This is a genomic window from Thioclava arctica (genome assembly GCF_040892615.1).
GTDB lineage: Bacteria > Pseudomonadota > Alphaproteobacteria > Rhodobacterales > Rhodobacteraceae > Thioclava > Thioclava arctica.
The window spans coordinates 1-57,671 of the sequence record NZ_JBFRYC010000005.1 but is presented as its reverse complement, the minus strand read 5'-3'; the positions used below and the strand labels follow the sequence as shown (position 1 = coordinate 57,671).

53 protein-coding genes (1 of these 53 running past the window's edge) are annotated in these 57,671 nt (G+C 60.6%); 25 read left to right on the top strand and 28 right to left on the bottom strand.

Features of this window, described 5'->3' with window-relative positions:
* From AB4874_RS10025 to ectA, 7 genes are all read right to left on the bottom strand, one after another.
* Positions 1–1,410: the 5' portion of an FdhF/YdeP family oxidoreductase gene (locus AB4874_RS10025; protein ID WP_368391886.1), read on the bottom strand. 870 nt of this gene lie to the left of the window's left edge; the window shows 1,410 of its 2,280 coding nt (coding positions 1–1,410); the start codon lies at positions 1,408–1,410; the stop codon falls past the left edge of the window.
* Between the two features lie 129 nt (positions 1,411–1,539).
* Positions 1,540–2,553, bottom strand: a complete 1,014-nt coding sequence (cydB, locus tag AB4874_RS10020) for a cytochrome d ubiquinol oxidase subunit II (protein WP_368391885.1) — start codon at positions 2,551–2,553, stop codon at positions 1,540–1,542.
* Positions 2,550–3,965, bottom strand: a complete 1,416-nt coding sequence (locus tag AB4874_RS10015) for a cytochrome ubiquinol oxidase subunit I (RefSeq protein WP_368391884.1) — start codon at positions 3,963–3,965, stop codon at positions 2,550–2,552. The genes cydB and AB4874_RS10015 overlap by 4 nt, the downstream gene beginning before the upstream one ends.
* Before the next feature lie 180 nt (positions 3,966–4,145).
* Positions 4,146–5,576: an aspartate kinase gene (locus tag AB4874_RS10010; RefSeq protein ID WP_368391883.1), complete on the bottom strand. Its 1,431-nt coding sequence runs from the start codon at positions 5,574–5,576 to the stop codon at positions 4,146–4,148.
* Between the two features lie 8 nt (positions 5,577–5,584).
* Positions 5,585–5,986: an ectoine synthase gene (locus AB4874_RS10005; protein ID WP_295534699.1), complete on the bottom strand. Its 402-nt coding sequence runs from the start codon at positions 5,984–5,986 to the stop codon at positions 5,585–5,587.
* Positions 5,987–6,025: 39 nt separating this feature from the next.
* Entirely contained in the window at positions 6,026–7,309 is a 1,284-nt protein-coding gene (ectB, locus tag AB4874_RS10000; protein WP_368391882.1) for a diaminobutyrate--2-oxoglutarate transaminase, read from the bottom strand.
* Between the two features lie 48 nt (positions 7,310–7,357).
* Entirely contained in the window at positions 7,358–7,888 is a 531-nt protein-coding gene (gene ectA, locus AB4874_RS09995; protein ID WP_295534703.1) for a diaminobutyrate acetyltransferase, read from the bottom strand.
* A 252-nt stretch (positions 7,889–8,140) separates the two neighbouring features.
* On the opposite strand from ectA, the gene AB4874_RS09990 reads away from it, so the two are divergent.
* The 3 genes from AB4874_RS09990 to argE all read left to right on the top strand — a co-directional run bounded on the left by AB4874_RS09990 (position 8,141) and on the right by argE (position 11,031).
* Positions 8,141–8,620 carry a MarR family winged helix-turn-helix transcriptional regulator gene (locus tag AB4874_RS09990; protein WP_295534706.1) on the top strand — a complete coding sequence of 160 codons (480 nt, stop codon included), beginning with the start codon at positions 8,141–8,143 and terminating at the stop codon, positions 8,618–8,620.
* Between the two features lie 70 nt (positions 8,621–8,690).
* Positions 8,691–9,875, top strand: coding sequence for a M24 family metallopeptidase (locus AB4874_RS09985; protein ID WP_368391881.1), 1,185 nt, complete (start codon positions 8,691–8,693; stop codon positions 9,873–9,875).
* 4 nt (positions 9,876–9,879) lie between these two features.
* Positions 9,880–11,031 (top strand): acetylornithine deacetylase, encoded by a 1,152-nt coding sequence (gene argE / locus AB4874_RS09980; RefSeq protein WP_368391880.1) that lies wholly within the window; start codon positions 9,880–9,882, stop codon positions 11,029–11,031.
* A 222-nt stretch (positions 11,032–11,253) separates the two neighbouring features.
* Here the strand turns inward: argE and AB4874_RS09975 are convergent, their stop codons facing one another.
* On the bottom strand, positions 11,254–11,421 hold the full coding sequence (locus AB4874_RS09975) for a hypothetical protein (protein WP_368391879.1): 168 nt from the start codon (positions 11,419–11,421) through the stop codon (positions 11,254–11,256).
* On the opposite strand from AB4874_RS09975, the gene AB4874_RS09970 reads away from it, so the two are divergent.
* The 3 genes from AB4874_RS09970 to AB4874_RS09960 all read left to right on the top strand — a co-directional run bounded on the left by AB4874_RS09970 (position 11,420) and on the right by AB4874_RS09960 (position 14,532).
* A complete protein-coding gene (locus AB4874_RS09970; protein ID WP_295534713.1) occupies positions 11,420–12,430 on the top strand; it encodes an ABC transporter substrate-binding protein in 1,011 nt (336 codons plus the stop codon). The two genes, AB4874_RS09975 and AB4874_RS09970, sit on opposite strands and share 2 nt — an antisense overlap.
* A gap of 94 nt (positions 12,431–12,524) precedes the next feature.
* A complete protein-coding gene (locus AB4874_RS09965; protein WP_368391878.1) occupies positions 12,525–13,436 on the top strand; it encodes an ABC transporter permease in 912 nt (303 codons plus the stop codon).
* Positions 13,429–14,532, top strand: a complete 1,104-nt coding sequence (locus AB4874_RS09960) for a quaternary amine ABC transporter ATP-binding protein (RefSeq protein WP_368391877.1) — start codon at positions 13,429–13,431, stop codon at positions 14,530–14,532. Before AB4874_RS09965 ends, AB4874_RS09960 begins: the two co-directional genes overlap by 8 nt.
* A gap of 131 nt (positions 14,533–14,663) precedes the next feature.
* Here AB4874_RS09960 and AB4874_RS09955 read toward each other — a convergent pair whose 3' ends face one another.
* Complete coding sequence (locus AB4874_RS09955; protein ID WP_368391876.1) at positions 14,664–14,966, bottom strand: antibiotic ABC transporter; 303 nt, start codon at positions 14,964–14,966, stop codon at positions 14,664–14,666.
* Between the two features lie 357 nt (positions 14,967–15,323).
* Here AB4874_RS09955 and AB4874_RS09950 point away from each other — a divergent pair, with 357 nt between their 5' ends.
* Positions 15,324–16,502 carry an efflux RND transporter periplasmic adaptor subunit gene (locus AB4874_RS09950; RefSeq protein WP_295534723.1) on the top strand — a complete coding sequence of 393 codons (1,179 nt, stop codon included), beginning with the start codon at positions 15,324–15,326 and terminating at the stop codon, positions 16,500–16,502.
* 12 nt (positions 16,503–16,514) lie between these two features.
* On the top strand, positions 16,515–19,583 hold the full coding sequence (locus AB4874_RS09945) for an efflux RND transporter permease subunit (protein ID WP_368391875.1): 3,069 nt from the start codon (positions 16,515–16,517) through the stop codon (positions 19,581–19,583).
* A 281-nt stretch (positions 19,584–19,864) separates the two neighbouring features.
* Here the strand turns inward: AB4874_RS09945 and AB4874_RS09940 are convergent, their stop codons facing one another.
* Positions 19,865–21,460, bottom strand: a complete 1,596-nt coding sequence (locus tag AB4874_RS09940) for a GMC family oxidoreductase (protein WP_295534729.1) — start codon at positions 21,458–21,460, stop codon at positions 19,865–19,867.
* Positions 21,461–21,627: 167 nt separating this feature from the next.
* On the opposite strand from AB4874_RS09940, the gene AB4874_RS09935 reads away from it, so the two are divergent.
* From AB4874_RS09935 to AB4874_RS09925, 3 genes are all read left to right on the top strand, one after another.
* Entirely contained in the window at positions 21,628–22,836 is a 1,209-nt protein-coding gene (locus AB4874_RS09935) for a 3-deoxy-D-manno-octulosonic acid transferase (protein ID WP_368391874.1), read from the top strand.
* 70 nt (positions 22,837–22,906) lie between these two features.
* Positions 22,907–23,347, top strand: coding sequence for a DUF1178 family protein (locus tag AB4874_RS09930; protein WP_368391873.1), 441 nt, complete (start codon positions 22,907–22,909; stop codon positions 23,345–23,347).
* 68 nt (positions 23,348–23,415) lie between these two features.
* On the top strand, positions 23,416–24,819 hold the full coding sequence (locus AB4874_RS09925; protein ID WP_368391872.1) for an FAD-binding oxidoreductase: 1,404 nt from the start codon (positions 23,416–23,418) through the stop codon (positions 24,817–24,819).
* A gap of 110 nt (positions 24,820–24,929) precedes the next feature.
* Here AB4874_RS09925 and AB4874_RS09920 read toward each other — a convergent pair whose 3' ends face one another.
* Both AB4874_RS09920 and AB4874_RS09915 read right to left on the bottom strand, forming a co-directional pair.
* Positions 24,930–25,472 (bottom strand): adenine phosphoribosyltransferase, encoded by a 543-nt coding sequence (locus AB4874_RS09920; RefSeq protein WP_295536463.1) that lies wholly within the window; start codon positions 25,470–25,472, stop codon positions 24,930–24,932.
* Between the two features lie 117 nt (positions 25,473–25,589).
* Positions 25,590–26,456, bottom strand: a complete 867-nt coding sequence (locus AB4874_RS09915) for an S-methyl-5'-thioadenosine phosphorylase (RefSeq protein ID WP_368391871.1) — start codon at positions 26,454–26,456, stop codon at positions 25,590–25,592.
* 139 nt (positions 26,457–26,595) lie between these two features.
* Here AB4874_RS09915 and AB4874_RS09910 point away from each other — a divergent pair, with 139 nt between their 5' ends.
* A complete protein-coding gene (locus tag AB4874_RS09910) occupies positions 26,596–27,462 on the top strand; it encodes a DMT family transporter (RefSeq protein ID WP_368391870.1) in 867 nt (288 codons plus the stop codon).
* Here the strand turns inward: AB4874_RS09910 and AB4874_RS09905 are convergent.
* Positions 27,459–28,052 (bottom strand): flavin reductase family protein, encoded by a 594-nt coding sequence (locus AB4874_RS09905; protein WP_368391869.1) that lies wholly within the window; start codon positions 28,050–28,052, stop codon positions 27,459–27,461. The genes AB4874_RS09910 and AB4874_RS09905 overlap by 4 nt on opposite strands.
* Positions 28,053–28,120: 68 nt before the next feature.
* On the opposite strand from AB4874_RS09905, the gene AB4874_RS09900 reads away from it, so the two are divergent.
* Positions 28,121–28,603: a GNAT family N-acetyltransferase gene (locus tag AB4874_RS09900; RefSeq protein WP_368391868.1), complete on the top strand. Its 483-nt coding sequence runs from the start codon at positions 28,121–28,123 to the stop codon at positions 28,601–28,603.
* 53 nt (positions 28,604–28,656) lie between these two features.
* Entirely contained in the window at positions 28,657–29,412 is a 756-nt protein-coding gene (locus AB4874_RS09895) for an EcsC family protein (RefSeq protein ID WP_295536474.1), read from the top strand.
* A gap of 25 nt (positions 29,413–29,437) precedes the next feature.
* On the opposite strand, the gene ptsP is transcribed toward AB4874_RS09895, so the two are convergent.
* From ptsP to coxB, 11 genes are all read right to left on the bottom strand, one after another.
* Positions 29,438–31,681 carry a phosphoenolpyruvate--protein phosphotransferase gene (ptsP, locus tag AB4874_RS09890; RefSeq protein WP_368391867.1) on the bottom strand — a complete coding sequence of 748 codons (2,244 nt, stop codon included), beginning with the start codon at positions 31,679–31,681 and terminating at the stop codon, positions 29,438–29,440.
* Between the two features lie 42 nt (positions 31,682–31,723).
* A complete protein-coding gene (locus AB4874_RS09885; protein ID WP_295536524.1) occupies positions 31,724–32,977 on the bottom strand; it encodes an aspartate kinase in 1,254 nt (417 codons plus the stop codon).
* Positions 32,978–33,052: 75 nt separating this feature from the next.
* Entirely contained in the window at positions 33,053–33,637 is a 585-nt protein-coding gene (locus AB4874_RS09880) for a GNAT family N-acetyltransferase (protein ID WP_368391866.1), read from the bottom strand.
* Positions 33,637–34,896 (bottom strand): M16 family metallopeptidase, encoded by a 1,260-nt coding sequence (locus AB4874_RS09875; protein ID WP_368391865.1) that lies wholly within the window; start codon positions 34,894–34,896, stop codon positions 33,637–33,639. Before AB4874_RS09875 ends, AB4874_RS09880 begins: the two co-directional genes overlap by 1 nt.
* A complete protein-coding gene (thrC, locus tag AB4874_RS09870) occupies positions 34,893–36,290 on the bottom strand; it encodes a threonine synthase (protein WP_368391864.1) in 1,398 nt (465 codons plus the stop codon). Before thrC ends, AB4874_RS09875 begins: the two co-directional genes overlap by 4 nt.
* A gap of 9 nt (positions 36,291–36,299) precedes the next feature.
* Positions 36,300–36,977 carry an SURF1 family protein gene (locus AB4874_RS09865; protein ID WP_368391863.1) on the bottom strand — a complete coding sequence of 226 codons (678 nt, stop codon included), beginning with the start codon at positions 36,975–36,977 and terminating at the stop codon, positions 36,300–36,302.
* 84 nt (positions 36,978–37,061) lie between these two features.
* Positions 37,062–37,865, bottom strand: coding sequence for a cytochrome c oxidase subunit 3 (locus AB4874_RS09860; RefSeq protein WP_368391862.1), 804 nt, complete (start codon positions 37,863–37,865; stop codon positions 37,062–37,064).
* A gap of 18 nt (positions 37,866–37,883) precedes the next feature.
* Positions 37,884–38,474, bottom strand: a complete 591-nt coding sequence (locus tag AB4874_RS09855; protein WP_295536490.1) for a cytochrome c oxidase assembly protein — start codon at positions 38,472–38,474, stop codon at positions 37,884–37,886.
* Positions 38,471–38,692 (bottom strand): cytochrome c oxidase system small membrane protein, encoded by a 222-nt coding sequence (locus AB4874_RS09850; RefSeq protein WP_295536491.1) that lies wholly within the window; start codon positions 38,690–38,692, stop codon positions 38,471–38,473. Before AB4874_RS09850 ends, AB4874_RS09855 begins: the two co-directional genes overlap by 4 nt.
* Before the next feature lie 3 nt (positions 38,693–38,695).
* Positions 38,696–39,628 carry a heme o synthase gene (gene cyoE, locus AB4874_RS09845; RefSeq protein WP_368391861.1) on the bottom strand — a complete coding sequence of 311 codons (933 nt, stop codon included), beginning with the start codon at positions 39,626–39,628 and terminating at the stop codon, positions 38,696–38,698.
* 35 nt (positions 39,629–39,663) lie between these two features.
* Positions 39,664–40,542 (bottom strand): cytochrome c oxidase subunit II, encoded by an 879-nt coding sequence (gene coxB, locus AB4874_RS09840; protein ID WP_295536496.1) that lies wholly within the window; start codon positions 40,540–40,542, stop codon positions 39,664–39,666.
* Positions 40,543–40,710: 168 nt separating this feature from the next.
* Here coxB and tldD point away from each other — a divergent pair, with 168 nt between their 5' ends.
* Both tldD and dprA read left to right on the top strand, forming a co-directional pair.
* On the top strand, positions 40,711–42,138 hold the full coding sequence (gene tldD, locus AB4874_RS09835) for a metalloprotease TldD (protein ID WP_368391860.1): 1,428 nt from the start codon (positions 40,711–40,713) through the stop codon (positions 42,136–42,138).
* A 179-nt stretch (positions 42,139–42,317) separates the two neighbouring features.
* Positions 42,318–43,466 (top strand): DNA-processing protein DprA, encoded by a 1,149-nt coding sequence (dprA, locus tag AB4874_RS09830; RefSeq protein WP_368391859.1) that lies wholly within the window; start codon positions 42,318–42,320, stop codon positions 43,464–43,466.
* A 5-nt stretch (positions 43,467–43,471) separates the two neighbouring features.
* Here the strand turns inward: dprA and AB4874_RS09825 are convergent, their stop codons facing one another.
* Complete coding sequence (locus tag AB4874_RS09825; protein WP_368391858.1) at positions 43,472–43,915, bottom strand: hypothetical protein; 444 nt, start codon at positions 43,913–43,915, stop codon at positions 43,472–43,474.
* A gap of 151 nt (positions 43,916–44,066) precedes the next feature.
* Between AB4874_RS09825 and topA the strand changes: the two genes are divergently transcribed.
* The 3 genes from topA (at position 44,067) to AB4874_RS09810 (ending at position 48,278) form a co-directional block, all read left to right on the top strand.
* Positions 44,067–46,778 carry a type I DNA topoisomerase gene (gene topA, locus AB4874_RS09820; protein WP_368391857.1) on the top strand — a complete coding sequence of 904 codons (2,712 nt, stop codon included), beginning with the start codon at positions 44,067–44,069 and terminating at the stop codon, positions 46,776–46,778.
* A 168-nt stretch (positions 46,779–46,946) separates the two neighbouring features.
* Entirely contained in the window at positions 46,947–47,648 is a 702-nt protein-coding gene (locus AB4874_RS09815; RefSeq protein ID WP_368391856.1) for a CoA transferase subunit A, read from the top strand.
* A gap of 3 nt (positions 47,649–47,651) precedes the next feature.
* A complete protein-coding gene (locus tag AB4874_RS09810) occupies positions 47,652–48,278 on the top strand; it encodes a 3-oxoacid CoA-transferase subunit B (protein WP_295536509.1) in 627 nt (208 codons plus the stop codon).
* Between the two features lie 57 nt (positions 48,279–48,335).
* On the opposite strand, the gene AB4874_RS09805 is transcribed toward AB4874_RS09810, so the two are convergent.
* Complete coding sequence (locus AB4874_RS09805; RefSeq protein WP_368391855.1) at positions 48,336–49,013, bottom strand: lysozyme inhibitor LprI family protein; 678 nt, start codon at positions 49,011–49,013, stop codon at positions 48,336–48,338.
* 114 nt (positions 49,014–49,127) lie between these two features.
* Here AB4874_RS09805 and AB4874_RS09800 point away from each other — a divergent pair, with 114 nt between their 5' ends.
* The 5 genes from AB4874_RS09800 to AB4874_RS09780 all read left to right on the top strand — a co-directional run bounded on the left by AB4874_RS09800 (position 49,128) and on the right by AB4874_RS09780 (position 54,314).
* Entirely contained in the window at positions 49,128–49,610 is a 483-nt protein-coding gene (locus AB4874_RS09800; protein WP_368392040.1) for an Lrp/AsnC family transcriptional regulator, read from the top strand.
* Positions 49,611–49,775: 165 nt separating this feature from the next.
* The gene (locus AB4874_RS09795) at positions 49,776–51,146 is read left to right on the top strand and encodes an aspartate aminotransferase family protein (RefSeq protein ID WP_368391854.1); all 1,371 of its coding nucleotides are present in this window, start codon (positions 49,776–49,778) and stop codon (positions 51,144–51,146) included.
* 119 nt (positions 51,147–51,265) lie between these two features.
* Positions 51,266–52,261, top strand: a complete 996-nt coding sequence (locus AB4874_RS09790; protein WP_368391853.1) for a lysylphosphatidylglycerol synthase transmembrane domain-containing protein — start codon at positions 51,266–51,268, stop codon at positions 52,259–52,261.
* 23 nt (positions 52,262–52,284) lie between these two features.
* Complete coding sequence (locus tag AB4874_RS09785; RefSeq protein ID WP_368391852.1) at positions 52,285–53,583, top strand: FAD-binding protein; 1,299 nt, start codon at positions 52,285–52,287, stop codon at positions 53,581–53,583.
* Complete coding sequence (locus AB4874_RS09780; RefSeq protein WP_368391851.1) at positions 53,580–54,314, top strand: SDR family oxidoreductase; 735 nt, start codon at positions 53,580–53,582, stop codon at positions 54,312–54,314. Before AB4874_RS09785 ends, AB4874_RS09780 begins: the two co-directional genes overlap by 4 nt.
* A gap of 129 nt (positions 54,315–54,443) precedes the next feature.
* Here AB4874_RS09780 and AB4874_RS09775 read toward each other — a convergent pair whose 3' ends face one another.
* On the bottom strand, positions 54,444–55,865 hold the full coding sequence (locus tag AB4874_RS09775; protein ID WP_368391850.1) for a UbiA family prenyltransferase: 1,422 nt from the start codon (positions 55,863–55,865) through the stop codon (positions 54,444–54,446).
* Positions 55,866–55,867: 2 nt separating this feature from the next.
* Positions 55,868–56,734 carry a lytic transglycosylase domain-containing protein gene (locus AB4874_RS09770; RefSeq protein ID WP_438273464.1) on the bottom strand — a complete coding sequence of 289 codons (867 nt, stop codon included), beginning with the start codon at positions 56,732–56,734 and terminating at the stop codon, positions 55,868–55,870.
* A 367-nt stretch (positions 56,735–57,101) separates the two neighbouring features.
* Here AB4874_RS09770 and AB4874_RS09765 point away from each other — a divergent pair, with 367 nt between their 5' ends.
* The gene (locus tag AB4874_RS09765; protein WP_438273467.1) at positions 57,102–57,299 is read left to right on the top strand and encodes a hypothetical protein; all 198 of its coding nucleotides are present in this window, start codon (positions 57,102–57,104) and stop codon (positions 57,297–57,299) included.
* The last annotated feature ends 372 nt before the right edge of the window (positions 57,300–57,671 follow it).

Here is a 57,671-nt window from a genome sequence, read left to right as displayed (position 1 = left end):
CGCGCGCACAAGATTGCCGCCAAGGCAGAGCGTGGCCGAGACCTTGCCCTCCATCATTGCCTGCGCGACGGTGACGATATGCATCCCGTCCTCGGTCGGGGGATCGAAATCAAACAGGTCGCGCAGCTTGTCCATCGGGATCAGCGCGGTCTTTTCCGCGATCCCAACCGTGCGCTGGCCCTGCACGTTGGAATGACCGCGCACCGGACAGCAGCCCGCACCCAAGCGCCCGATATTGCCCCGTAGCGCGAGGAAATTGACCAGCATCCCGATATTCGTCGCGCCATGGGCGTGCTGGGTCAGCCCCATGCCATAGACGCCGATCACACGCTCGGCCTTGATGTAGATCTCAGCGGCTTGGCGCAGCTCGGCCTCAGACAGACCGCATTCCTCGCAGATCGCGTCCCATTCGGTCGTGCGACAAAAGGCAATGAAGCCCTCGTGGTCATGACAATGCTCGCGCAGGAAATCCCAATCGATCACTGGCGCGCGGCCCTGATCCTGTGCCTTGTCATCGGCCTCGATCACCGCTTTGCACAGCCCCGTCAGCGCCGCGATATCCGACCCGGCCTTGAGCTGATGATATTGATCCGAGATTTTCGTCTCATGGCCCGTCACCATATCCTGCAGGTTTTGCGGATCGATGAAACTGACAAGACCTTGTTCACGCACCGGGTTGAAGGTGACAATCTTTGCGCCGCGATCCTTGGCCTCTTTAAGCGGATGCAGGAAGCGGGGCGAATTGGTGCCCGGGTTCTGCCCGAAGAAAAAGTAGCAATCGGTTGCCTCAAGGTCTTCCCACAGCACCGTACCAACCGACGAGCCGATGACCTTTTTCAGCCCCACCGAGGTCGTTTCGTGACACATATTCGAGCTTTGCGGCAGGTTGTTATTGCCATAAGCGCGCGCCATCAGCGCCCAAAGATAGCTTGCCTCAAGCCCCGCATGGCCCGAGGAATAGAACACGACCTCCTGCTTGGGCAGCATCTTGAGGATCGCACCGATTTCGGAAAGTGCCTCGTCCCAACTGACCTCGACATAACGGTCGATTGAGGCGTCATAGCGCAGCGGCGCGGTCAGCCGCCCGGTCTTTTCCAACTCATGATCCGACCAATCGCGCAGATCCGCGACCGTGTGATCTTCCCAGAATTCCGGCGTATTGCGCGCCCGCGTCATTTCCCAAAGGGTCGCTTTCGCGCCGTTTTCGCAAAATTCAAACGGGTGGTAATTGGCGGGTTTCGGGAAGGCACAAGAGGCGCACATATAGCCGCCCGGCTTATTTTGGCGCTTCAACTCGCGCAACACATCCGCCGTGGGCCAGGACTCGCCAAAAACCTGACTGATCCCCTTGAGCGATCCCCAGCCTCCCGAGGGGCCGCTCTCTTCTGGCAGGTCATCAATCTTGGTCATGGGGGCCTCCTTGGGGTGCGCAAAAAGCACGCCCCAGCCGCTGGGAGGAGGAGCGGTCGGGGCGCGTATGTTGCTCAAAATGTCATGACGGGCGAACGCGGCATTGCCTGCCCCGGTTCCCTAAGTCACTTAGTAGTGATGCTCATGCTCGGATGTTTTGCCGCGGAACACCCAATAGGCATAGGCGGTATAGGCAAGAATGATCGGCAGAAAAATCGCCGCCCCTACGAAGGTGAACATCAATGAGGAGGTCCCAGAGGCAGCCTCGCGGATGGTGATCGACATCGGCACGATATAGGGAAAGATCGACAGGCCGAGCCCCGCAAAACTAAGCACGAATATCGCGATCCCTGACAGATAGGCGATCAGCCCGCGATCACTGCGAATGGCGCGCCAATAGCCAAACCCCGCCCCTAGCAGCAAAATCGGGACCAGTGCGCTTAGCAGAACCCCCGGCCATGCGAACCAGCGCTGGAAATAATCCGGGTTGAGAAACGGCGTTGCCAGTGACGCCAGCCCGATAAAGCCCAGTGTCACGATCAGCGCGCGCTCTCCGATGCGACGGGCACGGTCGTAGAGGTCCTTGGATGTCTTGAGCACGATCCACGCCGCCCCAAGCATTACATAGCCCGCCACCAGCGCCAGCGCCGTGCCGAGGCTGAACCAGCTGAGCCAATCCATCGGCCCGCCACTAAAGCTGCGCCCGGTGACGGCGGGGCCTTGCAACAGCCCGCCCAGCACCGCGCCCTGCGCCAGCGTGGCGATCAGCGAGCCACCGAAAAACGCCTTGTCCCAAAGCGGTTTCCAGCGCCGGGTCTTGCCGCGAAACTCAAACGCGACGCCCCGAAAGGCCAGCGCCAGCAGCATGATAATCAACGGCACATAAAGCGCGTTCAGGATTACCCCGTAGGCCAACGGAAACACAGCCAGCAAACCGCCGCCGCCCATCACCAGCCATGTCTCATTTCCGTCCCAGACCGGCGCAATCGAATTCATCGCCCGGGTGCGGTTTTCATCGCTGCCAAGGAACGGAAACAAGATACCGATCCCCAGATCGAACCCATCCAGCACGACATAGGTCAGCACCGCAAAGGCGATGATCGCCGCCCAGATATCGGGAAGGTAATGTTCAAAGCCGCTCATGCGTGCGCCTCCTCTTTCTCGGTGGTGACCGTGTCCAGCATGACCGACGCCAGACCCCCGGCACGTTGGGGCGTATTTTCGACGGGGTCTGCCTCTGCAGGCCCCCGCCGCATCAGTCGCAGCAGGTAAAACGTGCCCGAGCCAAACAAGAAGGCATAGACCACCACGAAGCCGATCAACGCGACCAGCGCGGCTGTGTGGCTAAGGTTTGAAACAGACTCCGCCGTAGTGAGATGGCCGTAAATCGTAAAGGGCTGGCGACCAAATTCCGTCGTGAACCACCCCATGATGATCGCCGCGAACCCGCCGGGCGAGATCAGCAAGGCCGCTCGATGGAACCAGCCCGGCTCATGCAGGCGTTTACGCCACATCAGCCAGCCGCCCCACAGCCCAAGCCCCGCAAAGGCAAACCCCAACGCGACCATGATCCGGAACGTCCAGAACACAATGGACATGGGCGGGCGCTTATCGACGGGAAAATCGGCAAGGCCGGGCACTTCGCCATTCAACGAATGGGTCAGGATCAGCGACGATGCATAGGGGATTTCGATTTTGTAATCGGTGCGTTCCTTGGCTTGGTTTGGAATGCCAAACAAGATCAGCCCCGCGCCTTTCTCAGTCTTCCAATGGCCTTCCATGGCGGCGATCTTCGCTGGCTGATGTTCCAGCGTATTCAGCCCGTGCGCGTCACCGGCCAAGATTTGCAGCGGCGCGGTGACCAGCACCATGCCCACGGCCATGCGAAACATCACCCGAATGGCGTCATCCGCGCTGCCTTTGAGGTGGTGCCACGCCCCGACCCCCGCAACGACAAGCGCGGTCGTCAGATAGGCGGCCAGCACCATATGCACAAAGCGATAGGGCAGCGAGGGGTTGAACAGGATCTGCCACCAATCCTTGGGGATGAACTGCCCCGCATCGTTCATCGCAAAGCCCGTCGGCGTCTGCATCCAGCTATTGACCGACAAAATCCAGAAGGCCGAAATCAGCGTGCCCACCGCGACCATCAACACCGCGAAATAGTAGATCGCCGGTGCGACCCGATCACGCCCGAACAGCAAAATGCCAAGGAACCCGGCCTCAAGGAAGAAGGCGGTCATGACCTCGTAACCCATCAAGGGGCCAACAACAGGGCCCGCCTTGTCCGAAAACGCCGCCCAGTTCAGCCCGAATTGATAGGACATGACCACGCCAGACACGACGCCCATCCCGAACACCACCGCAAAGATGTGTTTCCAAAACTCAAAGATGCGCAAAAACACATCGCGCCCAGTGATCAGGCGCAGTGTTTCCAGCACGGCGAGAAAGCTTGCCGTGCCGATGGAAAAGGCTGGAAAGATGATATGCGCCGACACGACAAAGGCGAATTGCGCCCGTGCCAGATCGAGTGTCGGTATGTCGGAAAGTATCATGACGGACCGCTTTCGGTTTAAGGAAAAGACGCGTGTGCGTTCTCAAAGATTACGAAAAGCGCTTGGGCTCGGTTCACTATAGCACGCTGCGGCAGGCTGTCGCAGGCCCAATGAAACAGGCCCGCACGCTAAGCGCACGGGCCTTAAGGCTTGCCGAATACCGCAGCGCAATAGCGCGGCTCAGGCCACTTGTTTGAGACTGACTTTGGCGGGAATGAACGCCTCGTGCAGCGCCTTGATCACCGGCACCAGATCGTCACGCTCCAGCACGAATTGCACATCGACATTGCGCGGCCCCTGCGTCGCGCCAAGGCTTTCCAGCCCCGCATCGCCAATCGCCTGCAAACCGCGCGTCAGCGTCGACAACCCTTTGAGGTCGCGCCCGATGATCGAGGCCATCGCCAGCATCCGCGCTGACACTTGCGCCGAAGGATACCGCTTGGTCAGGTCCTTTTCGACGCGTTGCAGCACCTCGATCGGGGCATCGACATAATGGGTGATCGTGTTGGCATTCGACGCCTTGGACACGATGCGCACGTCATGGCGCGTCAGGGATTCAAGGATCGCCGCGTCATAGCCTTTGACGCCGACCATATCCTGTTCGAACACCTCCAGCGCGATGATCTCAAGGCCCGTCACGATCTCGACTGCCGGCGTGTCAGCGGGCTTGTCATCAATCAGCGTGCCCGGATCGCCCGGCTCAAACGCGTTGGTCACGCGCAAGGGCACATCGGCCTGACGCAGGGTCTTGGCGGCTTTCGGGTGGATCGCCTCCATCCCCATATTCGAGAGCTGATCGGCCACGTCGTAATTCGTGTGGCCGAGCTTGCGCACCCGATCCGCGCCCACCAGCTTGGGATCGGCCGAAGACAGGTGGAATTCCTTGTGAATGATCGCCTCGCGCGCGCCCGTCAGCGCTGCAAGCCGCGAGAACGTCACCTCGGAATAGCCGCGATCAAACTCGCGCATCAGCCCCTCGGAGCATTGCGCATAGCCCGTCACGATCGGCATCTCGGTGGCCAGATCGACATCTTTCATTGCGTTCAAGATGCGCGAATCCAGATCGTGATCGGTCTCGTCGCGCCAGCCCGACAGATCGACCAGCCGTGCATTCACGCCCGCGCGCTGCAGCAAAAGCGTGGTGACATAGGCGGAATGCGCCTCGCCCAGACCCGACAGCAATTCGCGGATCTGCAGCATATGTTGGGACAGCCGGAAATGCCCGTAAGAACACAGCCGCTGCAAATCGATCAGGCAATTGCGCGCGCCCTCGATACGTTCGCGCACAAATTCGCTGGCCTGCGAGATATCGCCGGGATGTTTGAGCACTGCCTCATGCGCCGCGATCATCGCGCTCGACACACGGTTCAGCGCCTCATGCCAGCCATGATCGCTATCGGCCTTGGCAAACTGCGCATAGACCCCGGAATCACCGGTTTTCTTATGCTCCAGCAACAGGTTGGTGATGCCACCAAAGGCCGAAACCACGAAAATCCGGTTGTAAAGATCGCCCCCCGCGCGATCGCCAATGAACAGCGTCTTGCGCAGCTCATCGACACGGCTCATCGAGGTGCCGCCGATCTTTTCGACAGTGTGGGATTGCTGGGTCATATTTACCCTCACGCTTTCTCCAGATCTTCAGCCGGGGCGTAAGATCCATCTTCGCGATGCACCTCGGTGCCGGTGACGGGTGGGTTAAAGCAGCACGCCATCACAAGGTCTTCGTCCCCTGCAACAAGGCGGTGATGATCATGCAGGTTCAGCGCATACATCACGCCGGGCTTGATCTCGTGGCGGGTGCCATTGTCCAGCTCGGTGATGTGGCCATTGCCCGAGATGCAATAGACGCTCTCAAAGTGGTGCTTGTAGTGGAAGGTGTGATCCGAACCGGCCTTGAGCGTGGTGATGTGGAACGAAAAGCCCATCTTGTCATCGGCCAGCAGCATCCGCACGCTGGTCCAATCGGCATCCGCCACGGCGCGGTCGGTCGTTTTGAGTTCGTTGAAGTCGCGAACGATCATATCGTGTCTCCGTATCTGTATAGTTGAGCAGTGAGGCGCTTATTCTGCGGCGATCTTGGTGCCCGAGGCCATCACTTCGCTGGTCGCCTCACGCAGGATCGACAGGCCCGTGCGGAAAGTCTCCATCGGCGTGGTCAGCGGCGCAAGCACCTTGATCACCTGATCCTCATTGCCCGAGGTCTCGATCACGAGGCCCTTTTCAAAGCACAGCCCGCAAATTTCCGAGGCCAATTCACCCGTGCCGACATCAACACCTTGCATCAACCCGCGCCCCTTGAGGAACGCATTGGGAACCAGATCGGCAACCGCAGCGAGCCCCTCGCGCAGCACGTCCGATTTCACGGCGAGTTCGCGCTGGAAGGTATCATCGGCCCAGAATTTCTGGATCGCGACGGTCGCGGTCACAAAGGCATGGGTGTTGCCGCGGAAGGTGCCGTTATGTTCAGCCGGGCCAAACACGTCGTAATCGGGACGTATAAGCAGCAGCGCCATCGGCAGACCAAAGCCCGAGATCGACTTCGCTTGCGTCACCAGATCGGGCATCACGCCCATCTCCTCGAACGAGAAGAAGGTGCCAGTGCGCCCGCAGCCGGCCTGAATATCGTCGATGATGAACAGCGCGCCATGTTTGCGCGCGACCTTCTCGACGCCCTGAATGAATTCGGGGCTGGCAGCATTAAGGCCGCCCTCGCCTTGCACGGTTTCGAGCATGATCGCGGCAGGCGCATCCACACCGCCCGAGGCGTCCGAAAGCATCTGATCGAGCAGCGCGACCGAATCCACGCCATCTGCATAATCGTCATAGGGCAGACGCGTCACGCCCTGCGTCTCCATCCCTGCACCGCCGCGGTGATAGCCGTTGCCGGTCGCCGCCAGCGCGCCCATCGTCACACCGTGAAAGCCGTTGGTGAAGGCGATGATGTTGGTGCGCCCGGTGGCCTTGCGCGCGATCTTCATCGCTGCTTCTACGGCATTCGCGCCGGTCGGGCCGACGAACATCACTTTGTGATCCATCCCGCGCGGAGCAAGGATGTGATCGGTGAACGCGGTCAGGAAATCGGCCTTGCTGTCGGTATGCAGATCAAGCGCGTGGCCCATCTTGTTTTCCAACAGATGGTTGATCAGCGCCTCTTTCATATCCGGGTCGTTATGCCCGTAATTGAGCGAGGAACAGCCTGCGAGAAAATCGATATAGGTGTTGCCCTCGGCATCGGTCAGTTCCGAGCCTTGCGCGCAGGTGAACACGGTATCGAAGCCACGGCAATAAGAGCGGGCATTGGATTCGCGCTGGGTGAAGATTGTCTTGTCATTGGGGGAGGTCATGGGTGGCTCCGTCTATTTTATTGATATGAAAGGGGCGGCGCGGCCGGATCAGGCGGCGGCGCGGGCCTCTTGCGGGAATGTGATCGTGACCATGTGCTCGGTCGCGGCGTGACCATCGAAATGGTCGTCTTCGTGGAAATGCGCCTCGTCGGTCAACTCACCGCCAATCGAGCGCGCGAAAGACCGAAACAGCCCCCAGCTTGCCGCGTTGGACTGCGTGATCGTGGTCTGAAGCCGGGTGCAATCGGCAGCCTCGTCGCGGTCGATCAGGTGGCGCAGCATCCGCTTGCCAAGACCCAGCCCACGCGCCTCGGGTGCCACGGCAACCTGCCAAACGAAAAAGCTTTGCGGATCCGAGGGCGCGATATAGCCCGAGATCCAGCCCAGCAACTGACCGTCACGCTCGACCATAACACAGGTGTCGCGGAAGTGGTCGCATTGCAGCAGGTTGCAATACATCGAGTTCTCATCAAGCGGCTTGCAACGCTGGATCAGCTTCCAGATCTCGCTGCCATCCTTGGCATCGGGCTTGCGGAACACCAGAGCAGGCTTTGACTTGATCGACTCGATTTGCGGCATGCTTCCTGTCCTTTTTTGCTTCGGATGACTAAGTAACCCACCGAGCCCGAAATTTCAATAAGCTAACTACAAAAGCTTAGAGAAGTTCCGCTTAGCCCTTTAAATAAAGAGATATTCGCCTTAGATACCATTCATATGACAAACCAAAACAGCTTTGAGCAAACGAGTAAGCTTAGGAAAACAAAGCAATTGAACGCCTCGGCGCTCTCTGCGATATTGGGCCATCTTGATGACAAAGAGGCCCGCCATCTCATGGACCGCGTTGATACCAGCCTGATTGCGCTGCGCCGCATTCTGCGCGCGACCGAGATGTTTGGCCGCGATCTTGCGAAGGCAGCCGGTCTGACGCCTGCGCAGTTTCGTGTGCTTCAAGTGGTGGCGGAAAACGGGTCATCGACGCCCAAGGCCATCGCAACCCGGATGAGCGTCAGCCAAGCCACGATGACCGCGCTGCTCGACAAACTAGCGCGCAAAGAAATGGTGACGCGGCAACGCTCGCAGCGCGATCGCCGTCAGACCGATATTGTGATCACCCCGCAGGGGCGTGCCGCGATGGAGGACGCACCCGACGCGCTGCAGCAGATTTTCGTACGCCGCTTTGAGGCGCTGGAGGACTGGGAACAGGCGCAACTGATCGCCTCGCTCGAACGGGTCGCGGCGATGCTGGATGCCCATGAGATTGACGCCTCGCCGGTGCTGGATTGGGGCGACATTTCGGGTCGGCCGATCTAAGCTAGGCCTCCCCCCTTGCAACTGGCGCAGGCCCCGGCCACTCTGACCCGACCCAGGATCGGAGCCATCCATGCCGCTTTCCAAAGCCCCCTTCAGCCAGTCCGAATATGACCGCCGCATCCGGCTTGTGCGCCAGTCGATGGCCGAGCGCGGGATCGAGGTGCTGTTCGTCACCAACCCGTCGAACCAATTCTGGCTGACGGGCTATGACGGCTGGTCGTTTTACACCCATCAGGGCGTGATCCTGCCGCTGGAAGGTGCACCCTTCTGGTGGGGCCGTTTCATGGATGCCAATGGCGCGCGCCGCACGGTCTGGATGGAGGAGGAAAACATCCTTCATTACAACGACATCATGGTGCAATCCGAGGTCGCCCACCCGATGGAAGACCTCGCTTCGCGCCTGCGCATCATGGGCTATGGACATGGGCGGATCGGCGTCGAGATGGAGACCTATTTCTACACCGCCAAGGCCCATGCCGTTCTGGTGGAGGGCCTGCCCGACGCCGAAATGATCGATGCAAGCGCGCTTGTGAACTGGCGGCGATTGATCAAATCCGAGGACGAGCTGAATTTCATGCGCCGCGCGGCGCGGATTTCCGAATTGGTGATCGCCCGCGCGATGGATTTGATCGAGCCGGGGATGCGCAAGCATGACCTCGTGGGCGAGTTGTATCGCACCGCCGTGCAGGGCGAGGAGGATAGCTGGGGCGACTACCCCGCGATCGTGCCGCTGCTGCCGTCGGGCGCGGATGCCTCTGCCCCGCATTTGACCTGGAATGGCGAGGCGCTAAAATCGGGCGAGGCGACCTTTATCGAGCAATCGGGCTGTTATCGCCGCTATCACGCCCCGCTGTGCCGCACGGTGTTTCTAGGCAAGCCGCCACAACATATGGTGGATGCCTCGCAGGCGTTAACCGAGGGGCTGAATGCCGGTATTGAGGTGGCACGCGCTGGCAACCGGGCGTGCGACATTGCGCGCGCGCTCAACACCGAACTGCTCAAAGTCGGGATCGAGCGGCCCAACCGCGCAGGTTATGCGGTGGGCTGTTCCTACCCGCCCGATTGGGGTGAACATACCGTGTCGATCCGCGACACCGACGAGACCGTTCTGGAACCCGGCATGACCTTTCACTTCATGCCCGGGCTTTGGATGGACGATTGGGGGATGGAGACCACCGAGACGATCCTGATCCGCGAGTCGGGCGCGGCAGAAACGCTGAGCCAGATCCCGCGCAAGCTGTTCATCAAGGATTGAGGCGATGGGGATCGACACCACCCGCGCGATTCTGGGCGATCTGATCGGGTTTCCCAGCGTTTCGTCGCAAAGCAATCTGGCGATCATCCACTACATCGCAGATCGGCTTGAGCAGGCCGGAGCCGAAGTCGAGGTGATGCCGGATGTAAGCGGGCAAAAGGCAAATCTGTTTGCGACTTTCGGGGGCGCGCGCGAGGGCGGCTTGGTGCTGTCGGGGCATAGCGATGTGGTGCCCGTCACCGATCAGGATTGGACAAGCGACCCGTTTGTGATGGCCGAACGTGACGGGCGGCTTTACGGGCGTGGGGCCTGCGACATGAAAGGCTTTATCGCCGCCTGTTTGAGCAGTCTCGATACCCTGCGCGAGGCCGCCAAAACCCGCCCGATCCATTTCGCCTTCACCCATGACGAAGAGGTAGGCTGTCTGGGCGCGCAATCGCTGGTCAAGCTGCTGGCAGAGCGCCCGTATAAACCCCGCCTTTGCATCATCGGAGAGCCGACCTCGATGCAGGTCTATGATGGCAACAAGGGATGTTGCGAATATACCGTGCATTTTGAGGGGCGGCCCGGTCATAGTTCTGCCCCCGACAAGGGCGTGAATGCCGTTGAATATGCCGTGCGCTACATCAATCGGCTGTTTGAGCTGCGCGCCGCGCTGGTGGCACGCTGTCCACCCGGCTCGCGCTTTGATCCGCCGCAAACGACGCTGAATGTCGGCGCGCTGCGGGGCGGGGTGTCTCATAATGTGATCGCCCCGCGCGCCGAGCTGAACTGGGAGATGCGCCCGATCAACGCCGCCGATATGCGCTTTGTCAAAGACGAGATCGCGGCGTTTGTCAGCGACACCTTGCTACCCGAGATGCGCGCAATCGCGCCCGAGGCAGGCATCGCGACCGAGATTGTCGGTGAGGTTGTGGGCCTTGAGCCGATGGATGAAAATGGCGCGCGCGATCTGGTCTTTGCGCTGACCGGGCAAAATCACGCAGGCTGCGTGGCCTTCAACACCGAGGCCGGGCTCTTTCAAGCGATCGGAATGGATGCGGTGATTTGCGGGCCGGGCTCGATCGAGCAGGCGCATAAGGCCGATGAATTCGTTTCCCTTGATCAACTGTCGCAATGCTTGAACATGCTGGAGCGGCTGGGAGAGGCGCGCTAACCTCGCCATCCCCCCCCTTGGAACGAGCCGCCTTTCGCGCCTCGCGTCCCCTTCAAATCCCGCGATTTGCACACCGCGCCGGGCAGAGCTGATCCCACCCCAGATCACATCTGCGACGCGCGAAGCGCCTCCTTTCGGGGCTTGCAGCACATTTTTGGACGGGAACGCCCTGTTCTCGCAGCGTACACGGCCTGAAAAGGTTGCGCCCAGACGACAGGCCATTTACGACATGAGCATGTCGGATTTTGACAATCCAAGAGTTTGCCCCATCATAGGCAAGAACCAGCCGACACCGGCCTCGTCGATGAACGAGGCCCGATGGCCGATCCCGCGGTGGCAGCCCGCGCGGCCCAAATCCCATAAATGCTGCCGCCACAGGAGTATACGCATGAAGAAATCCACAATCGCCAGTCTGTTTCTGGCACTGCCGCTAAGCGTGCTTGCCGCACCTGCCGTTTTTGCCGCCGATGGTGAATGCGGAAAAGTCACCGAAGCCGAGATGAACTGGGCTTCGGCAGGCGTCGCGGCTTGGGTCGACAAGATCATTCTCGAAAACGGATATGGCTGCGATGTGACGCTGGTGACCGGCGACACGATGCCCACCTTCACCTCGATGAATGAAAAAGGTCAGCCCGATATCGCCCCCGAGCTTTGGGTGAACGCGGTCAAGATTGCGCTCGACAAAGCGGTCAGCGAAGATCGCATGGTGACCACCGCAAAGATCCTCAAGGATGGCGGCGTCGAGGGCTGGTGGATTCCGAAATATATCCAAGAAGAGCACCCCGAAATCAAGACGGTTGATGATGCGCTGAAGCACCCGGAGCTGTTCCCCGATCCCGAGGATCCCTCAAAAGGCGGCGTCTATAACTGCCCGGCGGGCTGGAACTGCCAGATCTCGACGTCAAACCTGTATCGCGCCTATGACGCCGAGAAGAAGGGCTTTAACCTGGTTGATACCGGGTCAGCTGCTGGTCTGGATGGCTCAATCGCGAATGCCTATGAGCGCAAGCAGGGTTGGCTGGGCTATTACTGGGCACCGACCGCGATCTTGGGCAAATATGAGATGGTCAAGCTGGATGCCGGCGTGCCCAACGACAAGGAAAACTGGGACAAATGCACATCGCAAGCCGATTGCCCGGACCCGGTGCCAAATGCCTATCCGGTGTCGGACGTCTTCACCGTCGTGACCAAGGAATTCTCTGAGAAAAACGCGATTGCGATGAACTATCTTAAGAAGCGTGAATGGTCGAACGATACGGTCGGCAAGTTCCTTGCTTGGCAGACCGACAACCAAGGCACGAACGAAGATACGGCTTATTACTTCCTCAAGACGTTCCCGGATGTCTGGAAGGCATGGGTCTCTCCGGAAGTGGCCCAAAAGGTCGAGGGAGCGCTCTGAGCGCGACCTGAACATTTGCGGCGCGCGCGGGGGCTTCTCGCGCGCGCCCTTTCTTTGAACAAGCATGTCGGCACTCGACTGAAGGACATTTTAGATGGCATCTTCCTGCTGGGGCCTTCCGGAGCTCATTTGTCAGTTCCCTGCCCTTCCTGACAAAACCCTGCGCCTGATGCGCATGGGAATCGACAATGGTTTCCGCGGCATCGTGCGCCATTATTCCGACCAGATCGACGCGGCGACCCGCCCGTTGCAATGGTTTCTCAACACCCTTGAAAACGCCTTCACCAATACACCTTGGTTCATCGTTCTCGCAGTTATTCTGACCGTGGTCTGGTTCGCTTCGCGCAGCATCAAGATCGTGATTGGTTCTGCCATCGGCATGTGCCTGATCGGGGTCTTTGGCCTGTGGGAAGACACGATGACGACATTGGCGATGGTCGCCGTGGCAACAATGATTGCCATTGCGCTGGGCTTGCCGATTGGCATTCTCGCGGCGCGATCGGACCGGTTTCAATCGGTGCTGAGCCCGATCCTAGATGTGATGCAGACGATGCCCTCCTTCGTCTACCTGATCCCGGTCGTGGTGATCTTTGGCATCGGCAAAGTGCCCGGCGTGATCGCTGTGGTGATCTATGCTGTGCCGCCGATGATCCGCTTGACGAACCTTGGCATTCGCCTTGTCGACAAAGAAGTGATCGAGGCCGCAGATGCGTTCGGTGCAAACTCGCGTCAAAAACTGTGGGGCGTTCAGTTACCGCTGTCGCTGCCCACGATCATGGCGGGCGTGAACCAAACCATTATGATGGCGCTGGCGATGGTCGTCGTGGCCTCGATGGTGGGTGTCGGTGGTCTTGGTAAGAACGTGCTGCAAGCGATCAACAACCAGTTCTTCACGATCGGCTTCCTGAACGGTTTCGCCCTTGTGGCGATTGCGATCATTTTCGACCGTGCCAGCCAAGCCTTTGGCAAACGGTTGCAGAAACACTCGGAGGCGGGCCATGACTGATTCAACCAACACCGCGCCCAAAGAACGCTCTGGGATCGAGATTCGCAATCTTTACAAGATCTTTGGACCCAATGCCGAGCACTATATCGAGGCGGTTCAAAACGGCATGAGCAAGGATGAGCTGAACGACAAGCACAACCATGTTCTGGGGTTGCAAAACATCAATCTCGAACTGCCGCCGGGTCAGATTTCGGTGATCATGGGGCTTTCAGGGTCGGGGAAATCGACCCTGATCCGCCATATCAACGGGCTGATCATGCCCACGTCGGGCGAGATTTTGTATAACGGGCGCGATGTCATGAAGATGACGCCCGATGAGCTGCGCGAATTCCGCCGCCACGAAACGGCGATGGTATTCCAAAAATTCGCTCTGCTGCCGCATCGCACGATCCTGGAGAACACCCGGTATGGGTTGGATATTCAGGGCATCGACTCGGCCAAATCCAACCCGATCGCGCGCAGATGGATCGATCGTGTGGGCCTGTCTGGCTATGAGGATTACTATCCGAACCAGCTTTCAGGTGGCATGCAGCAGCGGGTTGGTCTGGCGCGTGCGCTGGCCAATGACGCCGATATCTTGCTGATGGATGAGGCGTTTTCCGCGCTTGATCCGCTTATTCGGATGGATATGCAAAAGGTGTTGCTGGATCTTCAGGCCGAGTTGAAAAAGACCATCGTCTTCATCACCCATGACTTGGATGAGGCGCTGCGCCTTGGCGATACAATTGCGATTTTGCGCGATGGCAAAGTGGAGCAAGTCGGCACCGGCCAGGAAATCGTGCTGCATCCGGCCAATGATTACATCGCGGAATTCGTGCGCGAGGTGAACCGCGGCCGTGTGATCCGCGCAGCGACAGTGGCGACTCCGCTGCCTGAGGGCGATACCCCCCTGCCCAAGCTCCGCCTCAAAGGCGCTACCACGCTGGAACTGGCGGCGCGCAAACTGGCGGAACGCGATGTGCGCAATGCGACGGTGCTTGGCAAGGATGGGCGCCCGATGGGGGTGATCGACATGCACACGATGCTGACCGCGATGGTCACGCCCGCCACGGTGGATGACAGTGAAGATGAGGACAGCGAAGAAGACGCGGCCTGATCCGGCAGCGATCTGAACGACGTATGAAACGATGGGGCGCGCAGACAAAGGGATGCGCGCCCCATCGAACAACCTGCATCAGTGGTAAGAGAACCATCTAGGAAAGGTGAGGCGCAATACCTCGTGCGCGTTTAGAACCAACCCGGCCCGCGTTGCGACAACCGCTCCATATTGGCTTGGGTGTGCTGGCCGATCCGCGCCATCGACGCAGAGAGAGCCCGATCGGGCGAATGACCACTTAGCAGCGCGTTCAACGCGGCGTGCCCCGCCTCAAGAACCGCTAACGGCTTTTCCTGAATCATGCGGAGATTTTCATTTTCGGGCACATTCCAGAGCCCTGCAATGCCGGCCAATCGCATTGCGATGACGGATTGTGCTTCAAAGCCGATTCGTGCTGCGTCAAGACCGATCCGTATTGCTTGTAGGGGGTCCATGTCGTACCTCGCATCATTGGCCGTCCAAGGCCAGGAAATCCCAACCTTGCATTTTGATGTTAATTTTGTGTGCCTTTTACAACCGATACGCCAGCCCTGTTTCGGTTTGCCACGGAAACGCTCAAACTCGCAGCTAAACCGCGCCTCTTAGGTCACAGTTCCCTGCTTGATCGTCTTGTTTACTTGATTTCACGCTTCTGTGAGCCAAATTGCAGCGCAAATCTTAGAGTCTGCACAGTACTGTGCGTACGCGCAGCACCAGATGTGCATTGACTTCGCCCTTCAAACCGAACCATTCGGTTCAAAACCAAATAAACTCTCACGAACGTGACCGATTTAACCGACGGGTCCTAACAAATGATCAAACGCCTCCTTATCGCTATTGTGCTGCTTGTTCTCGTCGTCGGCGGGATCGTGGGCTTTAATATGTTCCGATCAAAAATGATCGCGCAGTACTTTGCGACGATGAAGCCACCTGCGGTCAACGTGTCGGTCAGCGAGGTGAAGCCGATCACCTGGACGCCGGGTCTTGAAGCGATTGGCACGGCTTCGGCCGCGCAGGGCACGGACCTTGCCGTAGAAGTCGGCGGCACGGTGCAGGAAATCAATTTCAAATCCAACGACAAGGTCGAAAAAGGTCAGCTTTTACTGAAAATCGACGACCGCTCGGAACGCGCCGATCTGGAATCGGCCAAGGCCGGGCTGGCCCTTGCGGAAACGAACCTCAAGCGGGCACGAGAATTGGCGCAGCGCGGCGTGTCGGCGGCCTCAAATCTGGAGCAAGCCGAGGCCACCGCCCAAGAGGCCCGCGCAAGCGTGGCGAAACTGCAAGCCGTGCTTGAGAAAAAGCGCCTGATTGCGCCCTTCAGCGGCGTCATGGGCATTCCGCAAGTCGAGCTGGGCCAATATGCGGCCACAGGCACGACCTTTGCGACCCTGCAAGATCGCGACAACATGCGCGTCGATTTCACGCTGGCCGAACAACAGGCGCGTCAGGCCTCGGTGGGGCAAGGCGTCGAAGTCATGACCGAAGACGGCACGCTGGATCTCAAAGGGCAGATCACCGGGGTTGAACCCAAGATTGACCCCAATTCCCGCCTTGTCACGCTGCGCGCGGAAATCGCCAATGATAATGAACGCCTGACGCCCGGCCAATTCGTGCATGTGCGCGTGATCCTTCCCACCGAGACGGGCGTGATCGCCTTGCCGCAAACGGTCATCAGCTCAAACCTGTATGGCGACTCGGTTTTCGTCGTGCGCAAGGAAACGCCCCAAGGGTCGGATACCCCGACGCTGATCGCCAAACAGCTTTTTGTGACGCTCGGGCGTCGCTCTGGCACGCTGATTGAAATCACCAAGGGCCTGAAAGCGGGCGATATGGTGGTCAATGCGGGGCAGAACAAGCTGAACTCTGGGGCCAGCGTCACGATCGACAACACGATCTCTCCGGATCCCAATGCCCCCAGCACTGCGGATGTGATGAAAGCGCTCGGGATGCCCGAAAGCGCCGTCCAAGACACCGCGAAATCGCAGTAAGGGTCGCTGGAAATGAATGTCTCTGAAATCTTCATTCGCCGCCCCGTCCTGTCGATGGTGCTGGGTGCGTTCATGCTGTTGTTTGGCGCTCAGGCCTATTTCAACCTGCCCGTGCGGCAATACCCGGAAGTCGAGGAAACGGTGGTCACCATCACCACCGCCTATCCCGGTGCCTCGCCGGAACTGATCCAGGGCTTCATTACTTCGCCACTCGCGGCAGCCGTGGCCACAACCGAAAACGTCGATTACGTCACCACGCAATCGCGCCCCTCGGCTTCGGTCATCTCGGTGCATATGAAGCTGGGGTCGAACTCGGAAGCGGCGATGACCGAGGTGCTGAGCAAGGTGCAGCAGGTCAAAGGGCAACTGCCCACCGCCGCCAAGGATCCGGTGATCGTGAAAGGCACGGGGCGCACCTTCGCGCTGATGTATCTGGCCGCGATGAACCCCAATATGACCCCCGAGCAGCTGACCGAATATCTGGAACGCGTGATCAAGCCCCGGATGTCGACGATCCCGGGCGTGGCGCAGACCCAGATCATCGGCGCGTCGGATTACGCGATGCGCATCTGGCTCGATCCCGACAAGCTGGCGGCGCGTCAGGTGACCGCCTCAGAGGTGCTCAACGCGATCCGCGCGTCCAACTTCCTGTCCGCGCCGGGCAGCACGAAAAACGAATACGTCGCCCAGTCGATCACCCTGCAATCAACGCTGCAAACCCCCGAGGCCTTTGGCCAATTGCCAATTCGCTCCAACGGGGATGAAGTCGTGCGACTGCGCGATGTGGCCAAGATCGAGCTGTCAAAAGCAGCCGACAATGAAATCGTCACCTTCGACAGCAAGCAAGGCACGTTCTTGGGCATTACCACCACGCCCTCCGCCAACCCGCTGGATACGGCGGCGGCGGTGCGCAAAGAATTGCCCGCAATCAACGCCACCCTGCCCGAAGGCATGAAGATCGAACTGGTCTACGATTCCACCGAAACGATTTCGGCCTCGATCGACGAGGTGTTCAAGACCATCGCCGAAGCGGTCGCGATTGTTGTCTTGGTGATCTTGCTGTTCCTTGGCTCGTTCCGTTCGGTTGCAATGCCCATCGTAACCATTCCGCTCTCACTGATCGGCGTGCTGGGCGTGCTGCTGGCGCTGGGCTATTCGATCAACCTGTTGACCCTTCTGGCAATGGTGCTTGCGATTGGTCTGGTGGTTGATGACGCGATCGTCGTGGTCGAGAACATTCACCGACATATTGACGATGGGATGAAACCCATCCCCGCCGCCGTGCAGGGCATGAAAGAAATCACCGGCCCGGTGATCGCGATGACAATCACACTCGCGGCGGTGCTTACTCCGTTGGGCTTTACCGGTGGGCTAACCGGCCAGCTGTTCCGCGAATTCGCCTTTGCGCTTGCGGGATCGGTGATTTTGTCGGGGATCATTGCCCTGACGATCACCCCGATGATGGCGGGGCGGTTGCTGGTGCATGGCAATGCCAAAGGGTTCCAAGCCTTCGTCGATCGCAATTTCGACCGGCTTTCGGGCTGGTATGGGCGGCGCGTGGCGGGCTCGCTTGACGTGCGCCCCGTGACGTTGCTGATCGTGGTCGCGCTGATGGGGCTGACGGGATTTATGCTGGTCAACACCTCGACCGAACTGGCCCCTGATGAAGACAATGGCGCCCTGTTTGCAATCCTCAATGGGCCGCAATACGCGACCACCGATTACACGCAGAAATACATCAACCAAGTGGCCAAGAGCACGGCGGGAATTCCCGAAGTGCGCACCGATTTCTCGATTGCGGGCTTTGGCGGGGCGACCAATTCGGGCATCTATATCTGGGCGCTCAAGGATTGGTCCGAACGCACCCGCAGCCAGAAACAAATCCAGACCGAGATTCAGGCTGACTTGGGCAAATCCACTGGCCTTCAAGGCTTTGCCTTTGCGCCGCCCTCCTTGCCGGGTACCGGCGGCGGCTTGCCGATTTCGGTCGTGCTGCAGTCCATCCACTCGTCAAAACGCGTGGCCGAGGTGGCCGAGGAAATCAAGACCAAGGCGCAGGCCTCGGGCAAGTTCATCATCGTGCAGAACTCGCTTAACTTTGATAGCCCCCAAGTTGATGTGACCATCGACCGCGACCGGGCGGCCGCGCTGAATGTGCCGGTATCCGATATCGGAGCCACGCTCAGCTTGCTGGTCGGCGAGGCCTCGGTGGCGCAGTTTGACCGCGACTCCAACAGCTATGACATCATCCCGCAGGTGCCGCAGAAATTCCGCTCGAACCCCGAAGAACTGGGGCGCTATTTCGTGCGCGCGGCCAATGGCGCGATGGTGCCGCTCTCGGCGCTGGTCAAGATCGAAACCGGGGTGAATGCGGCCTCGATCGAACAGTTCGATCAACTCAACTCGGCGACGATCACCGCGCTCCCCCTGCCCGGCCAATCAACCGGCCAAGGGCTGCAAACGATCACCGACATCGCAAATCAGGTCATGCCCGAAGGCTTTTTCCTGAATTATTCCGGTCAGTCGCGGATCGAGAAAAGCCAAGGCAACACGATCCTGATCGCTTTTGCGGCGGCCGTTCTGGTGATCTACCTCGTGCTTGCTGCGCAATTCGAAAGCTTCCGCGACCCCTTCATCATCTTGATGACGGTGCCGCTGACGATCTTTGGCGCGGTGCTGCCGCTGAACCTTGGGCTTGGCACACTGAACATCTACTCCGAGGTGGGGCTGATCACTCTGGTGGGCCTGATTACGAAACACGGCATCCTAATGGTCGAGTTCGCCAATCAGCAACGCACGCTATCGGGGCTCACCCGCAGGCAAGCGATTGTCAAAGCCGCCCAGATCCGCTTGCGTCCGATCCTGATGACCACAGCCGCTATGGCGTTGGCGGTGGTCCCCTTGATCCTTGCTGTCGGAGCCGGGGCGGCAGCGCGTTCGGCGATGGGTCTGGTGATTTTCTCAGGCCTGCTGATCGGAACGATGTTCACATTGTTCGTCGTTCCAATGTTCTACAGCTTTATCTCGCTATCGGACAAAGCTTGGGACGCAGCGGCCAAACGACGCCAAGAGGCAGGCTGAGCCCGGTCGCGTCGGCGCTCTGACCTGCGCGAGATCGGCAAGGGCGGAACGCTCCGCGGGGAGTATTTGAGGCTAGATGAAAGCGCGTTGTCGTTCATCCGGCCTTAACCTTGATCAGCCAAGCTGGCAGCGCAGGACAGGCTGGAGAGCCGATGACTGCGCTAGGTGAAACGCGCCCCACCTCCCTGTCACAGGCTTGATGGGGCGCGTGACCACCATTTCATCTAGCCAGAAATACTCCCGCCGGAGGCATCCCCAGGCGACATGATCGCTGCGCGCCTTTAGCGTTTCGCATCTTCCAAAATCATCTGCGCGGCTTTTTCGGCGATCATCATCGTGGGCGCATTAGTATTGCCCGAGGTGATCGTCGGCATCACCGATGCATCCGCGATCCGCAACCCTCCCAGCGCCTTGAGCCGCAATCGCGGATCCACCACTGCCCCGTCATCCGCACCCATCCGGCAGGTGCCGACGGGGTGAAAGATCGTCGTGCCGATCTCGCCCGCAGCCCGCACCAAATCTGCTTCGCTTTGATAGCTTGGGCCGGGCTTGAATTCTTCAGGGTGGAATTTGGCGAAGGCCGGCTGCTCGGTCACGCGCCGCACTTGTCGGATGGCCTCGGCAGCCACGCGCCTGTCCCCCTCGGTCGCGAGGTAGTTCGGCGCGATTGTCGGATGGGCGCGCCAATCGGCGCTGTTGATATGGATAGACCCCCGGCTTTCGGGGCGCAGATTGCACACGCTCGCCGTCATCGCCGGGAACGGGTGGACCGCGTCCCCGAATTTATCAAGGCTCACGGGTTGCACATGATATTCCAGATCCGGCATCTCTTTTTCCGGAAAGCTGCGCGTGAAAACCCCCGCCTGCGAGGGCGACATCGACATCGGGCCCGAGCGGAACAGCGCATATTCCATCCCGATCTTGGCTTTGCCCCACAGGCTCGAGGCCATGGTGTTCAGACTTTTGACGCCATGAACCTTGTAGATCAGTCTCAGTTGCAAATGATCTTGCAGGTTCTCCCCGACGCCCGCGACCTCTGCCACCGGGGCAATGCCATTCTGGCTGAGCACATCGCCGCGCCCGATGCCCGATAGCTCAAGTATCTGCACCGAGCCAATCGAGCCCGCCGACAGCACAACCTCGCCCGCACGCACCTCACGGCTTTCGCCGTTTTGGTTATAGCGAATGCCGGTAACGCGGCCTTCCTCGATCACCAACCGCTCAACCTGCGCGCCCGTCTCGATGCGCAGATTGGGGCGCTTCATTGCCGGGCGCAGAAAGGCTTTCACCGCGCTCCAGCGCCAGCCCTTTTTCTGCGTGACATGGAAATAGCCACCGCCCTCGTTGGAGCCGGTGTTGAAGTCATCGGTGCGCGGAAAACCCGCCTGCTCGGCGGCCTCAAGAAAGGCATCCAGCATGTCCCAGCGCACGCGCGCCTTTTCGACGCGCAACTCGCCGCCTGCCCCGTGCAAGTCACTGTCGCCCTGATAAAAATCTTCCTGCCCCTTAAACAGCGGCAGCACATCGTCCCAGCCCCAGCCAGTGCAACCGGATTGGCGCCACATGTCGTAATCGCGTGCCTGGCCGCGCATGTAGATCATACCGTTGATCGACGAACAGCCGCCCAGAATGCGGCCGCGCGGATACAGCAATTCGCGCCCGTTCAGTCCCGGATCGGGGGCGGTTTTATAGCCCCAATCGGTGCGCGGATTGCCGATGCAATACAAATACCCGACCGGGATATGCACCCAATGGTAATTGTCGCGCCCACCCGCTTCGAGCAAAAGCACCCGGTTTCTCGGGTCCGCCGATAGCCGATTTGCCAACACGCAGCCCGCGCTGCCCGCGCCCACGATGACGTAGTCGAACTGATCCATGCGCCCCTCCCTGACATGCTTCCGGCGGTGAGTGTCGCAAGCGCCGCGCGCAGGAACAAGGGCCGCACCGGGCCAATCGCGCAAAACGACTTTGCGAAAACGCCTGATCGGGGCTTGCCCCGGGGTGGGCGCATCCGATCTAAGACAGGAAAGAAACGGAGAACCCAGTGCTTGCCTATCGCCTGTTGACCCACCTGCTTGCGTTGCCAGTTCTGCTGTGGCTGGCGTGGCGTGTGATGCGGAGGGCTGAAAGTGGGGCGCAGGCGCGCCAGCGTCTGGGTGGCGGCGCAGGGGGCGTCGGAGCGCTTTGGGTGCATGCGGCCTCGAATGGAGAGCTGACCTCAGCGCGCCCTTTGATCGAGGCGCTTTTGGCTGATGATCCCGAATTGCGGGTGCTGATCACCACGAATACGGTGACCGGACAGGACCTTGCCCATAGCTGGAACAATGCCCGGGTCATAGCGCGCATGGCGCCGTTGGATCATCGCGCGGTGGTGGAACGATTTCTGGACAGTCATCGCCCGCTGGCGCTGATCGTGGTGGAAAACGAGCTATGGCCCAATCGCATGGCGCTGGCAGCGGCGCGCGGCGTGCCGATCATTGTGATCGGGGCGCGCATGTCAGAACGCTCGGGCGCGCGTTGGGCCAAGACCCGGTTGGGGCGGCAGATGGTGGCCCAGATCGGCGCGCTTTCCGCGCAAGACAAGGACTCCGAGGCGCGGTTTCTGGCCCTCGGTTTGGCGCCCGATCGCCTGCTGCCCTGCATCAACCTCAAGACCGCGATTGGCGCGCGCAAAGCGCTGCCGCTGGACTGGCCGCGTGTCTCGACGGTGCTGGCAGCGTCAACCCATGAAGGCGAAGAGGCGCAGGTGCTCGCCGCCTTTGCGCAAGCGCGCGCGCAGCGTCCCGACTTGCGCCTAATCCTTGCGCCGCGCCACCCGCGCCGCGCCCCCGACATTGCGGCGCTGATCGCCAAGGCGGGGTTGGCCCATGCCACGCGCTCGATGGGCGATCCGCCCGTGGCCGAAGTCTATCTGGCCGACACAATGGGCGAGATGGACAATTGGTATGAAAGCGCCGGGATGTGCTTTGTGGGGGGCTCTCTGGTCGACAAAGGTGGCCACACCCCGTTTGAGCCAGCCGCCCATCACTGCGCCATTCTACACGGGCCGCATGTCGCGAATTTCCGCGATGCCTATAGTGCGCTGGATGCCCAGGGCGGGGCATTGGCATGCACCAGCGTGGCAGAGTTGGCAAAGGCCATGGCACGCCTGAGCGCCGCCGATCAAACACGACTGACACAGGCCGCAACCGCAGCGTTGGGGCCCGCTGCAGATATGGAAGCCATCGCAAAGGCCGTGCGCGCACTGTTCTGAACATGCCAAATACCTTGCATTGCGGCACATTTCGCTTATCTGCTGAAGCATCCGTGAGGAGTTTCGCAAGATGATCCGCTACAGTTTGCAATGCGATAAAGGCCATCGGTTTGACAGCTGGTTCCCATCGGCCGATGGGTTCGAGGCGCTGTCGCGCGCCGGTCAACTGGACTGCGCGATTTGCGGATCAACGGTGGTGAGCAAAAGCCTGATGGCCCCGTCGGTCACGCCCGCGCGCGACAAGGTCGCCACACCCACCGATCCCGAGCGCCCGCTTTCGACGCCGCAGAATGAGACAGAACAAGCCCTTGCCAAGATGCGCCGCGAGATCGAGAAAAACTCAGATTATGTCGGGATGAACTTCGCCACCGAAGCGCGCGCGATTCACAGTGGCGACAGCCCGACCCGCGCGATACATGGCGAAGCCAAGCTGGAAGAGGCACGTGAAATGTTGGAAGAAGGCATTCCCGTCATGCCCCTGCCGTTCCTCAATACGCGCAAAGCCAACTAAGCCGACCTGCTCGCCTCGTGTTTGCCGGGGGCAGCCCCTCGCGCCGGGCGGATGTTGAAGGAGACCCGATGCTGACCAGCGCCGATCAAGCCTTTGCAGCGCGCCTGACGCAGGCCGTTCCCGGAATCCGCGTCGAGACGCCCGAGCCGCGCTATCTGCAAGAGCCACGCGGGCGTCATCACGGTCACGCCGGGCTGCTGGTGCGCCCACACAGCACCGCGCAGGTGGCCGCGATCGTGCGGGCCTGTCATGACGCGCGTGTCGGGGTTGTGCCTTATGGCGGGGGCACCGGACTGGTGGGCGGGCAAATCATTGAAACCGGCCCCGCCCCCGTGATCCTGAGCCTTGAGCGGATGAACGCGGTGCGCGCGATCACCGGCCATGTTCTGGAAATCGAGGCGGGGGCGAGCCTGCAAAACGCTCACGACGCTGCAGAAGGCGCGGGGCGGTTGTTTCCCCTAACCATCGCAAGCCAAGGCAGCGCGCAGATCGGCGGAGTGCTTGCGACCAATGCGGGGGGCGTGAATGTGCTGCGCTATGGCAACGCGCGCGAGTTGTGTCTGGGCATTGAGGCCGTGCTCGCCGATGGCACAGTGATCTCGGGGCTGCGCCATTTGCGCAAGGACAATACGGGCTACGATCTCAAGGACTTGCTGATCGGCTCAGAAGGTACGCTCGGCATCATCACGGCGGCCACGTTACGGCTATTTCCGCGCCCCGCCGCGCTTGGAACAGCGATGATGGTGGTGCCTAACCCCGCAGCGGCGCTGGCGCTATTGGAACTGGCCGAGGCGCGCATGCCGGGCTGTGTCAGCGCGTTCGAGCTGATTTCCGGGCAGGGTTTGGCCTTTCTCGATGCGGTGGGGCCGCAGGTGCATCAGCCTTTCGCCCAGCACCCCGAATGGTCGGTGTTGATCGAAATCGGCCTGCCTCAGGGGCTTGACCCGCAAGACGCGCTGGCGGGGCTGTTTGAGGCGGCGGGTGATCTGGTCAGCGATGGGGTGATTGCCAGTTCTGACGCCCAGCGCGCGCAGATGTGGACCCTGCGCGAAAGCCTGCCCGAGGCGAATAAACGTATCGGTTCGATCTCAAGCCACGATATTTCTCTGCCCTTGCCGAAACTGGCGGAGTTCATCGACATCGCCCGCACACAGCTATCTGCGATGGCCGATATCCGGATCAATTGCTTTGGTCATGTTGGCGATGGCAACCTGCATTTCAACGCCTTTCCAGCCGACGGGCGCGATCGCGCGAGTTATGAAAACCTGCGCGCGGACATTGCGCAGGTGGTCTATGATCTGGTCGACGGGTTTGGGGGCTCGATCTCAGCCGAACACGGTATCGGGCGGTTAAAACTGCGCGATCTGGAACACTACGGCGACCCCGGCAAACTGGCGGCGATGCGCGCGATCAAAGCCGCGCTTGATCCAAGAGGGATTTTGAACCCCGGCGCGGTGCTGGCCCAAAATTGAATGCACCCCGTCAGATCACTCCGACGAGGTGCAGCGCTTTGGTTCACGTGTTTGCAAGCAGCAGAACCATCAGGCCTGCACAGAATTGCGTGATTCCTCTTTAAATATGGTTAAGCACCTTCGAATTCGCACAGAACATGCACGTTCATGCCCAGATCTTCCAGCAGCTTGCGCCCGCCCAGTTCCGGCAAATCGACGACAAAGGAACAGCCCACGATCTCACCTCCGACGCGCTCGATCAGCTTGATACCGGCCCCGCAGGTGCCCCCAGTGGCCAGAAGATCATCCACGATCAACACCTTCTCGCCGGGTTGGATCGCGTCTTCATGCATCTCCATCACCGCCTCGCCATATTCCAGCGTATAGGACTGCGAGATCGTCTGGCCGGGCAGCTTGCCCTTTTTGCGGATCGGCACGAAGCCCTTTGAAAGCTGATGCGCAATCGCGCCGCCAATGATGAACCCGCGCGCTTCAAGCCCGACGATCTTGTCAATCTGCTGACCCGCCCACGGGTGCAGCATCTGATCAATCGCCATGCGAAACCCGCGCGGATCGGCGAATAGCGTGGTGACATCGCGAAACAAGATTCCCTCATGGGGAAAATCGGCGATGGTGCGAATGTAATCTTTCACGGTTTTGGTCTGGGCGTTCATCAAGACAGGCTCCGAATTGCAGTTAGGTCAGCATTAGCCAGAAAACGCCGCAGAGGCCACGCAAAGCTGGCGCGCGCGGCGCGACAAACCCACGCGCGGCCGGGCCACGCGCCGCGTTCAAAAAACGCGCCCTGCCACGGTTTTCAGTTTCACCATCATGGTCGGATCGCGCTTGGCCGGGGCGGTCATGATCGCACTATCCAGCGCATGGTTGCAGCTCTCGCTGCAATCGCTCGTAGGTCCGGCCAAAAGCGCGGGCAGCGCGGCCACAAGGTCACGCGCCTTCGCGGCGTTCTTTTGCGCCACCGCGACCACTTGGGCCACATCCACCGCGTCGTGATCGGGATGCCAGCAATCGTAATCGGTGATCATCGCGATGCAGGCATAGCAAATCTCGGCCTCGCGAGCGAGCTTGGCTTCGGGCATGCCGGTCATGCCGATCACATCCGCACCCCAACTGCGATACAGCTCGCTTTCCGCCTTGGTGGAAAATTGCGGTCCTTCCATCGCGATATAGGTGCCGCCCTGATGCACGCGCACGCCAGTCGTTTGCGCCGCGCTGGTGCAATGCCCCGCAAGACGTGCGCAGATCGGATGGGCCACCGAGACATGCCCCACCAGACCGGGGCCGAAAAACGATTTCTCACGCGCGAAGGTGCGGTCGATATACTGATCCACGATCAGGAAATCACCCGGCGCGTAGGCTTCTTTCAGCGACCCCACGGCCGAAACCGCAACCAGATCGGTGACGCCAAGCTGTTTCATCGCGTCGATATTGGCGCGGTAGGGCACGGTGGAGGGCGTGTGGACATGCCCACGCCCGTGACGCGGCAGGAAGGCCATTTTCACACCCCCCAGCGTCCCGGTCAAAATCTGATCCGAGGGGTCGCCCCAAGGCGTTTGCAGACTGACCCAAGCGGCGTCTTCAAGCCCGTCAATCTCATAAAGGCCAGAGCCGCCGATCACCCCGATCATCCTGTCCATCGCACCTATCCTCTGGCTGTCATTTTCTATCGCCCAAAGCCTAAGCCTACAGCCCCCCCGAGAAAAGAGGGATTGCAGAGCCGTGATCGGCGGTCTATCGGCGCTTAGGGCGCGCAGTTATTGCGCGAAGGGGGCGCTAGTGGAAAATATACGCGGATCAATCCTGATGGTCGCAGCAATGGCAGCTTTCGCGATGGAGGATATGTTCGTCAAATCCGCCTCGACCCATGTCGCCGTGGGCATTGTTTTGATGTTGTTTGGCCTTGGCGGGATGGCGGTCTTTGCCACGCTCATCACCGCGCGCGGCCAGTCCCTTGGGCATCGCGCCGTGCTGTCCCCTCCAATGCTGATCAAGCTATGTTTAGAAGTGGTGGGCCGTCTGGGCTACACTTTGGGCATCGCGCTCACGCCTTTGACGAACGCCTCGACGATCTTGCAAGCCACGCCGCTGGTGGTCGTCGCCGGTGCCGCGATTGTGTTTTCCGAGCGTGTCGGGACACGGCGCTGGATCGCCGTCGGGATCGGGTTTATCGGCGTGTTGATCGTGCTGCGTCCCGGTCTTGAGGGGTTCGTGCCCGCAGCGCTATGGACGGTGCTGGGGATGTTTGGCTTTGCGGGCCGCGATCTGGCGACACGCGCCTGCCCCCCCGCGCTGTCAAATTTCCAGCTTAGCTTTTACGGCTTTGCCATGCTGATCCCCACCGGAGCCTTGATCTTGATGATCACCGGCGGCTCTGGCGCGCCCGATTGGGCTGTGCTGCGCGATGTTGCAGGTGCTGTGTGTTTCGGCACCTTCGCCTATTGGTCGCTGACAAAAGCGATGCGGATGGGTGAGGTCTCGGTGATCACGCCGTTCCGCTATACGCGGCTGATCTTTGCGCTGATCTTGGGCGCGCTGGTCTTTGGCGAGCGCCCCGATGGCGCTATGATCATCGGCTCGGTGCTGATCGTGGCGAGCGGGCTGTATACGCTGCTGGAACAGCGCCGCGTGCGCCGACTGGCTTAATCGGGGCGCTTCATTTCGAACAGATCGCGCACGGCGGCATAATCGTGATAGCCCAGCCGCGCCAGCCGGTCTTGGGGCAGATAGCGGCCGTCTTTTACGCAAGCATCGTCGATGTGAATGCCCGTCACCTCGCCATGCACGAGGAAATTGGCGTCCCCGAGCAAGTCGATCACCTGCACCACGCGACATTCCAGCGCCGCAGGGGCCAGCGCCACGCGCGGGCAATCAATCGTCTCGCACTCGGCCTTTTCGATTCCGCATTGCGCGAACTCATCCGTGCCCGCAGGGAAATTCGCGCAGCTTGCGTTCATCTGATCCTTCAGCGCCGAGGTCACGAGATTGACGCAAAACACCCCTGAGTCGCGCAATTGCGCCACGCTGTCCTTGGTGCCCTCGCGATCGGGTTTTGCACCGGTCGAGGCAAAGATCACCTGTGGCGGCGTATAGGCCACCGCGTTGAAAAACGAATAGGGCGCAAGGTTGTCGCCCAACGCGCTGCGCGTGGAAATCCAACCGATCGGACGCGGCGCGACAATGGCGTTGAAGGGGTTATGCGGTAGGCCATGGCCATCTTGCGGTTTGTAAAACATCGTTTCTCCTGTTTGATCCTGAACTTAGCGCGTGCTACCGCGTCTGACAGGGTAAAAGGGCGGGCGCGATGTATCAGCTCGAGGAAGAGACCGAAGACGATTGGTGGGAAGTGGAGGCGCTGTATGACCTCTGCTTTGCCCCCGGACGCACCGCGTTGTCATCTTACCGGCTGCGCGATGGCGTAGAACCGGTGCGCGCGCTTTGCCTGACGTTGCGCCAAGACGGCATTCTAGCCGCCGTGATCCGCTACTGGCCGGTGCAGGTTGCGGGCGCGCGGGTGTTGCTGCTAGGGCCGATTGCGGTGCACCCGACACGCCAAGGCGAGGGGCTTGGCGGGCTGTTGATGCATGAAAGCCTGACCGAGGCCCATCGGCTGGGCTGGGAGCGCGTGTTGCTGGTCGGCGATGCACCCTATTACGCGCGATTCGGCTTTGAGCGCCTTGAGGGTGTCGAGATGCCCCCGCCAACCAACCCCGACCGCGTCTTGGGCCTGGAACTGGTTGCCGGAGCCTGGCAAGGCGTGCGCGGTCCCGTTGAAAAGGCGATTTGATTGGCGAAGCGTCCCTACGACCCCATATGATAGGGGTAGTACAGGAGGCTTTGATGGCTGAGATTCTTCCCCCCGTGACCGATCCCGTCATTTTGAAGCAACTCGACGCGCTGGCGATACGCCACCGTGCGGCAAGTGGCGTCGTCATGAACCTAATTGGCTATATCGGCGGCTCTGCCGAAAGCCTTTTGGGCAAGCTACCCGCCCCGGTGCGTGCGGGGCTGGATGGCGCGACCGAGCGCGCGCTGTCAGGCGCGATGGTAGCGGCGGAACGCTCTCGCGGGATCGTGGCGGACCGGCCCGATTGGGTGAACCGCACGCTTACGGCAGCGATGGGTGCTGCAGGCGGCGCGGGTGGCTTGGGCAGTTCGCTGGCGGAATTGCCCTTTACCGTGACAATGCTGCTGCGCGCCATTCAGGGGATCGCCGCTGAACACGGGTTTGACCCGGCCTCTGAGGAGGTGCGGATGGAGTGCCTGCGCGTCTTTGCGTCAGCCGGGCCACTGGCGGATGATGACGGGATGGATCTCAGCTTTCTCGCCGCGCGCACAACCATCACCGGGCCGAGCCTGAAATCGCTGGTGGCCAAGGTCGCGCCGCGCCTGTCTGCGGTGCTGGGCCAGAAGCTTGCCGCGCAAGCCGCCCCGATTTTGGGCGCGGTGGCGGGGGCTGCGGTGAATTATTCCTTCACCAGCTATTATCAGGAAATCGCGCGGGTGCATTTCGGGCTCAAACGCTTGGCCCGTGACAGCGGTGCGGATGAGGGCGTGCTGCGCGAAGAACTGGTCGCGCGGCTGGCCAAGACCTAGCGCGCCCTGCCCCGATCTGTCGCGGTTACAGATGCGCCAGATAGCTGGTCACGACAGGCCGCACCGAAGTGTGGCCCTCATTGCGCGCGCGCTGAATGATCTGGCGCAACTCGCCCAGATCGGAGCGCCGGATCAGGTGCTTGACCGGCCCGATCGAGGCTGGGCGCATCGACAGCGCGCGGATGCCAAGGGCGGCAAAGGTCAGCGCCTCAATCGGGCGTCCAGCATCCTCGCCACAAAAGCTGAGCGGCGTGTTTGCGACCGCGCAACGCGCGATGATGCGCTCAAGGAAGGTCAGGAACGACGTATCCAACGTGTCATAGCGCTTGCGCACCCGTTCGTTTTCACGATCAGCTGCAAAGAAGAACTGCTTGAGATCATTGCCCCCGATCGAAATGAAATCGCAGGCATTATAGAAACTGTCAGGCGCAAACCCCAAAGACGGGGTCTCTAGCATCGCCCCGATGCTCAGCTCTTCGGGCACGACGCGCCCCATCTCCGCCTCGCGGTCGCGCACCCGAAACAGCATGTCACGCGCGGCGTAGAATTCCTCGGGCAGCGCGATGAAGGGGAACATGATCGACATTGGACGACCATTGCCCGCACGCAGCAGTGCCTGCAACTGCATCCGCAGCACGCCCGGCTTGTCCAATCCCACCCGCAGCGCGCGCCAGCCCATCGCGGGGTTGGGTTCGTCTTGCGGCTTCATATAGGGAACGACCTTGTCCGAGCCGATGTCGAGCGTGCGAAAATAGACCCGCTTGCCATCCGCCGCATCCATCACGCGCGCATAAAGCTGCGCCAACTCGCCCCGGCGCGGAACGCGGGTGCGGGTGAGAAATTGCAACTCGGTGCGAAACAGGCCCACGCCTTCGGCACCCGAGCCCTTGAGCGAGGGCAAATCCGCCATCAGTCCGGCATTCATCAGCAAGGAAACCGTTTGGCCTGAGATATCGGTAGCGGGTAGATCGCGCAGATCGGCATAGCGTTTTTGCGCCTCTGCCTGCATCGCGATCTTGTCGCGAAAGGCATGCGCCACACTTTCTTCGGGGCGAAGATGCACCACGCCCTGATCGCCATCGACCAAGATCGGATCCCCGTTCAGCGCCTCTGCCGTGATCCGCCCGGCATGGATGACAAGCGGAATCGACAACGCGCGCGCCACGATTGCCGCATGGCTGCCAACCGAGCCCTCTTCCAACACCACGCCCTTGAGCTTACGGCCGTAATCCAACAGCTCCGCAGGCCCGATATTGCGCGCCAGAAGCACCGGATTTTCAGGCATTTCCGCCCCGGTATCGCTGCCTTGCCCGGTCAGGATGCGCAGCAAGCGGTTGGACAGATCGTCAAGATCGTTAAGCCGCTCGCGCAGATAGGGATCGGGGGCAAGCTGCATGCGCGCGCGTGCCGCGTTCTGCTCTTTTTCGACGGCGGCTTCGGCGGACAGACCGGCGGCGATATCTTCGCTCATCCGCCGTTTCCAACCCTTCGAGGCCGCCAGCATCTTGAAGGTCTCAAGCACCTGACGCTGATCCTTGTCGATCACCGTGATGTTGGACAGCATCTCATCAATGCGTTTGCGCAGTTCTTTGATTCCGTCCTCAAGACGGGCCTGCTCTGTCTCGGGGTCTTCGCCAACGGGATTGGTCACAACCACGCGCGGCTCGTGCAGCCAGACGCGCCCTTCGGCGGCACCTTCCTGCCCGGTGGCCCCACGAAACATGACCGTGAACCGGTGGGTCGCGCCGATATCGGCATTCTCGCCGCCCACAAACGCACCCAGTTCGGTCATCTCGGCAAGCACCATCGCCACGACATCAAGCCCGTAAAGCTCATCATCGGTGAACGAGCGTTTTTCCTTGGACTGCACGACCAGCACGCCGAGCTTTTCGCCCACGCGCTGAATTGGCACGCCAACAAAGCTGGAATAAATCTCTTCGCCGGTCTCGGCCATGTAGCGAAACCCGGGCTCCGAGGGCGCATCGGCCGAATTGATCGGTTGGCCCGAGCGCGCCACGCGCCCCACCAGACCTTCGCCCAGACGCATCCGCGTTCGGTGAACCGCCTCGGGGTTGAGACCCTCGGTCGCGCAAAGTTCCAGCGTTTCGGGATCGCGGAACAGATAGATTGAGCAAACCTGCGTATCCAGCGAATCCGCAATCAAATGCGTGATCCTGTTCAACCGATCCTGACCATCGCCATCAGTGGCCAGCGTGTCGCGCAACCGCTTGAGCAGCGTGCGACTATCGCTATCGCTATAGTCCACCATGGATGAGTTCGCGCCCCCGTTCTGAAGGCCTGTGAAATAAGATCAGGCTTTATCCAGTCCGAACACATCATGCAGGGCCTGAACCGCAAGTTCCAGATATTTGCGGTCCACCAACACCGAAATCTTGATTTCTGACGTCGCAATGACCTTGATGTTGACGTTTTCAGCAGCCAGCGCCTTGAACATTTCTGCGGCAACGCCCGCATGGCTGCGCATGCCAATGCCCACGACCGAAATCTTGGCGACATCTTCATCTGCAATCAGATCGTCGAAATTGATCAACCCGGCGGCGCGGGCATCTTCCATCGCCTTGCGGGCACGCGGCACTTGGTTGATCGGGCAGGAAAAGGTCATATCGGTGACTTTCACCGCGTGTTTGGCCTGATGCTCCGAGATGTTCTGAACGATCATATCGACGTTCACACCTGCATCCGCGAGCGGGCCAAAAATCGCGCCCGCGATGCCGGGGCGATCCTCGACCGTGACAAGCGTCATTTTCGCTTCATCGCGCGAAAAGGCCACGCCGGAGACAACTTTCGATTCCATGATTTTATCCTCGTCGCAGACCAAAGTGCCCGAAGTCTCGTCGGTTTCTTCAAATGAGCTTAGCACACGCAGCGGCACCTTGTAGCGCATCGCCAGCTCGACCGAGCGGGTTTGCAGCACCTTGGCACCCAGGCTGGCCAGTTCGAGCATTTCCTCAAACGCGATCCGGTCCAGCTTGCGTGCTTTGCTCGAAACGCGCGGGTCAGTCGTGTAGATGCCATCGACATCGGTATAGATATCGCAGCGCTCGGCCCCGAACGCGGCGGCAAAGGCCACGGCGGTCGTATCAGACCCGCCCCGGCCCAGCGTGGTGATCCGGCCCTCATGGCTCAGCCCTTGGAAGCCCGCGATCACCGCAACCTTGAACCCTTCGGCGAATTTCGCATCCAGATTGTCACGCGGGATCGACATAAAGCGCGCCGCGCTATGTGCCGAGGTTGTGTTGATCGGCACCTGCCAGCCCTGCCAACTGCGCGCCGAAATCCCCATTTCCTGCAAGCGCAGCGCCATCAGACCGGCGGTCACGTTCTCGCCCGAGGAGACCACGGCGTCATATTCGCGCGCGTCATAGAAGGGCGAGGTTGTCTCAACCCAGTTCACCAATTCATTGGTGCGCCCCGACATGGCCGAGACAATAACGATCACGTCATAACCGCGCTCGACCTCGCGCTGCACCTTTGCGGCAGCATTCGCGATCCGGTCGAGGTCGGCAACCGACGTTCCGCCGAATTTCATCACCAGAATTGGCATCGAAACCCCCTTGGGCATAATCGCGCCCCTGCTAGCGTGAAGCGCGCGCACACGCAAGAGATTTGGCGCGTGCGCTCAGCCGACATCCGTGCGCCCGCGCCGATCAGATCGCAGGTTGGAATAGAGCACATGATTGCGCCAGCGCCCGTTGATTTGCAGATAGCTTTGCGCCACGCCCTCATATTTGAAGCCAGATTTCTCCAGCACGCCGCGCGAAGCTGCGTTTTCGGGCAGGCAGGCGGCCTCGATCCGGCTCAGATCCAGCGTGATAAAGGCGTAATGCACCACGGCCTCAATCGCCTCGCGCATATAGCCTCGGCGGGTATAACGCTGCCCGACCCAATAGCCCAAAGTGCCCGCCTGCGCAGGCCCGCGCCGGATATTGTCCAGCGTCAGCGCGCCCAGCAATTGCTGATCCTTGCGCCGGATCAGAAATACTGGCAGCGCGGTATCGGCCGCCACCGCGCGCGCAGCCCAATAGACCCGATTGGAAAACGCCTTGCGGCTAAGGTGATCGGGCGACCAGCTTGGCTCCCAGGGCATCAGAAAATCCCGCCCCTCGGCGCGCAAACTTGACCAGGCAGTGTAGTCGCCGTGCTCGGGTGGGCGCAGCGTCATCCGCTCCGTCTCGATGCGCACCTGCCGACGACGCTGGAACATTACGCGGCAAGCCTTTCGCGCACAGATTGCAGCGATGGCGCGTCATCGACCGGCCCATAGAGCGCCAGCGCCGTGCGCCCGCTATCGGCGAGCCGTTCGGCAAAGGCGCGCACGGCGTCGCGGGTGACCGCATCAATGCGTGCCGAGGCCTCTTCGATGCTGGGCACATGGCCCCAGACATGCAGGCTGCGCGCCATGCGTTCAGCGCGCGCCGAAGCGCCTTCGAGACCCATCAAGAGCCCGGCCTTGATCTGCACACGGGCGCGCGCAATCTCGGCCTCGGACATATCGTCTGCGGCGCGCTTCATCTCGTCAATGGTCAGGTCGGACAGACCCTTGATCTCCTCACCCGAGGTGCCGGCATAGATTGTGAACATGCCGGTATCTTCATAGGCCCCAGCCTGCGAGAAGATCGTGTAGCACAGACCACGTTCCTCACGGATCTTCTGAAACAGCCGCGAGGACATGCCCCCACCCATCGCGGTGGAATAGACCTGCACGGTATAAAGATCGGCATCGCGATAGCTTGGTGCCTCAAAGCCCAGCGCGAAATGCGCCTGCTCCAGCTTCTTGATCTCACGGCGCTCGCTGCCCGACCAAGCAGCGCGTTCGGGCGCGGGGTTGAGCGAGGGCGCGATGTCACCGAAAATCGCCTCGGCACGTTTCACGATATCGCCGTGATCGACCGCACCTGCCGCCGACAGGATCATCTGATCGGGGCCGTAATGTTCGCGCACAAATCCCGACAGATCGTCTCGCGCAAAGGCGCGCACGCGCTCGGCCGGGCCAAGAATGGTGCGCCCCATCGGTTGATCGGGATAAGCCGCCTCTTGCAGCCAATCAAAAATAACATCGTCGGGCGTATCCAGCGATTGCCCGATTTCCTGCAAGATCACGCCACGCTCGACCTCGATCTCGCGCTGATCAAAGATCGGGTTGAGCAGGATGTCGGAAATCACATCCAGCGCGAGGGGCACATCGGCCTGCAAAACACGCGCGTAATAGGCGGTCATCTCGCGCGAGGTATAGGCGTTGATATAGCCGCCCACATCCTCGATCGCCTCGGCAATTTGCAACGCAGTGCGTGTTTTCGTACCCTTGAACGCCATATGTTCAAGGAAATGCGCGATGCCGTTTTGCTCGGGGCGCTCGTGGCGGCCCCCTGCCGTGACCCAGATTCCGATTGAGGCCGAGGCCAGCCCCGGCATCCTTTCCGTCACAATGCGCAGGCCGTTTTTCAGCGTGGTCATCTCAATCATTTACGGCGTCTTTCACGGATCAGCGCCTCAAGGGCGGCAAGGTCATTGGGCACGCGCGTCACGCGTTCGTCCCGTTCAAACAGGTCGGCCATGCGCGGGGGCAGCGGCGGGCGGATGCCTGTGGCTTCCTCGACCGCATCGGGGAACTTGGCCGGATGCGCGGTGGCGAGCGTCACCATTGGGGTGGCTGGGTCACGCTGCAGCGCCTGCTTGGCGACATTCACCCCAACGGCGGAATGCGGACACAGCAGTTCGCCGGTTTCGCGCAAGCTGTCGCCGATCTCTTCCATCGTGCGCCCCTCGCCCACCGCGCCGCTGTCATAGACCGCGCGCAGGGCTCCGATGGCGTTGGGCGAGACGGTAAAAGAACCGTTGGTTTTCAGCTCGTCCATCAGCGCCGCAATCGCCGCCCCATCCTTGCCATAGGCCCAGAACAGCGCGCGCTCGAAATTCGAACTGACCTCGATATCCATCGAAGGGCTGATCGAGGGCGTCACGCCGCGCTTGGTGTAATCGCCCGCCTCAAGGCAGCGATGCAAAATGTCGTTCTGGTTCGTCGCGATCACCAGGCGCTCAATCGGCAGACCCATTTCCTTGGCAAGGAACCCTGCGAAAATATCACCGAAATTGCCGGTCGGCACGGTGAAGCTGATCTTGCGATGGGGCGCGCCCAGCGCCACGGCGGCGGTGAAGAAATACACGATCTGCGCCAACACGCGGGCGAAGTTGATCGAGTTCACACCCGCCAGCCCCACCTCGTCACGGAAGGTGAAATCGTTGAACATGTCCTTCAGCTTGCCTTGGCAATCGTCGAAATCGCCATCCATCGCAAGGGCATGGACATTGCCCTCAATCGGCGTGGTCATCTGGCGGCGCTGCACCTCGGAAACCCGGCCATGCGGGAACAGGATAAACAGATCGACATTGTCGAGCCCGCGAAACGCCTCGATCGCGGCAGAGCCGGTATCGCCCGAGGTCGCGCCGACGATCGTGATCTTCTGGTCGCGTTTCTCCAGCTCGATCTGGAACAGCTGGCCAATCACCTGCATCGCGAAATCCTTGAACGCGAGGGTGGGGCCGTGGAACAGTTCCAGCAGGAAGTGGTTGGGCGCAAGTTGCACCATCGGCGCGCGCGCTGCATGGCCAAAGCCCGCATAGGCGCGTTTGATGGCGCCGCGCAGTTCGTCCTCAGAGAAGGTCTCGGAGACGAAAGGCTTCATCACCCGATAGGCGACCTCTTCATAGGGCTGCCCGGCCAGCGCCGCGATCTCATCGCCGCTAAACTGAGGAACGCTCTCGGGCACATACAAACCGCCATCGCGGGCAAGGCCCGTCAGCATCGCATCGCCAAAATTCAGAACCGGGGCCTGCCCCCGTGTGGAAACATAACGCATGCTCAATCCTTAGATCGGTTGCCGCCTGATACGCCACAGAAGAAAGATTGTCATCCCGGCCCAGACGATTGCGAGCAAAAACCAAGTGATCGCGTATTGGAGGTGATCATTTGGGATGCCGGAGATGGTAATCGGCTCGGGGGTGATACCCTGCGCGTCGCCCTGAACCTGCGCTGCGACAACCAAGATCGGCTCGGTCCTAAGCGCTTTCGCCATCGCGGGCACGTCGCGCGCGAACCACAGCCCGGTCTTGGCATCGGGGGGCGGGGTGTAGCTGTCGGTCTCATTGGGCCAATGCAGGTTGCCCGTCACGATCAGCGCGGTCGGCGGTCGGGCAGTATCGCGTCCTTTCTCAGGCAGAAAGCCGCGATCAAGCAAGATGCGACGGCCCTCGCCAGTCTCAAACGCAGAGATCACACGATAGCCCGCGCCCACGCCCTTCTGCCCCGACAGCACAAGTATCTCCTGCCCCGTCGTGCCGCCTGCAAATTCGACGGGCTGGTATTTCATCGCCTGCGTGTCGCTGCCCTCGGGCGGCAAATCTTGCGGATCGCCGCCGATCTTGGCGGAAATCTCGGACAGCATCGTGCGCTTCCATTCCAGCCGGTTGAGCTGCCACACGCCCAATGAGATCAGGATCGCGCAGCCCACCACGCCCAGCAGCAACGGAAATACAAAACGGGTCATTGCCCCTCCAGAAATACGGCGCGCCACGAAAACGGCGCGAAGGTCACCCCCCGCGCCGCCTCAAAGCCAGCCAAAAGGGGGCGCTTACGCGCTGCCCCAGATATAAATCGAAGCGAACAGGAACAGCCAGACCACATCGACAAAGTGCCAATACCAAGCCGCCGCCTCAAAGCCGACATGACGGTCGGGCGTCATCTGGCCCTTGGTGATGCGGATCAGACAGACCAGCAGGAACAGCGTGCCGATGATCACATGCGCGCCGTGAAATCCCGTCGCCATGAAGAAGTTCGCACCGTAGATATTGCCCGACAAGCCAAAGGCCGCATGGCTGTATTCATAGGCCTGCAGCACGGTAAAGCTGAAGCCCAAGATCACCGTCAGGATCAACCCCTGCTTAACCGCCTTGCGATCATTCTCATGCACCAGCGCGTGGTGTGCCCAAGTCAGCGTCACCCCCGAAAGCAGCAAGATCACCGTGTTGATCAACGGCAGATGCCACGGGTCAAAGGTCTGGATACCAGCCGGAGGCCAAACACCGTCTACCGCCGGGCTTTGCGGGCCCATCGGATACATCGCATGTTTGAAAAAGCTCCAGAACCAGGCGGCGAAGAACATTACCTCGGACATGACGAACAAGATAAAGCCATAGCGCAGCCCGATCGCGACGACGGGCGTATGATCCCCGACCTCGCCCTCATGCACGACATCGGACCACCAGCCATACATGGTATAAAGCACAACCAAGAGCCCGGCGAAGAACATGTAATGCGTGATGCCAGCCATCCACATGACGGCCCCGAACAGCATGATAAAACCGCCCAGTGCGCCCAGTAACGGCCAGATTGAGGGCGGCAGGATGTGATAGTCGTGGTTCTTTGCGTGGGCCATGCGTCTCCCTCCGATGGCTTAATTGACCGTTCCCGCAGCATCTGCTTGCGAGGTTGCAGCATGCTGCTCGGGCAATTCTGTTTCGTAGAATGTGTAGCTCAGTGTCAGCGAGTTGATCCGTTTCGCGTCTGCATCATTGACGATCTCTGGATCGACAAAGAAGCTGACCGGCATTTGCACCCGCTCCCCCGGTTGCAAAACCTGCTCGGTAAAGCAGAAACACTGGATCTTATCGAAGTAGTAGCCCGCCACATCGGGCGAGACATTGTAGCTGGCCGTGCCCGCGACCACGCGGTCGGTGGGGTTGTAAGCCTCGTAAAAGGCCAGCCCGTTCTGCCCGATCTTGAGCTTCATCTCGGTCTTGACCGGTTTGAACTCCCACGGCATGTCGCGCGCCACATTGGCATCAAAGCGCACCGTTATCTCACGATCCAGCACGTGGTCGGGCAGTTTTTCCGCGACATTCGTGGTCCCGCCATAGCCCGTCGTCTTGCAAAACCAGTTGTAAAACGGCACCGCAGCCCAAGCCCCAGCCCCCATCACAACGACCAGCGCAAGCAGCGACAGCACCACCCGCGTGTTCGACTGTTGTTGGGGGGATTGGCTCACTTTGCGACCTCGGTCTTTGCAGGGGCGGCGCTGGTTGGCTCGGCAGGCAACGCCGAGACGCGCGGCTGATGATCAAAGCCCTCAAGCTTGTTGCCACGCTCGACCTTGACCACAGTCAGGCCGAAAACGATGGCGACAAAGCCCAATAGGACCACGCCCAGCCCCGCATTGCGCGAGAACCGGCGGGTGTGAATCTCACTGTCACGCGTGATTGCCATGTCTTACCAGACCCCCAAACCGAGATAGCTCAGCCCGGCCTCAGCCAGCAAAGCGAGAAAATGTGCGAAGAGATAGATCAGCGAGAAGTAAAAGAACCGCTTTTCAACAGCGTATTTATCGGCCTCTGCCTGCACCTCGGAGCGGCCGTGAATCTCGATTGCGCCCTTGATGAACAAAGCATTCATCACGATCGCCGTCGCAAAATACAGCGGCCCACCGATCGAAGTGAACCCGATCCCGACCGCCAGAGGCGCAAGGATCAACGCATAGGCTAGGATATTCTTGCGCGTCACCCTGCGGCCATGCGTCGAGGTGAGCATCGGCACCTTGGCCTCATCGTAATCGGCCTTCATGAACAACGCGAGCGACCAGAAATGCGGCGGCGTCCACAGGAAGACCAGCAGGAACATCGCCACCGATTCGATGGAAATCCCGCCCGTTGCCACTGCCCAGCCGATCATCGGAGGAAACGCCCCCGCTGCGCCGCCGATCACGATGTTCTGCGGCGTCGCGCGTTTGAGCCACATCGTATAGACGACAACGTAGAAGAAGATCGTAAAGGCGAGGAAAAGCCCGGCGAAAATATTGGTGGCCAAAGCCAGCATGACGCAGGAAATGCCTGACAGCGCGAGGCCAAAGCCCAGTGCTTCGCGTTCGCTGACGCGGCCTGCCGGGATCGGGCGGTTGCGCGTGCGCCGCATGATCCGGTCGATATCGGCATCATACCACATGTTCAGCGCGCCCGACGCACCGCCGCCCAGCGCGATAAACAAGATCGCAACAAAACCGACGAACGGATGCACCGGATTGGGGGCAACGACCAGCCCGACAAAGGCCGTGAACACGACAAGCGACATCACGCGCGGTTTCAGCAAAGCGATGTAATCGCCGAACCGGGCCTCATTGTCTTGCTGGATATAGCCGATGTCACTCATTTACGCTGCCTTTCAGGTGCCAATGTCACGCGTGCTCAGTTCTGCGCGACCTGGATCGCCTGCTCCGTCTTGACCGAAGCGAAATCGTTTTTCGCGCGTGCAAGCCAGTTAGCGTAAACTTCGGGTGAGACAACCTTCACCACGATCGGCATATAGGCGTGATTGGTGCCACACAGTTCCGAGCACTGGCCGAAATACACACCTTCTTGATCGGACTTAAACCACAATTGCGCGATCCGGCCCGGCACGGCGTCTTGCTTTACCGCGAAAGCAGGCACCGTCCAGCTGTGAATCACGTCAGATCCGGTGAGTTGCACCACGATTGACTTGCCCACCGGCACGACCATCGCATTGTCCGCCGCCAGCAAATATTCGTCGGGCGCATAGCCATGATCGGCAAGCTCGTCCTTGCCAAGCATGATCGAATCAAAGCTGACGCCCTCATCGGGGTATTCATAGCCCCAGTACCACTGATAGCCGGTCACCTTGATGGTGATGTCACCCTCGGGGATCTCTTGCGAGTTCCACAGCGCGGGCAGCGAAAACGCCCCGATCACCACCAGAATGGCCACCGGCACCAGCGTCCATGTGATTTCCAACGGCGCATTATGGGTGAACTTGCGCGGCGTCGGGTTGGCGCGGCTGTTAAAGCGGATCAAGGCGTAAAAGATCAGCGCAAAGACGAAGACGCAGGTCGCGGCAACAATCACCAGCAACATATGATCCAGCCATTGCTGATCTTCTGCGATATTAGACGAGGCCGGCTGAAACCCGGTTCCGCCCAGATGCGGCTTACCGATGACCGGCAGACCCTTGATCATATCCTGAGCCGAGGCTTGCCCGGCAATGACGCTCGACATGGCAGCCGACACGACAGCGGCCGCGAAAGCGCGGCAGTTGCTTGCAAAACGCATTATTCCCATTTCTCCCTTATGACGACCTTCCCAGCCGCCGAACGGAAAACCGACACTCCCATATCGGTCCCCCGTTGTATGATCTTAGTTTAAAATCATATTAGAGGGGGATCGCAAGCAAAAGCTGCGACATTCTGTCAGAATTGATCATATACGTTTGGAGAGCCAATGCCCCAGCAAGACCGTTTTGCCCCGTTCGAGACCGCTCTCGATCAGTCCGCGGCCTTGCATCTGCTGCGTGAGGCCACTGCAGGCGCCGAGGATGGCGAACTATTTTTGGAGCAGCGCCGGTCCGAGGCGCTGGTCTTTGATGATGGTCGCGTCAAGACCGCGTCTTACGATGCTTCCGAGGGATTCGGCCTGCGCGCGGTCAAGGGCGAGGTGGCGGGATACGCCCATTCCACCGAGATTTCCGAATCTGCGCTGCGCCGCGCCAGTGAAACCGCGCGTCTGGCCGTGGGCGAGGGTGGTGGCGTGATGGCCCCGCCCCCCCAAGGCACCAACCTGCATCTCTATAGTGACGCCGATCCGGTCTCGGACACGCCCTTTGCCACCAAGATCGACATCCTGCGCGAGATTGACGCCTATGCCCGCGATCTCGACAAACGCGTGGTGCAGGTCTCGGTCAGCATGGCGGCCAGCCTGCAAGAGGTCTTTATCCTACGCCCCGAGGGTGGGCTGGTCAGTGATATTCGCCCGATGGCACGGCTCAACGTCTCCGTCATCGTCGAGGAAAACGGTAAACGTGAATCCGGCGGCCATGGCGGCGGCGGGCGCTTTGGGCTGACGGGCTTGATTGAGCCCGCGCACTGGAAACCTGTCGTCAGTGAAGCCCTGCGCATCGCCCTTGTGAACCTGCGCGCCGAGCCTGCGCCTGCGGGCCAGATGGATGTGGTGCTTGGCCCCGGCTGGCCCGGCGTGCTGCTGCATGAGGCGGTGGGTCACGGGCTTGAAGGCGATTTCAACCGCAAGAAGTCCTCGGCCTTTGCGGGGTTGATGGGCCAGCAAGTGGCGGCCAAAGGCGTGACGGTGCTGGATGACGGCACGATCCCGGACCGGCGCGGCTCGATCTCGATCGATGATGAGGGCACGCCCTCGGGCAAGAACGTGCTAATCGAAGATGGCGTGCTGGTCGGCTTCATGCAGGATCGCCAGAACGCGCGGCTGATGGGGGTCACCCCGACGGGCAACGGGCGGCGCGAAAGCTATGCCCATGCGCCGATGCCGCGTATGACCAATACTTACATGCTTAATGGCGATGCCGAACCGGGCGCGATTCTCGCGGATCTGAAGGACGGCATCTATGCCGTGGGTTTCGGCGGCGGTCAGGTCGACATCACCAATGGCAAGTTCGTGTTCAACTGCACCGAGGCTTATCGCGTGAAGAACGGCGTGGTTGGCGCTCCGGTCAAGGGGGCCACGCTGATTGGCGACGGCCCCACCGCGATGCGCCAGATCCGCGCGATCGGCAATGACATGGCCCTTGATCCGGGCATCGGCAATTGCGGCAAAGCGGGCCAATGGGTGCCCGTTGGCGTGGGCCAACCGACGCTGATGATCGGCGGGCTGACCGTGGGCGGGTCCGCCGCGGCCTAAGAATCACCTGTAGCTTCTTGCCTTTGAGCGGACTTCGGGCCGTTGCGGCCGGATATTTGCATAGTTTTTTCAACCTAAACGCGAATAATTTTTACAAAAATCGCCTCAACTCTGGATTTAGTAACGACTTGTTAACACTAACGAGTCACAAAGGAGATGCGATTGAGGCGGAGGATTGGATGAAAGCAGATTTGTTTTCTTACCCCACCCCCTTCACCCCACCCACCACGGAAGAAGATGAACTGTCTGTCCTCCGCCTCATTCGTTCTCGTCGGGTTGGGCCGGCGACCTTTCACCGCATGATCCGCGAACATGGCACGGCGCAGGCCGCGCTGGCCGCCTTGCCCGAAGTGGCGCGCGCCGCTGGTGTGGCCGATTATCAGACTTGTCCCGAAGGTGTGGCACTTGCCGAGATCAAGGCTGGGCGTCGCGCTGGAGCACAGCTGATCTGTTACGGCACGCAAGCCTATCCGCATGATCTTGCAGGGATCGACGATGCGCCGCCCGTCCTCTGGGCGCTGGGGCGCATCGAGTTGCTGCACAGTCCGATGGTTGCGATGGTTGGTGCGCGCAATGCCTCGTCGCTGGGGCTGCGCATGGCGCGTCGCCTCGCCGAAGGGCTGGGCGAGGCAGGCATCACCGTGGTGTCGGGCCTTGCGCGCGGCATTGATACGGCTGCGCATCAGGCCGCGCTCCCCACCGGCACGATCGCAGTGCAGGCGGGCGGTATCGAGGTGATCTACCCCCAAGAGAACGCGAAACTGGCGGCGCAGATTGGCGAACAGGGCCTGCGCCTGTCAGAAAACCCGCCCGGCACGCAGCCGCAGGCGCGCCACTTCCCGCAACGCAACCGGATCATTTCAGGGCTGTCCTCGGGCGTTGTCGTCGTTGAGGCGGCGACAAAATCCGGCAGTCTGATCACGGCACGCGATGCGCTCGATCAGGGGCGCGAGGTGATGGCCGTGCCGGGTCACCCGATGGATGGCCGCGCGGGCGGGTGCAACCTGTTGATCCGCGATGGCGCGATTTTGGTGCGCGGGTCCGAAGATGTGCTGGCCGCGTTGCAAGCGGTGACAGAGCCCCCGGCCCCCGTCGCAATCCCCTCGCCCGCCACAAGCCCCGAACGCGACGCCTTAAATGCGCCGCCAAGCCCGCACAGACTGGAAGATCGCATCACAGGATGTCTCACGCCCTCGCCCGTCGCCGAAGATCAGGTGATCCGCGATCTGGGTATCGATGCCGCGCAATTCTCTCGCGCGATTGTCGTTTTAGAGATCGAAGGCCATGTCACCCGCCACCCCGGCGGATTGATCAGCTTGCCGATGTAGACCGCTCACATCCCTTGGCAGACATCCGCAATCACCGGACGATACACCTTGCAAATCGGCCCATAGGACCACCAGACATCCGTCGCGCCAAAGGTATAGTCTTTCACCACCCAGCGCCCGCCTTCTTTGCGATACAGCGCCTGACCCGAGGTGTGATCCGCGTCATACATGAATTCGTTGCGCGCCCATCCGGGGGTTGTTTCAATCTGGATCGGAATGCCGCCGGGGCGTTGTGCGCGCACCATCGCGAAGGCGAGATTGCCCGACACCCGCAACTCACCCACGACAAATTCCACCGGCGCCCCAAACAGCGACTGCGCAGGGCCACGCAGCGCATCCATCAGCGCCTTTCGCTCTACCGTGCCACGTTTGGGTTCATGCCAGCCCTGCGCACCCGCGAGCGTCGCCAAAAGCACCGAAAGACCAACCGTCAAAGCTATCCATCGCATCGCACACCCCCCGTGCCAACCGAGTGCACTCATTGAACAGCCCCACAGCGTTTCCTGCAAGGTTCACGAAAACCGCCGCATTGACAATCGCCCCCAAACCCCCACATGTTCCGCGCCCAGAGCATTTAGCCCAAGAATTGTGAGGACCATTATGGCCGTTGTCGTCGTCGAATCCCCTGCCAAGGCCAAGACGATCAACAAATACTTGGGGTCTGACTATACTGTGCTTGCCTCTTTCGGACACGTTCGCGACCTGCCTCCCAAGGATGGTTCGGTCGATACCGACAACGGTTTCGAGATGAAATGGGAAGTCGCGAGCGACTCCAAAAAGCACATGAAGGCGATCACCGACGCGCTGGCGCATGACGACACGCTGATCCTCGCAACTGACCCTGATCGCGAGGGCGAGGCGATTTCGTGGCACCTGCAAGAGGCGCTGGAGAAAAAGCTCAAAGGGAAGAATGTCAGCCGCGTGACCTTCAACGCGATCACCAAAACCGCGATTCTCGAGGCGATGAAGCACCCCCGTCAGGTCGATGCGCCGCTGGTCGAGGCCTATCTGGCCCGCCGCGCGCTGGACTACCTCGTTGGGTTCAACCTGTCGCCCGTTTTGTGGCGCAAACTGCCCGGCGCGAAATCGGCGGGGCGCGTGCAATCGGTCTGCCTGCGTCTGATCGTAGATCGCGAGATGGAGATTGAGGCGTTCAGGGCGCGCGAATACTGGAGCGTGGCGGCGAAACTGCTGACCCCGCGCGGTCAGGAATTCGAGGCACGGCTGTCGATTTTGGGCGGCAAGAAACTGGAAAAATACGACCTGGCCAATGAAACCTCCGCCGAAATGGCGGTGCAGGCGGTCAGTTCGCGCGATCTGGCGGTGACCTCGGTGGAGGCCAAGCCCGCTTCGCGCAACCCCTACCCGCCGTTCATGACCTCGACGCTGCAACAAGAAGCCAGCCGCAAATTCGGCATGGGTGCCAAGGCCGCAATGTCGGCGGCGCAGCGGCTCTATGAGGCCGGGCACATCACCTATATGCGGACCGACGGCATCGATATGGCCCCCGAGGCCGTGACAGCCGCGCGCGAGGCGATCAAGGACAAGTTCGGCGCGAAATACGTCCCCGACAGCCCGCGCATCTACAAGAACAAGGCCAAGAACGCGCAAGAGGCGCATGAATGTATTCGCCCCACCGAGATGGCCAAAAGCCCCGATCAGCTCAAGCTCGCTGATGATCAGTTCAAACTTTACGACCTGATCTGGAAGCGCACGATTGCCAGCCAGATGGAGGCCGCGCGGTTCGAGCGCACCACCGTGTTGATCGGGTCTGCCGACAATCAGGTCGAGCTGCGCGCCACTGGGTCTGTCGTGACGTTTGATGGGTTCCTCAAGGTCTATGACCAGGGCCGCGACGATGATGAGGGCGAGGACGCCAACCGCCTGCCGCAAATCGCACAGGGCGAGGCGCTGAGCCCGGCGAAAGCCTCGTTCGAGGAGGCGTTTACCAAAGCCAAGGGCGACGCGGATGCCGTGATCGAAACCGAAGCGGGTGATGCTCTGCGCCGCTGTCCGGCGGCTATCATCGACGCCAAGGGCGCGGTGCTGGGTGCGCAGCATTTCACCCAGCCCCCGCCGCGCTACACCGAGGCCACGCTGGTCAAGCGGATGGAAGAGCTCGGCATCGGGCGGCCCTCGACCTATGCCTCGATCGTAACGACGATTCAGGATCGCGGCTATGTGCGCAAGGACAAGAACCGGCTGATCCCCGAAGATACCGGGCGGCTGGTGACGGCTTTCCTGAGCAACTATTTCAAACGCTATGTCGAATATGATTTCACCGCCGATCTGGAAGATCAGCTGGATGATATTTCGGCGGGCGATCGCGACTATAAGGACGTGCTGGAACGGTTTTGGCGCGATTTCTCGGCCGCCTTGGCCGAAACGTCCGAGCTGCGCATTACCGAGGTTCTCGATAAGATCGACGAGGTTCTCGGCCCGCATCTCTATCCGCCGCGCGCCGACGGATCTGACCCGCGCGTCTGCCCGCTGTGTGGCAAGGGCCAGCTGCACTTGAAAACTGCGCGCTCGGGCGGTGCTTTTATCGGCTGTGGCAATTATCCCGAATGCCGCTTTACCCGGCCTCTGTCGGCACCCGATGGCGATGACGAGTTGCAGGCGTTAGACGGCAAGGTTCTGGGCTATGATGACGACCAGCCCATCACCCTGCGCGTGGGCCGCTTTGGCCCCTATGTGCAAAAGGGCGAACCCACCGAAGAAGCCCCCAAACCACCGCGCGCCTCGCTGCCCAAAGGCTGGAAGCCCGAAGAAATCAACCTTGAAAAGGCGCTGATGCTGCTCAGCCTGCCGCGCGAAATCGGTCCGCATCCCGAAGATGGTGAGATGGTCGAGAGCTCGATCGGGCGCTACGGGCCTTATGTGAAACACGGGCGGGTCTACGCCAATATCGCTGATGTCGACGAGGTCTTTACCATCGGCATGAACCGCGCGGTCGAGGTGCTTGCGCAAAAGGCCGCTAAGGGCGGACGTGGCGCTGCGGCCACGCCGATCAAGGAATTGGGCGAGCATCCCGATGGCGGCCCGGTGCAGGTCATGCCGGGGCGCTACGGGCCTTATGTGAAATGGGGCAAGATCAACGCCACCCTGCCCAATGACATCGAACCCGAGGCGGTCACACTGGAAGACGCGCTGCCCATGATCGAGGCGAAAGCCGCCAAAAAAGGTGGCGCGAAGAAAAAAGCCGCCCCGAAAAAGGCTGCGGCCAAGAAACCGGCGGCGAAAAAGCCTGCAGCCAAAAAACCAGCCGCCAAGAAAGCGCCTGCGAAAAAGGCAGCGCCCAAGGACGAATGAGACCGCCGCCACGCCCCTGCATCTTGCGCCCGGCTCAAAGCGTCGGGCGCACACCCTGCCCTTGGTGCGCAAGAAATTTATCGCAAACGCCATGACTTGCTGCATTGCGGCAATTGACTCACCCCCGCCCCCTTGCGAAAGTCGCGCGCAAATGAGCGGAGGAAATCGATGAACAAGGTTTACGGTTCTGCGAAGGAAGCCCTTGATGGGTTGCTCTTCGACGGAATGCTGATCGCGGCCGGGGGCTTTGGCCTGTGCGGCATTCCTGAACTGCTGATCGACGCGCTGGTCGAGAGCAAGGTCAAAGACATCACCATCGCGTCCAACAATTGCGGCGTGGACGGGTTTGGTCTGGGCAAACTGCTTGACACCAAACAGATCAAGAAAATGATGTCCTCTTACGTCGGCGAGAACGCGGAATTCATGCGTCAGTATCTGTCAGGCGAGCTGGAGCTGGAATTCAACCCGCAGGGCACTTTGGCCGAACGCATGCGCGCCGCCGGTCACGGCATTCCGGGTTTTTACACCAAAACTGGCGTGGGCACGGTGATTGCCGAGGGCAAAGAGCACAAGGATTTCAACGGCGAAACCTATATCCTTGAAGAGGGCATCTTCGCCGATGTCTCGATCGTCAAGGCGTGGAAAGCCGATGAAACCGGTAACGCAATTTTCCGCAAGACCGCGCGCAACTTCAACCCGCCGGCTGCGATGTGTGGCAAGACCTGCGTGATGGAGGTCGAAGAGATCGTGCCCGTGGGCTCGCTTGATCCCGACTGCATCCACCTGCCGGGTATCTATGTGCATCGCCTCATTCAGGGCGAGCAGGAAAAGCGCATCGAACAGCGCACCACGCGCAAGCGGGAGGCCTAAACCATGTGGGATCGCAATCAAATGGCGGCGCGCGCTGCCAAGGAACTGCAAGACGGCACCTATGTGAACCTAGGGATCGGCATCCCGACGCTGGTGCCCAATTTTATCCCCGAGGGCGTGAACGTCACGCTGCAATCGGAAAACGGCATGCTGGGCATGGGTCCGTTTCCCTATGAGGGCGACGAAGACCCCGACCTAATCAATGCTGGCAAGCAGACGATCACCGAACTGCCCAACACCGCCTATTTCGACAGCGCGACCAGTTTCGGCATGATCCGGGGCGGCAAAATCGCGATGGCGATTTTGGGCGCAATGGAAGTGGCCGAAAACGGCGATCTGGCGAACTGGATGATTCCCGGCAAGCTGGTCAAGGGCATGGGCGGCGCGATGGATCTGGTCGCGGGCGTCGGTCGGGTTGTCGTGGTCATGGATCACACCAACAAGCATGGCGAGAGCAAGGTGCTCAAGGCCTGCACCCTGCCGCTGACCGGTACCGGCGTGGTCAACCGCATCATCACCAATATGGGCGTTCTCGATGTGGTTGAGGGTGGGCTGAAACTGCTCGAGCTGGCCGATGGCGTCACCGAGCAAGAGCTGCGCGCCGCGACCGAGGCAACCATCGTCAACTGATCGCGTGATCGAAACATTGTGCAAAGGGCGGCTTGCAGGCCGCCCTTTTTGCTGCGCTCAAAAGCAGGGGCTATTGCCCTCCATCGTGATTTCGCGCGGTGGCCCGGGCTGACGCTCCGTCGCGATCCATTGTTGCGAACTGATCGCGCTGCGGGCCCCGCAATTGGCCTGACAGCCCGGATCCTCTGTCACCACCTCCATCATCACATTGCCATTCATACCCGTCACCGTGACCGGACAGCCCGAAGGCTTGCCCGACCAACTCGCACCGCGCGCGCGTAACGGCCCCATGATCGAACAGCTATGCCCGTTCGCCCCAAAGGAGATGTAAGACAGCGACAAACCGCCCCCCGCTGGCAAAAGCGACAACCCCGCCTGACCATTGCGCGCACACCAAGTGCCCACAGGTTTCAGCCCCGCATCGCGCATCGGTGCCTTGAGCGCGGCAATGCGATCGGCCATCAACGGGCGCAGGCAATCGGGGTTGCCATAACAGGCCTTGCGCACCTGAACCCACGCGCGCTGTTCCGCCTTCAGCGCCCCCTGATCTGCCTTTGAAAGCGACTTCAGACGGCTGGCATAGGCCGCACTCAGCGCCACATCCAGTTTTCCCAAGCCCGGATTGGCGCAAATCGCCTTTTCCGCCGGGCTGCTCGCTTTGGCGCAATTGAAACTTTGTGCGGGTGCCACGCTGGGCAAAGCCAGCAGGAAAATGGCCCAAACCAAAGCTTTCATGATCCCATCCCCCAAAATGATTCAGGGCAAAACGATAGCGCAAATAGCCGATTCGAAGGGGCATCACTTCGGAGGATGGACAGCCCCGAAAAGCGGTGTAGGGTCAGCCGCATGATTAAGCTCGACCATCGCGATATCGAAATTCTGCGTATTTTGGCGCGCGAGGGGCGCGTCTCCAAGGCGGTTCTCGCCGAGAAGATCAACCTCTCGGCCACCCCGGCTTGGGAACGGCTGAAGAAGCTGGAAAAGCATGGGCTGATCACCCACTATTCCGCCGAATTCAACCTGCGTAAACTTGGCCCGCATGTGACGCTGTTCGTGGCCGCCGAACTGAGCGATCACACTGCGGCCAGTTTCCAGCGCTTTGAGCGCGCGCTTGATCACCATGATGAGGTCGTGGGCTGCTGGGCGCTGGGGGGCGGTTTCGACTATCTGCTGCAGATCATCACCCGCGATATCGAATCCTACCAAACCCTGATCGACACGATGCTGGATGCCCGGATCGGGATCGGGCGCTATTTCACCTATATCGTGACCAAGCAGGTCAAAGGCCCCGCCGCCCCGCCGTTCGCCCTGCTTGCAGGCCAATCGGACTAGCGCGGGCGACAATTTCAGTCCGCATCCAGCGCCGAAGCAGTCCTTTTGGACTGCCATCCCTCCGGAATTCCGTCAGTCTCGAGAGGACTCGAATCCCCCCAACTCGCGTGAGTTGGGCGGAACCGATATGTGCCGCGACCCGGCCCGACCGCCAAAGGAGACAGAATGCTGACCAATGACCAACTCGACAAATGGGACCGCGAGAGCTTTTTCCACCCCTCGACCCATCTCGCCCAGCATGCACGCGGCGAATCCCCAACCCGGATCATCACTGGCGGCAATGGTGTGTTCATCGAGGATCGCGACGGCAACAAGCTGCTGGATGCATTCGCGGGGCTGTATTGCGTGAATGTCGGCTATGGCCGCACCGAGATTGCCGAGGCGATTGCCGAGCAAGCCAAGGAACTCGCCTATTATCACGCCTATGTCGGGCACGGCACCGAGGCCTCGATCACGCTGGCCCATATGGTGCTGGAGCGCGCGCCCGCCCACATGTCCAAGGTCTATTTTGGCCTGTCGGGGTCGGATGCGAACGAAACCAACGTCAAGCTGATCTGGTATTACAACAACATCCTTGGCCGCCCCGAGAAGAAGAAAATCATCTCGCGTTGGCGGGGCTATCACGGGTCCGGCTTGATGACCGGCTCGCTGACCGGGCTTGAGCTGTTTCACAAGAAATTCGACCTGCCGCTGGCGCAGGTGATCCATACCGAGGCGCCCTATTACTTCCGCCGCCCCAAGGCCGAGATGTCCGAAGCCGAATTCACCGCCCATTGCGTGGCCGAGCTTGAGGCGCTGATCGCGCGCGAGGGCGCAGACACCATCGCGGCTTTTATCGGTGAACCGATTCTGGGCACAGGCGGCATCGTGCCCCCGCCCGCAGGCTATTGGCCCGCGATTCAGGCCGTGTTGGACAAGCACGACATCTTGCTGGTCGCGGATGAGGTGGTCACGGGGTTCGGCCGGCTCGGCACGATGTTTGGCTCGGATCACTACGGCATGAAGCCCGATCTGATCACCATCGCCAAGGGGCTGACCTCGGCCTACGCGCCGCTCTCGGGTTCCATCGTGGGCGAGAAGATGTGGAAAGTGCTGGAACAAGGCACCGATGAAAATGGCCCGATCGGCCATGGCTGGACCTATTCGGCGCACCCGATCGGGGCGGCGGCGGGCGTGGCCAACCTGCGCCTGATCGACAAGCTGGGGCTGGTCGCCAATGCTGGATCGGTGGGCAAATACCTTAACGATGCGATGCGCGACGCGATTGGCGATCATGCCCATGTCGGCGATGTGCGCGGCGAGGGGATGCTCTGCGCGATTGAGTTCGTGAAAGATCGCAATGCCCGGACCTTCTTTGATCCCGCCGACAAGATCGGCGCGAAACTGGCGGGTGCAATGGTCGAGCGCGGCGTGATCGCGCGGGCAATGCCGCAGGGCGATATCTTGGGCTTCGCGCCGCCGCTTTGTCTTACCGAAGCCGAGGCCGATCAGATCGTTGCGACCACCGCAGAGGCTGTGAAATCCGTGTTGGGCTAAGCCCTGAGCGCCAAACATCTGAAAGGGGGCGGCTTATCACGAGCCGCCCCTTAAATTTTGTCGCCCTTTGCGAAACAACGCCATATTCCTGCCCCGATCTGTCGCTAAATTCGGGGCAAATGAGCAGCACCAGTTCTGATATTCCGGCCCCAAGCCCACCCCTGCCCCGCAAATGGCGCGACCGCGCATTGCTGGGTGGACTTTTGGCGTTGCTGGGGGCCGGGCTGATCGGCTTGGTTTCGGCCACCGGATGGCGCGAAACGCTGGCCCAGATTTCGCGCCTTCATCTGTGGCAAATTGCGGGGCTTTTGGGCCTGTCGCTGGCCAATTACCTGTTGCGCAGCCTGCGCTGGCATGTGCTGGCGCGCCGTCTTGGCCTGCCCACCACTCTGATCCAGAACACGCGCCACTTCCTGGGTGGGTTCGCGATGTCGGTCACCCCGGGACGCGTTGGGGAACTCGTGCGGATGCGCTGGCTCAAACGCGAAACCGGTTGGGCGGTGGAACGCACCGCGCCGCTGGTGCTGATGGATCGTGCCGGAGATTTGGCCGTGATGGCGCTCATCTTGGGGCTGTCGGTTTCGCTTGCCGCAGGCGGGATCGCGGGCGCATTGCCTGTCACGCTGCTGGCCTTTGGCGCGGCGATCATTGTCACGCGCCCGCGCCTTCTGGCCGCGCTGATCACCTATTCGTACCGCGCCAGCGGCCGGGCTGCGCGCATCTTTGCCCGCGCGCGCGGGGCGGCACGCTCGCTCAACCGCTTTACCCATGGACCCACGCTGATCATCGCGCTCGGCTTTGGCCTGATCGGCTGGCTGGCCGAGGGCTATGCCTTTCATCTGCTTTTGGGCTGGATGGGGGCCGATATCGGGCTGTGGAAAGCGGTCGCGATCTTTGTCTTTTCGACTTTGGCAGGCGGGCTGACGGGCGCGCCCGGCGGGCTAGGCGGTGCAGAGGCCGCAATGGTCGCGCTGCTCTCGCTCGATGGTGTGCCGCTTGAAGTCTCGGTGCCCGCCACCGCCATTATTCGGCTGACCACCTTGTGGTTTGCCATCGCAATCGGTCTGGCGGTGTTTCCGTTGGCCGAGCGCGCCTCTCAAAAGGGCCGCATATAAGGCCCCATGACACGAGCAGTATGATGGACTGGAAAGACAGCGAATATGCCGGTTGGGGCCGCGCACTGCGTGCCAAAGGCGCGATTGCGCGCCCGGATACACGCGCGGCCCTAAACCGGCTCGAAGCCGCGCCGGCTTTTGGCATGCGTCGCTCTTACGGCGATGCTGCGCTCAATTCCGATGGCCGCGCCGTGGATATGAGCGGCCTTGACCGCTTCATCGCCTTTGATCCCGACACTGGCCAGTTGCAGGTCGAGGCGGGCGCACGGATCGGCGAAATCGCGAGCGCCTTCGCGCCGCGCGGATGGCTGCCCGCCGTGATGCCCGGCACCGGGTTCGCCACGATCGGCGGCTGTATTGCGCAAGATGTGCATGGCAAGAACCACCATCATATGGGCAGCTTTGGCCAACATGTTAGCGAACTCGTTTTGCTGCAAAAGGGCCGCGAACGGATCGTGAAACCGGGCACTGCGCTGTTCAAGGCAACGCTGGGCGGGCTTGGCCAAACTGGCGTGATCTTGCGCGCGACGATCCAGATGCAGCGCTGCGCAGGCGATGTGATGCTGGTGACCGAACGCCGCGCGCCCGATTGGGAGACCCATCTGGCGCTGCTGGATGCCTCCACCGCCAGCTACACCGTGGGCTGGATCGACGCCACCGCAACGGGCGATGCACTTGGGCGCGGGATTGTCGAAGAAGGCGAAAGCGCCGCGGGCCTTGTAAAGCCGCGAAAGGGCACGCGCAAAGTGCCGCTGGACGCCCCGCATTTCGCATTGGCAGCCCCCGTCGTGCGCGCCTTCAACTGGGCGTATTTTCACCGCGTGCCCGCGCGGGGCCGCTCGGTCGTGCGCCCATTGCAAGATTTTTTCTTCCCGCTCGACAAGATCCACGACTGGAACCGGCTTTATGGCAAGCGCGGCTTTCACCAGTTTCAATGCGTCGTGCCGCTTGAGGCCGCAGACAGCCTGCGCGCGATGCTGGCTGAAATCGCGGGATCTGGGCTGGCCTCCCCACTGGCCGTTCTCAAACGGATGGGACCGGGTCGCGCGGGGTATCTCAGCTTCCCGATGGAGGGCTATACACTCGCCATCGATTTCCCCAATCGCCCCGCCGCGCGCGACCTGATCAAACGGCTCGAGGCGCGCGCTGCCGAGGCGGGGGGCAGACTATATTTCGCCAAGGACAGTCTGGCTCAAGGCGAACAGATCGCCGCGATGTATCCAGACTTGCCGAAATGGCAGACAGAAGTGGCCAAGGCCGACCCGGCGGGGGCATTGGAAACCGACATGACCCGCCGGTTGAAACTTAGGAGTGCGACATGAACAGCAGTTGGATTATCTTGGGCGCAACCTCGGGAATTGCCCGCGCTGTGATCCGCAAACTCGCCGCCCAAGGCCACGCAATGTTTCTGGCAGGTCGCAATATAAGCGAGCTCGAGGCAATCGCCGCCGATTGCCGCCTGCGCGGAGCTCGTATGGCCGAGGTGATGAGCTTTGATGCGCGCGACGCCAGCAATTACGGCCAGCTTATTGCGCGGCTGCGCGATGAAGAGGGCGAACTGAACTGCGCCGTTTTCACCGGCTCAATGCCCGACCAAGAGGTGATCGACGCGAATCCGAACATGATCGAAGGCGTTCTGGCCGACAACCTGACGGGCCCTGCGACCTTCTTGACGATGCTTGCCCCCTTGATGGAGGAACGCGGCTGCGGCGCGATTGCGGGCGTGGGCTCGGTCGCGGGGGATCGCGGACGGCTGGGCAACTATGTCTATGGCGCCGCCAAAGCGGGTTTTGCCACCTATCTCTCGGGGCTGCGCAACCGGCTGGGCCGCTCGGGCGTACATGTGATGACGATCAAACCCGGCCCGGTGGACACGCCCATGACCTACGGCATGAAACTGCCGCTCATGACCACGCCGGACGCGGTGGCCGAGGACATCCTCAACGGCCTGAAGCGTAAAACCAACGTTCTTTATACACGCAAAATCTGGCGGCTCGTGATGGGGATTATCCGCGTCATTCCCGAACCGATTTTCAAGAAAATGTCGATCTGAGGCTTTTCCTCAGCGTTGGATGCCTCCGGCGGGAGTATTTTGAGCTAGATGAAATGAGGATTTCTTTCATCTAGCGCGAAATACTCCACGGGGGTCTGGGGGTGTGAAACCCCCAGCGCGCCGCCATACTTAGCCGCCGAACCAGATCGCCCAAAGGCCAGCCGCCCAAAACATCAGCGACAGCATGATCATGATCAGCCCCAGCCCGAATTTGTCACGCATGGCAAAGACGATCGGGTCGTAATCCTGTTTGCCAAACCAGCCCAGCGCAACCATTCGGATCAACCACCAGCCCAGCGGGATCATCGCGATCCACATCAGCCAGGTGTCGGGATATAACATCTCGCCTTGAACCGAGACGCTGTAGAGAAAAAACACCAACAGCGCAGCAAACACGCCCAGCCCCGCGACGTTCAACAAATCGCCCCGATCTTGTCGACCATAGCCGCGCCCGGGCAAGCGCTCGTCCGAGGTAGCAAGCGTCAATTCGGTCAGCCGTTTGACACATCCCAGCGCGATAAATACCGGGAAGATGAAGATCAGCATATAGACGGACACATCGACCTGCCCTGCCGCCGCCCCCGCCACGACGCGTATCGTATAAAGTGAGGCGAGCGTGGCGATATCGACCCAGCGCATCCGTTTAAGTTTCAACGAATAGGCCAGCGACGTGAGCATATAAAGCACCACGATGCCGAAGAAGGCCGTGTTGAGTGCCCCGGCAATAGCGAGCGCGCCGAGCGCGAGCACCACGAACGCCATCATGCCAATTTTAATCGGCACGGCCCCGCTCGCAAAGGGACGACGGCATTTCGTCGGATGCAGCCGGTCCGCTTCGAGATCGAGCAGATCGTTGATGATATAGATTGAGGAGGCCGCGAAAGAGAACGCGATGATGCCCAGCAAGATCGGCCCCAGCGTGATCATGTCAAAGCGGTGTGACGCGATCAGCGGCAGCAGGAGCAGCACGTTCTTGACCCATTGATGGGGCCGAATCGCCCTGATGAGCGCGCGCCACGACCAACCGCCCTCAAGTTCACTAACCTTGGGCAAAGATTTGGCCGCTGCAACATCACCCACGACCAGCGCACGCTCGGCATGGGTCCAGATCGCCATATCAGTGGCTTCGTTCCCCGCGTAGTCGAACCCTTTCTCACCATAGGCATTAACCAAAGCCTGCGCCTTGGCCGCGCCCTTAAGATTGGTTTCCCCATCGGAGGCAAAGACATGTTCGGATAAACCATGCGCCGCAGCCAGCGCCTTGACTTGTGTCTCATCGGAAGCCGAGGCCAGCACAATCTCGCGCCCCTCTTCCTGCGCCTGCCTGACCTCGGCGGCCACCGAAGGCGTCACCGGCATCAGATCAAGGCGCAAGGTCACGATGCGCGCCAATTCGGCCTTGAGCTTGGCGGGCTGCGAAAAGAACCGGGCTGCCGCGCGCAATGTCGGGAACGGCGCACGACCCAACCCAGCCCAGAACGCTTCGAACAAAAGATCGGTTCTCAAGAATGTGCCGTCGACATCAAGCACAAGCGGTCTTTTCTGATCCATTCCTAGCCTTTCACTCGAAACACACAGCCATCGCTGACCAGCTGCGGCGGCGTCATGCACAAGCCACGCGCGACCGCCCAGGCCGCCAGCACCTTGGGCACGTAGTCGCGCGTCTCCGCAAAGGGCGGAACGCCGTCATTCTTCTTCACGTTGTTCTCGCCCGAGTTATAGGCCGCAATGACCATCAGCGGATCGCGGTCAAACTCTTTCATCAGCCAGTCCAGATAGGTGACGCCACCCGAAATGTTCTGCGCTGGGTCCTTGCTATCTGCGACATCAAAGCGATCGGCAGTGGCCGGGATCAATTGCATCAGCCCAACCGCCCCCGCATGGCTGACCGCCGCATGGTTGCCTCCTGATTCCACCGAGATCATGGCCAGAACAAGCGCGGGCGAAACTTCGGTGCCGATCGTGGCCTTTAGAATATCTCTGCCGTGGGCGCGCGCGATCTGGGCCAGATCCGCCAAACGCGGCGCGTTCACCCCCACGCCTTTGGGTCCTTGCGACAAAGCGGCCACCGCAGAGTCAAAGCGCCCCGCGCGGTCTTCGATCTTGGGCGAGATCATTTTCCAATACCAAGAATATTTCGCGCGACCTTTGGGTGCACTTGGCCCGGTGCTCGACTTTGTATCGGTATCGGCGGACGGCTTGGTCAAGGGCTGCCAGGGGGCATTCGCCATCGCGGCGAGTTCGCGCTTTTGCTCAACGGGGTCGATTTGAATCGTGATGAACTGCTTGGTGCCCGGTTTGGGCGGCACCAAACGCTTTGCCTGCCAATGGCTCCCCGTCGGCGCGGACATATCGGCCCGGGCCGGCAATGCGGCCATCGCCGCAAAGACCGCAATCGTCACTGCTTGTATCGCGCGCATTGCGCCACCCGCTCGTTGCCCCGCGCAGCTCTATCGGCCACGTCTGATGCGTTTATAGGCAAAACCGGGCAAAAAAATCTAGAGAATCAAGCACTCAGCGGGACGATTCGCGGCAAAGAGGCGACCGGGCAACAGCAATGCGCCTCACGGACAAAAATTAGTAAAATTGGTTTATCGTTTTATTACAAAAGCTTAACCATATCGCCCCATAAAAGTTAAGCATTCGTAAAAACGCCCGAACCTTGCCCCAATCCCGCCACCTTCTGGGTTCCTTATGTCCTCATGCCGCAAGACGGGGACCAAGGTCAGGACTGGTCGAGAACTCGAACCGCGGATGTGCAAAGCAAACCTAGGAGAGAGACCCATGATGAAATTTTTCAAACTCAAGAAGTTCCACAACGAAGAAGACGGCGCAGTGACCGTTGACTGGGTTGTGCTGACCGCAGCCGTCGTTGGTCTGGGCGCCGCAGCGATGACGCTGGTGAGCAAAAAGACCGGCGTTCTGACCTCGAGCATTGGCAACTATCTCGGTTCGGCTTCGATCGCGACCGACTTCGCGAAATAATCAGCGCTTCCAGGGCGACGCCTTGCAGCGCAACAAAGCCGCTCCTTCGGGGCGGCTTTTTCCTGTCCCAGCATAGCCAAAGCACAGAATTGCGCGGGAAATACCTTGAAAGAGATCGTGTTACGCCCAATTCCGGCCGTTTTTGAGCGTCAGAATATAGACATACCGCGACGCAAGGCTGAGGCCGAAAGGACGCGGGCCTTGCAACCAAACCCTGGAGAAGACCCATGATGAAATTTTTCAAACTCAAGAAGTTCCACAACGAAGAAGACGGCGCAGTGACCGTTGACTGGGTTGTTCTGACCGCAGCTGTTGTCGGACTGGGCGCCGCAGCGATGACGCTGGTGAGCAAAAAGACCGGCGTTCTGACTT

Coding starts and splice junctions, on each gene's coding strand:
- cydB (WP_368391885.1), bottom strand. CDS start 2,553: ATGAGCGGCTTTGAACATTACCTTCCCGATATCTGGGCGGCGATCATC.
- AB4874_RS10015 (WP_368391884.1), bottom strand. CDS start 3,965: ATGATACTTTCCGACATACCGACACTCGATCTGGCACGGGCGCAATTC.
- AB4874_RS10010 (WP_368391883.1), bottom strand. CDS start 5,576: ATGACCCAGCAATCCCACACTGTCGAAAAGATCGGCGGCACCTCGATG.
- AB4874_RS10005 (WP_295534699.1), bottom strand. CDS start 5,986: ATGATCGTTCGCGACTTCAACGAACTCAAAACGACCGACCGCGCCGTG.
- ectB (WP_368391882.1), bottom strand. CDS start 7,309: ATGACCTCCCCCAATGACAAGACAATCTTCACCCAGCGCGAATCCAAT.
- ectA (WP_295534703.1), bottom strand. CDS start 7,888: ATGCCGCAAATCGAGTCGATCAAGTCAAAGCCTGCTCTGGTGTTCCGC.
- AB4874_RS09990 (WP_295534706.1), top strand. CDS start 8,141: ATGGACCGCGTTGATACCAGCCTGATTGCGCTGCGCCGCATTCTGCGC.
- AB4874_RS09985 (WP_368391881.1), top strand. CDS start 8,691: ATGCCGCTTTCCAAAGCCCCCTTCAGCCAGTCCGAATATGACCGCCGC.
- argE (WP_368391880.1), top strand. CDS start 9,880: ATGGGGATCGACACCACCCGCGCGATTCTGGGCGATCTGATCGGGTTT.
- AB4874_RS09970 (WP_295534713.1), top strand. CDS start 11,420: ATGAAGAAATCCACAATCGCCAGTCTGTTTCTGGCACTGCCGCTAAGC.
- AB4874_RS09975 (WP_368391879.1), bottom strand. CDS start 11,421: ATGCGTATACTCCTGTGGCGGCAGCATTTATGGGATTTGGGCCGCGCG.
- AB4874_RS09965 (WP_368391878.1), top strand. CDS start 12,525: ATGGCATCTTCCTGCTGGGGCCTTCCGGAGCTCATTTGTCAGTTCCCT.
- AB4874_RS09960 (WP_368391877.1), top strand. CDS start 13,429: ATGACTGATTCAACCAACACCGCGCCCAAAGAACGCTCTGGGATCGAG.
- AB4874_RS09955 (WP_368391876.1), bottom strand. CDS start 14,966: ATGGACCCCCTACAAGCAATACGGATCGGTCTTGACGCAGCACGAATC.
- AB4874_RS09950 (WP_295534723.1), top strand. CDS start 15,324: ATGATCAAACGCCTCCTTATCGCTATTGTGCTGCTTGTTCTCGTCGTC.
- AB4874_RS09945 (WP_368391875.1), top strand. CDS start 16,515: ATGAATGTCTCTGAAATCTTCATTCGCCGCCCCGTCCTGTCGATGGTG.
- AB4874_RS09940 (WP_295534729.1), bottom strand. CDS start 21,460: ATGGATCAGTTCGACTACGTCATCGTGGGCGCGGGCAGCGCGGGCTGC.
- AB4874_RS09930 (WP_368391873.1), top strand. CDS start 22,907: ATGATCCGCTACAGTTTGCAATGCGATAAAGGCCATCGGTTTGACAGC.
- AB4874_RS09925 (WP_368391872.1), top strand. CDS start 23,416: ATGCTGACCAGCGCCGATCAAGCCTTTGCAGCGCGCCTGACGCAGGCC.
- AB4874_RS09920 (WP_295536463.1), bottom strand. CDS start 25,472: ATGAACGCCCAGACCAAAACCGTGAAAGATTACATTCGCACCATCGCC.
- AB4874_RS09915 (WP_368391871.1), bottom strand. CDS start 26,456: ATGGACAGGATGATCGGGGTGATCGGCGGCTCTGGCCTTTATGAGATT.
- AB4874_RS09905 (WP_368391869.1), bottom strand. CDS start 28,052: ATGTTTTACAAACCGCAAGATGGCCATGGCCTACCGCATAACCCCTTC.
- AB4874_RS09900 (WP_368391868.1), top strand. CDS start 28,121: ATGTATCAGCTCGAGGAAGAGACCGAAGACGATTGGTGGGAAGTGGAG.
- AB4874_RS09895 (WP_295536474.1), top strand. CDS start 28,657: ATGGCTGAGATTCTTCCCCCCGTGACCGATCCCGTCATTTTGAAGCAA.
- ptsP (WP_368391867.1), bottom strand. CDS start 31,681: ATGGTGGACTATAGCGATAGCGATAGTCGCACGCTGCTCAAGCGGTTG.
- AB4874_RS09885 (WP_295536524.1), bottom strand. CDS start 32,977: ATGCCAATTCTGGTGATGAAATTCGGCGGAACGTCGGTTGCCGACCTC.
- AB4874_RS09880 (WP_368391866.1), bottom strand. CDS start 33,637: ATGTTCCAGCGTCGTCGGCAGGTGCGCATCGAGACGGAGCGGATGACG.
- AB4874_RS09875 (WP_368391865.1), bottom strand. CDS start 34,896: ATGATTGAGATGACCACGCTGAAAAACGGCCTGCGCATTGTGACGGAA.
- thrC (WP_368391864.1), bottom strand. CDS start 36,290: ATGCGTTATGTTTCCACACGGGGGCAGGCCCCGGTTCTGAATTTTGGC.
- AB4874_RS09865 (WP_368391863.1), bottom strand. CDS start 36,977: ATGACCCGTTTTGTATTTCCGTTGCTGCTGGGCGTGGTGGGCTGCGCG.
- AB4874_RS09860 (WP_368391862.1), bottom strand. CDS start 37,865: ATGGCCCACGCAAAGAACCACGACTATCACATCCTGCCGCCCTCAATC.
- AB4874_RS09850 (WP_295536491.1), bottom strand. CDS start 38,692: ATGGCAATCACGCGTGACAGTGAGATTCACACCCGCCGGTTCTCGCGC.
- cyoE (WP_368391861.1), bottom strand. CDS start 39,628: ATGAGTGACATCGGCTATATCCAGCAAGACAATGAGGCCCGGTTCGGC.
- coxB (WP_295536496.1), bottom strand. CDS start 40,542: ATGCGTTTTGCAAGCAACTGCCGCGCTTTCGCGGCCGCTGTCGTGTCG.
- tldD (WP_368391860.1), top strand. CDS start 40,711: ATGCCCCAGCAAGACCGTTTTGCCCCGTTCGAGACCGCTCTCGATCAG.
- dprA (WP_368391859.1), top strand. CDS start 42,318: ATGAAAGCAGATTTGTTTTCTTACCCCACCCCCTTCACCCCACCCACC.
- AB4874_RS09825 (WP_368391858.1), bottom strand. CDS start 43,915: ATGCGATGGATAGCTTTGACGGTTGGTCTTTCGGTGCTTTTGGCGACG.
- topA (WP_368391857.1), top strand. CDS start 44,067: ATGGCCGTTGTCGTCGTCGAATCCCCTGCCAAGGCCAAGACGATCAAC.
- AB4874_RS09815 (WP_368391856.1), top strand. CDS start 46,947: ATGAACAAGGTTTACGGTTCTGCGAAGGAAGCCCTTGATGGGTTGCTC.
- AB4874_RS09810 (WP_295536509.1), top strand. CDS start 47,652: ATGTGGGATCGCAATCAAATGGCGGCGCGCGCTGCCAAGGAACTGCAA.
- AB4874_RS09805 (WP_368391855.1), bottom strand. CDS start 49,013: ATGAAAGCTTTGGTTTGGGCCATTTTCCTGCTGGCTTTGCCCAGCGTG.
- AB4874_RS09795 (WP_368391854.1), top strand. CDS start 49,776: ATGCTGACCAATGACCAACTCGACAAATGGGACCGCGAGAGCTTTTTC.
- AB4874_RS09790 (WP_368391853.1), top strand. CDS start 51,266: ATGAGCAGCACCAGTTCTGATATTCCGGCCCCAAGCCCACCCCTGCCC.
- AB4874_RS09785 (WP_368391852.1), top strand. CDS start 52,285: ATGGACTGGAAAGACAGCGAATATGCCGGTTGGGGCCGCGCACTGCGT.
- AB4874_RS09780 (WP_368391851.1), top strand. CDS start 53,580: ATGAACAGCAGTTGGATTATCTTGGGCGCAACCTCGGGAATTGCCCGC.
- AB4874_RS09775 (WP_368391850.1), bottom strand. CDS start 55,865: ATGGATCAGAAAAGACCGCTTGTGCTTGATGTCGACGGCACATTCTTG.
- AB4874_RS09770 (WP_438273464.1), bottom strand. CDS start 56,734: ATGCGCGCGATACAAGCAGTGACGATTGCGGTCTTTGCGGCGATGGCC.
- AB4874_RS09765 (WP_438273467.1), top strand. CDS start 57,102: ATGAAATTTTTCAAACTCAAGAAGTTCCACAACGAAGAAGACGGCGCA.